The organism is Pseudomonas fjordensis (assembly GCF_976987115.1).
Genome location: NZ_OZ336860.1, coordinates 3695932 through 3753602, shown reverse-complemented (window position 1 = coordinate 3753602; position 57671 = coordinate 3695932). Strand labels below are relative to the sequence as shown.

Annotated in this window: 46 protein-coding genes (2 of these 46 only partly in view); 26 read left to right on the top strand and 20 right to left on the bottom strand. The window is 62.4% G+C overall.

Annotation, left to right across the window (positions count from 1 at the left end; genetic code table 11):
- Positions 1-103: the 3' end of a GlxA family transcriptional regulator gene (locus ACWHXD_RS16770; RefSeq protein WP_138761559.1), read on the top strand. 848 nt of this gene lie to the left of the window's left edge; only the last 103 of its 951 coding nucleotides appear in the window; its start codon lies off the left edge, out of view; the stop codon is at positions 101-103.
- A gap of 150 nt (positions 104-253) precedes the next feature.
- Positions 254-1702: an ATP-binding protein gene (locus tag ACWHXD_RS16765; protein ID WP_138761558.1), complete on the top strand. Its 1449-nt coding sequence runs from the start codon at positions 254-256 to the stop codon at positions 1700-1702.
- Here ACWHXD_RS16765 and ACWHXD_RS16760 read toward each other — a convergent pair.
- Positions 1649-4411 (bottom strand): ATP-binding protein, encoded by a 2763-nt coding sequence (locus ACWHXD_RS16760; RefSeq protein WP_499084272.1) that lies wholly within the window; start codon positions 4409-4411, stop codon positions 1649-1651. The genes ACWHXD_RS16765 and ACWHXD_RS16760 overlap by 54 nt on opposite strands.
- A gap of 58 nt (positions 4412-4469) precedes the next feature.
- Positions 4470-4868 carry a helix-turn-helix domain-containing protein gene (locus ACWHXD_RS16755; protein ID WP_003191911.1) on the bottom strand — a complete coding sequence of 133 codons (399 nt, stop codon included), beginning with the start codon at positions 4866-4868 and terminating at the stop codon, positions 4470-4472.
- Positions 4869-5073: 205 nt separating this feature from the next.
- Between ACWHXD_RS16755 and ACWHXD_RS16750 the strand changes: the two genes are divergently transcribed.
- Positions 5074-6021, top strand: a complete 948-nt coding sequence (locus ACWHXD_RS16750; protein WP_050499506.1) for a LysR family transcriptional regulator — start codon at positions 5074-5076, stop codon at positions 6019-6021.
- A gap of 58 nt (positions 6022-6079) precedes the next feature.
- Here ACWHXD_RS16750 and ACWHXD_RS16745 read toward each other — a convergent pair whose 3' ends face one another.
- Positions 6080-7252 (bottom strand): aminotransferase-like domain-containing protein, encoded by a 1173-nt coding sequence (locus ACWHXD_RS16745; protein WP_032896804.1) that lies wholly within the window; start codon positions 7250-7252, stop codon positions 6080-6082.
- An 81-nt stretch (positions 7253-7333) separates the two neighbouring features.
- Here ACWHXD_RS16745 and ACWHXD_RS16740 point away from each other — a divergent pair, with 81 nt between their 5' ends.
- From ACWHXD_RS16740 to ACWHXD_RS16720, 5 genes are all read left to right on the top strand, one after another.
- Positions 7334-7780 carry a MarR family winged helix-turn-helix transcriptional regulator gene (locus ACWHXD_RS16740; protein WP_032896805.1) on the top strand — a complete coding sequence of 149 codons (447 nt, stop codon included), beginning with the start codon at positions 7334-7336 and terminating at the stop codon, positions 7778-7780.
- Between the two features lie 205 nt (positions 7781-7985).
- Complete coding sequence (locus ACWHXD_RS16735) at positions 7986-8576, top strand: antibiotic biosynthesis monooxygenase (protein WP_098951123.1); 591 nt, start codon at positions 7986-7988, stop codon at positions 8574-8576.
- Positions 8573-10411: an amidohydrolase gene (locus ACWHXD_RS16730; RefSeq protein ID WP_138761556.1), complete on the top strand. Its 1839-nt coding sequence runs from the start codon at positions 8573-8575 to the stop codon at positions 10409-10411. Before ACWHXD_RS16735 ends, ACWHXD_RS16730 begins: the two co-directional genes overlap by 4 nt.
- A 29-nt stretch (positions 10412-10440) precedes the next feature.
- Positions 10441-11058 carry an isochorismate family cysteine hydrolase YcaC gene (gene ycaC, locus ACWHXD_RS16725; RefSeq protein ID WP_003191905.1) on the top strand — a complete coding sequence of 206 codons (618 nt, stop codon included), beginning with the start codon at positions 10441-10443 and terminating at the stop codon, positions 11056-11058.
- A gap of 196 nt (positions 11059-11254) precedes the next feature.
- Positions 11255-12136 (top strand): LysR family transcriptional regulator, encoded by an 882-nt coding sequence (locus ACWHXD_RS16720; RefSeq protein WP_032896810.1) that lies wholly within the window; start codon positions 11255-11257, stop codon positions 12134-12136.
- On the opposite strand, the gene ACWHXD_RS16715 is transcribed toward ACWHXD_RS16720, so the two are convergent.
- Both ACWHXD_RS16715 and ACWHXD_RS16710 read right to left on the bottom strand, forming a co-directional pair.
- The gene (locus ACWHXD_RS16715) at positions 12123-13160 is read right to left on the bottom strand and encodes an AraC family transcriptional regulator (protein ID WP_138761555.1); all 1038 of its coding nucleotides are present in this window, start codon (positions 13158-13160) and stop codon (positions 12123-12125) included. The genes ACWHXD_RS16720 and ACWHXD_RS16715 overlap by 14 nt on opposite strands.
- Position 13161: 1 nt before the next feature.
- A complete protein-coding gene (locus ACWHXD_RS16710) occupies positions 13162-14076 on the bottom strand; it encodes a GGDEF domain-containing protein (protein WP_138761554.1) in 915 nt (304 codons plus the stop codon).
- A 782-nt stretch (positions 14077-14858) separates the two neighbouring features.
- On the opposite strand from ACWHXD_RS16710, the gene ACWHXD_RS16705 reads away from it, so the two are divergent.
- The 5 genes from ACWHXD_RS16705 to ACWHXD_RS16685 all read left to right on the top strand — a co-directional run bounded on the left by ACWHXD_RS16705 (position 14859) and on the right by ACWHXD_RS16685 (position 21370).
- The gene (locus ACWHXD_RS16705; RefSeq protein WP_138761553.1) at positions 14859-17372 is read left to right on the top strand and encodes a TonB-dependent receptor; all 2514 of its coding nucleotides are present in this window, start codon (positions 14859-14861) and stop codon (positions 17370-17372) included.
- A gap of 172 nt (positions 17373-17544) precedes the next feature.
- Positions 17545-19410: a phytase gene (locus ACWHXD_RS16700; RefSeq protein ID WP_138761552.1), complete on the top strand. Its 1866-nt coding sequence runs from the start codon at positions 17545-17547 to the stop codon at positions 19408-19410.
- 47 nt (positions 19411-19457) lie between these two features.
- Positions 19458-20150 (top strand): protein TolQ, encoded by a 693-nt coding sequence (tolQ, locus tag ACWHXD_RS16695; protein ID WP_032896820.1) that lies wholly within the window; start codon positions 19458-19460, stop codon positions 20148-20150.
- Between the two features lie 15 nt (positions 20151-20165).
- Complete coding sequence (tolR, locus tag ACWHXD_RS16690) at positions 20166-20612, top strand: protein TolR (protein WP_098951133.1); 447 nt, start codon at positions 20166-20168, stop codon at positions 20610-20612.
- The gene (locus ACWHXD_RS16685; protein ID WP_138761551.1) at positions 20609-21370 is read left to right on the top strand and encodes an energy transducer TonB; all 762 of its coding nucleotides are present in this window, start codon (positions 20609-20611) and stop codon (positions 21368-21370) included. The genes tolR and ACWHXD_RS16685 overlap by 4 nt, the downstream gene beginning before the upstream one ends.
- A 466-nt stretch (positions 21371-21836) precedes the next feature.
- On the opposite strand, the gene ACWHXD_RS16680 is transcribed toward ACWHXD_RS16685, so the two are convergent.
- From ACWHXD_RS16680 to ACWHXD_RS16655, 6 genes are all read right to left on the bottom strand, one after another.
- Positions 21837-22784, bottom strand: a complete 948-nt coding sequence (locus ACWHXD_RS16680) for a D-isomer specific 2-hydroxyacid dehydrogenase family protein (RefSeq protein ID WP_138761550.1) — start codon at positions 22782-22784, stop codon at positions 21837-21839.
- A complete protein-coding gene (locus ACWHXD_RS16675; RefSeq protein WP_138761549.1) occupies positions 22781-23950 on the bottom strand; it encodes an acyl-CoA dehydrogenase family protein in 1170 nt (389 codons plus the stop codon). The genes ACWHXD_RS16680 and ACWHXD_RS16675 overlap by 4 nt, the downstream gene beginning before the upstream one ends.
- Before the next feature lie 160 nt (positions 23951-24110).
- On the bottom strand, positions 24111-25451 hold the full coding sequence (locus ACWHXD_RS16670) for an LLM class flavin-dependent oxidoreductase (protein ID WP_138761547.1): 1341 nt from the start codon (positions 25449-25451) through the stop codon (positions 24111-24113).
- Positions 25452-25461: 10 nt separating this feature from the next.
- Positions 25462-26436: an ABC transporter substrate-binding protein gene (locus ACWHXD_RS16665; RefSeq protein ID WP_138761546.1), complete on the bottom strand. Its 975-nt coding sequence runs from the start codon at positions 26434-26436 to the stop codon at positions 25462-25464.
- An 82-nt stretch (positions 26437-26518) separates the two neighbouring features.
- Entirely contained in the window at positions 26519-28102 is a 1584-nt protein-coding gene (locus ACWHXD_RS16660) for a rhodanese-related sulfurtransferase (RefSeq protein WP_138761545.1), read from the bottom strand.
- Positions 28099-28710, bottom strand: a complete 612-nt coding sequence (locus ACWHXD_RS16655; protein ID WP_032896829.1) for a cysteine dioxygenase family protein — start codon at positions 28708-28710, stop codon at positions 28099-28101. The genes ACWHXD_RS16660 and ACWHXD_RS16655 overlap by 4 nt, the downstream gene beginning before the upstream one ends.
- A 213-nt stretch (positions 28711-28923) precedes the next feature.
- On the opposite strand from ACWHXD_RS16655, the gene ACWHXD_RS16650 reads away from it, so the two are divergent.
- Positions 28924-29829, top strand: a complete 906-nt coding sequence (locus ACWHXD_RS16650; protein ID WP_032896831.1) for a LysR family transcriptional regulator — start codon at positions 28924-28926, stop codon at positions 29827-29829.
- A gap of 596 nt (positions 29830-30425) precedes the next feature.
- Here the strand turns inward: ACWHXD_RS16650 and ACWHXD_RS16645 are convergent.
- Entirely contained in the window at positions 30426-31211 is a 786-nt protein-coding gene (locus tag ACWHXD_RS16645; RefSeq protein ID WP_138761542.1) for a DeoR/GlpR family DNA-binding transcription regulator, read from the bottom strand.
- 120 nt (positions 31212-31331) lie between these two features.
- Between ACWHXD_RS16645 and ACWHXD_RS16640 the strand changes: the two genes are divergently transcribed.
- Positions 31332-32492: an alpha-hydroxy acid oxidase gene (locus ACWHXD_RS16640; protein WP_044270774.1), complete on the top strand. Its 1161-nt coding sequence runs from the start codon at positions 31332-31334 to the stop codon at positions 32490-32492.
- A 192-nt stretch (positions 32493-32684) separates the two neighbouring features.
- Here the strand turns inward: ACWHXD_RS16640 and ACWHXD_RS16635 are convergent, their stop codons facing one another.
- Positions 32685-33611 (bottom strand): alpha/beta hydrolase, encoded by a 927-nt coding sequence (locus tag ACWHXD_RS16635; protein WP_032896836.1) that lies wholly within the window; start codon positions 33609-33611, stop codon positions 32685-32687.
- Between the two features lie 165 nt (positions 33612-33776).
- On the opposite strand from ACWHXD_RS16635, the gene ACWHXD_RS16630 reads away from it, so the two are divergent.
- The 7 genes from ACWHXD_RS16630 (at position 33777) to uvrA (ending at position 45142) form a co-directional block, all read left to right on the top strand.
- Positions 33777-34364, top strand: a complete 588-nt coding sequence (locus ACWHXD_RS16630) for an NUDIX domain-containing protein (RefSeq protein ID WP_034125680.1) — start codon at positions 33777-33779, stop codon at positions 34362-34364.
- A 584-nt stretch (positions 34365-34948) separates the two neighbouring features.
- Positions 34949-35566, top strand: coding sequence for a transcriptional repressor LexA (gene lexA, locus ACWHXD_RS16625; protein WP_019817581.1), 618 nt, complete (start codon positions 34949-34951; stop codon positions 35564-35566).
- Entirely contained in the window at positions 35566-36180 is a 615-nt protein-coding gene (imuA, locus tag ACWHXD_RS16620; protein WP_003191873.1) for a translesion DNA synthesis-associated protein ImuA, read from the top strand. Before lexA ends, imuA begins: the two co-directional genes overlap by 1 nt.
- A 7-nt stretch (positions 36181-36187) precedes the next feature.
- Positions 36188-37603, top strand: a complete 1416-nt coding sequence (locus tag ACWHXD_RS16615) for a Y-family DNA polymerase (protein WP_138761541.1) — start codon at positions 36188-36190, stop codon at positions 37601-37603.
- A gap of 137 nt (positions 37604-37740) precedes the next feature.
- Complete coding sequence (locus tag ACWHXD_RS16610; protein WP_138761540.1) at positions 37741-40812, top strand: error-prone DNA polymerase; 3072 nt, start codon at positions 37741-37743, stop codon at positions 40810-40812.
- 101 nt (positions 40813-40913) lie between these two features.
- On the top strand, positions 40914-42626 hold the full coding sequence (locus ACWHXD_RS16605; protein ID WP_138761539.1) for an ATP-binding protein: 1713 nt from the start codon (positions 40914-40916) through the stop codon (positions 42624-42626).
- Positions 42623-45142 carry an excinuclease ABC subunit UvrA gene (gene uvrA / locus ACWHXD_RS16600; RefSeq protein ID WP_138761538.1) on the top strand — a complete coding sequence of 840 codons (2520 nt, stop codon included), beginning with the start codon at positions 42623-42625 and terminating at the stop codon, positions 45140-45142. The genes ACWHXD_RS16605 and uvrA overlap by 4 nt, the downstream gene beginning before the upstream one ends.
- 121 nt (positions 45143-45263) lie before the next feature.
- Here the strand turns inward: uvrA and tkt are convergent, their stop codons facing one another.
- The gene (tkt, locus tag ACWHXD_RS16595) at positions 45264-47321 is read right to left on the bottom strand and encodes a transketolase (protein ID WP_138761537.1); all 2058 of its coding nucleotides are present in this window, start codon (positions 47319-47321) and stop codon (positions 45264-45266) included.
- A 175-nt stretch (positions 47322-47496) separates the two neighbouring features.
- Here tkt and ACWHXD_RS16590 point away from each other — a divergent pair, with 175 nt between their 5' ends.
- On the top strand, positions 47497-47721 hold the full coding sequence (locus ACWHXD_RS16590; protein ID WP_032896851.1) for a DUF465 domain-containing protein: 225 nt from the start codon (positions 47497-47499) through the stop codon (positions 47719-47721).
- An 897-nt stretch (positions 47722-48618) separates the two neighbouring features.
- Here the strand turns inward: ACWHXD_RS16590 and hglS are convergent.
- Complete coding sequence (gene hglS, locus ACWHXD_RS16585) at positions 48619-49995, bottom strand: 2-oxoadipate dioxygenase/decarboxylase HglS (RefSeq protein ID WP_138761536.1); 1377 nt, start codon at positions 49993-49995, stop codon at positions 48619-48621.
- A gap of 198 nt (positions 49996-50193) precedes the next feature.
- Here hglS and ACWHXD_RS16580 point away from each other — a divergent pair, with 198 nt between their 5' ends.
- Positions 50194-52830 carry an MGH1-like glycoside hydrolase domain-containing protein gene (locus tag ACWHXD_RS16580; protein ID WP_138761535.1) on the top strand — a complete coding sequence of 879 codons (2637 nt, stop codon included), beginning with the start codon at positions 50194-50196 and terminating at the stop codon, positions 52828-52830.
- Positions 52831-52958: 128 nt separating this feature from the next.
- Here ACWHXD_RS16580 and ACWHXD_RS16575 read toward each other — a convergent pair whose 3' ends face one another.
- Together ACWHXD_RS16575 and ACWHXD_RS16570 are read right to left on the bottom strand one after the other, a co-directional pair.
- Complete coding sequence (locus ACWHXD_RS16575) at positions 52959-53273, bottom strand: SCP2 sterol-binding domain-containing protein (RefSeq protein ID WP_014718185.1); 315 nt, start codon at positions 53271-53273, stop codon at positions 52959-52961.
- A gap of 56 nt (positions 53274-53329) precedes the next feature.
- Positions 53330-54040: a histidine phosphatase family protein gene (locus tag ACWHXD_RS16570; RefSeq protein ID WP_138761534.1), complete on the bottom strand. Its 711-nt coding sequence runs from the start codon at positions 54038-54040 to the stop codon at positions 53330-53332.
- On the opposite strand from ACWHXD_RS16570, the gene ACWHXD_RS16565 reads away from it, so the two are divergent.
- Positions 54014-54226, top strand: a complete 213-nt coding sequence (locus ACWHXD_RS16565) for a hypothetical protein (protein WP_138183563.1) — start codon at positions 54014-54016, stop codon at positions 54224-54226. The two genes, ACWHXD_RS16570 and ACWHXD_RS16565, sit on opposite strands and share 27 nt — an antisense overlap.
- Before the next feature lie 8 nt (positions 54227-54234).
- The gene (gene sohB, locus ACWHXD_RS16560) at positions 54235-55260 is read left to right on the top strand and encodes a protease SohB (protein ID WP_032896860.1); all 1026 of its coding nucleotides are present in this window, start codon (positions 54235-54237) and stop codon (positions 55258-55260) included.
- Between the two features lie 119 nt (positions 55261-55379).
- Here the strand turns inward: sohB and dhaL are convergent, their stop codons facing one another.
- From dhaL to ACWHXD_RS16545, 3 genes are all read right to left on the bottom strand, one after another.
- Positions 55380-56024, bottom strand: coding sequence for a dihydroxyacetone kinase subunit DhaL (gene dhaL, locus ACWHXD_RS16555; protein WP_138761533.1), 645 nt, complete (start codon positions 56022-56024; stop codon positions 55380-55382).
- Positions 56025-56027: 3 nt separating this feature from the next.
- Positions 56028-57029 (bottom strand): dihydroxyacetone kinase subunit DhaK, encoded by a 1002-nt coding sequence (locus tag ACWHXD_RS16550; protein ID WP_138761532.1) that lies wholly within the window; start codon positions 57027-57029, stop codon positions 56028-56030.
- A 157-nt stretch (positions 57030-57186) separates the two neighbouring features.
- Positions 57187-57671: the end of an MDR/zinc-dependent alcohol dehydrogenase-like family protein gene (locus ACWHXD_RS16545; RefSeq protein ID WP_032876099.1), read on the bottom strand. The gene runs 631 nt beyond the window's last position; only the last 485 of its 1116 coding nucleotides appear in the window; its start codon lies off the right edge, out of view; the stop codon is at positions 57187-57189.

Genomic DNA, 57671 nt, shown 5'->3' with positions numbered 1-57671 from the left:
CGTGGCCTTCCACGCAGGCTTTGGCAGCGTGCGGCATATGCGCTTTCTGTTCAGCGAAAAGCTCGGTTTGAACCCTACCCAATACCGACAACAGTTCAGTTAACGACAGCATGTCCGTCTCAGGCACCCGATTGTCCGTATCGCTCCCCGTGCCAGCATTGTCCTGTCATCGCCAACTGGCAAGATAGCGTCGAGCCCATGGAAAAAGGATGCGCAGGCACTCAAGCACGGGTGTTTCAGCGCTGTGACGGACATGCAAAATGCTACGGCGGTGAGCTTTGGCCCCTACACCTTTCATCGGCAGCAGCGCCTGGTCAGTAAGGCGGGCTGGCCGGTACCACTGGGCGGGCGAGCCTTGGATATTCTTGCGGTACTGCTCGAAGCCCCCGGGCACTTCATCAGCAAGGCGACCTTGATCGAGCGGGTGTGGCCCAACAGCGTCGTCGAAGAGAGCAACCTGCGCGTGCACATTGCCGCATTGCGTCGCGCCCTGGACGGCCAACGCTGGATCCTCAATCACCCCCAGCGCGGTTACTGCTTCGCTGCGCCTGCGCAGGACGCGCTGCCGACGCTGCTGCCTCAGCACAACCTGGCGGCGCGGCTGAGCCCGGTGTGGGGGCGCGATGAATTGGTGGGCGTGCTGGCGCGGCGTTTGGCCGTGCAGCGCTTGTTGACCCTCACCGGCGTGGCCGGCATTGGCAAGAGCACACTGGCCCTGGCTCTGGCCGAGCGGGCATTGCCGCGTTATCGCGACGGCGTATGGTGGCTCGACATGGCCGTTGTGCAAGCGCCGAGCGAACTGCTCGGCAGCCTCGCCAGGGTACTGCAGTTGCATTCGACGCCCGACAGTTTCAACGAACTGGGCCGGCGCCTGGCCTCGCGCCAGTTGCTGCTGGTACTCGACGGCACCGACCTGCTGCTGGGCGCGTGTCGACAGCTGCTGCGTGCGCTGCGCGCGACGGCGCCTGGCATCAGCGTGCTGATCACCAGTCGCGAAGCCTTGCTGGCCCCTGGCGAGTGGGTGGTACGCGTGCCTGGGCTGGCGGTGCCGTCGCCGTCGGCCAATGTCGAACAGGCGATGGCCTGTCCTGCGGTGCAGCTGTTCGTGGCGCGCGCGCGTGCCAATCAGCAGGGGTTTAATTTGCGGCCCCAGGATTTGGCGCCGCTGCGCGACCTGTGTCGGCGCCTGGACGGCCTGCCGCTGGCCCTGGAATTGGCGGCCGCCCAGGTGGATGCGTTGGGCATCGGCGGTGTGCAGATGCAAGTACGCACGGGCTTGCAAGTGCTGGCCCGAGGGCGGCGCACGGCGGTGGAGCGTCATCGCTCACTCACCGCGGCCCTGGATTGGAGCTACGAGCGCCTGAGCCTGCCGGAGTGCTGGCTGTTTCTGCAACTGAGCCTGTTCAAGATGGCGGTCACCTTACCCGGCCTGAGTGACATGGTGGCCGGTACCGAGCTTGAACATGCCGACCTGTCTTACCTGCTGGCACGCCTGGTCAACGTCTCGTTGCTGAGCGTCGAGCCCGGCCTGGGCCCAGCGCGCTATCGGCTGCTCAACTGTGTGCGCAGCTACGCTTTGGGGCAACTGCGCGACCCGCGTCAGGTCGAGCGTTTGCAGCAAGGCTACGCGCCTTGCCTGGGCGCGTTCTCAGGCCGGCCGTTTGTCCTGCAACTCGTCGAGCAGGCAGCGCACGCGCAGTAGATCTTGGGTGTCGAAGCCTTCGCTGAAGCGTGCATGGATTGAACCGAGCAAATCCCTGGCGAGCTGAATGCGCCCCTGCTGTTGCCACAATTGCGCCAGAGATTCGCCGCAGCGCAGCTCCCAGGCCAGGGCACCTTGCTGGTGCGCCAGGCCTAGCGCTTCCAGCAGCAGGGCTTCGGCGGCGTGCTCATCCTCTAGCTGCAAGGCGTACACCCGCAGAATCTCCGGGGCGCACCAGCCCGCCGCACCACTGCGCGCGCGCTCCAGGGTGGGCGCATCCACTGCATGGGTACCGAAGGTGATCAAGGTGTCTTGGATCAGGCCCAGGCCTTGCCAATCCGGGTGGCCAAGAATACCGGCGTAATGCCCGGCCCAGGTCTGGAACAACTGCACCGAATGCTGGTGCGACTGCTCCAGCAGCAGCCGTTGCAGGGCTTGGGCATCGTCTTCGGCGCCGTTGTAGCGGGCGATCACTATCCCAGCCAGGGCCAGGGTGTAGCAGATCGAGGTGCCGTGGTTGATCTGCAGCGCCAACTCCAATGCTTGGCTGGCGGTGCGCCAGGCGCGATCGGCAAAGCCTTGCAACCACAGGATTCGCGCCAGCACGGTCAAGGAGGCGACGCTCTGGTCGTATTGCACGCCAACCCCGAGGGCAAAGCGGTTCACGTGACCGCTTTGGGACATACGCTGCAGCACCTGCTCGGCGTGGTGCCGCGCAAGGGCCTGGTTACCGGTGTAATGCTGGCCCAGCGCACGCAGCCGCTGGGCGCTCAGGTCCAGCAACGGCTCGTTGCGTGGGTCGAGGCGTTCGAACTGCACACTCAGCTCCTGCGCTGGGCCGTAGCGCCCGGCACACAGGTTCACCGCCATCAGCCCGGAGACCGCGCGCAACTGGCCGGCACGATCCTGGCGCGCCTCGGCCAGGCGCGCGGCCCCCTCGAATGCTGCAATGGTCCGAGGCGCAGCGCCCATGGCGTGATAGGACAGGCTGCCCAGGGCCAATTGCAGTTGCAGGGTCAATTGGGTGCAAGGCGCGGTGACTTGATCGATCAGCGCCAGCGCCTGATCCACATAGCCGCCGTGCTCACGCAGCAACGACAGTTCTTGCCACAGGGGCATTGCGCTGACCGTCAGGCGGATAGCCAGCAACTGCGCACCGCTATCGGCAAAGCCCCAGTCGAGAGCGGCGCGCACGTCTTCGCGCAGCGGTGCATAGCGGTCGATCCACGGCTGCGTGGCGATCAAGTCCCAGTCGGCCTGGGCCTGTTCCATCAGCGCCAGGCAGCGTGCGGCATGGCGTTCTCGCGTGGCGGGCAACTCGCAGGCCTGGCTGAGCTTTTCCAGAGCATAGGTGCGGGTGATGTCCAGCAGGCGATAGACCATTTCGTCATCGCTGGCCTCCACATTCAACAACGACTTGGCCACCAGTTGCGTGATGGAGCCCAGCACTTCGGCGGGGGCCACTTGCTCCCCGGCGATCACCGCCGCTGCGCTGACCAGGCTAAAGCCGCCCCGGAAGACCGCCAGGCGGCGCAGGCAGATTTGTTCGCACTCGGTGAGCAGGTCAAAGCTCCAGTCGAGCGTGGCGCGCAGGGTCTGCTGGCGGGGCAGGGCAGTGCGTCGCCCGCGGGTCAGCAGGCGAAAGTTGTCTTCCATCTGCACCAACAGGCCCGGCAAGCCAAACCGTTCGATTTGCGCGGCCACCAGTTCGATGGCCAAGGGAATGCCGTCCAGGCGCTGGCAGATATCAATCGCCAGGGGCAGTTCAGCGTCGCTGAGGGCAAAGCTCTCCTGGTGGGACATGGCGCGCTCGATCAGCAATTGCATGGCCGGGTAACCCAGGGCCTGGGCGCGGTTGCCGGTGGCGGGCGGGCAGGCCAGCGGTTCAAGGCGCTGCACATATTCACCTTCGGCGCGCAGGGCTTCGCGGCTGGTGGTGAGGATGTGCAGGTGCGGTGCATGGCGCAGCAGGGTTTCACTGATCAGGGCGATGTCGTCGAGCAGGTGCTCGCAGTTGTCGATCACCAGCAGCATCTGGCGTGCCTGCAGGCTGCGAGCGAGGCTGGCCAGGGCCGTATTTTCGCCCGGTGTCAGGCCGAGCAGGGCGGCCAGGTTGGGCAGGATCATGGACGCTGCACTGAGCGGCGCCAGGTCCAGCAGGTGAATACCGTCGCGGTAATGCCCGATCAGCAATTCGGCGACGCGCAAGGCCACGGTAGTCTTGCCGATGCCACCGGCACCGGTCAGCGTGATGAAACGTTGCTGCGGCAGTTGTTGCACCAGGGCGTCGATCAGCGCTTGGCGGCCGATCATGCGTGTGCGGCGCAGGGGCAGGTTATGGCTGGGGCGTTGGGGCGCACCGTCGGTGGGCAGCGTCATGGGTTCGATGCTCAGTGGCGCAACAAAACTGTAGCCGCGCTGGGCGACCGTGACGATATAGCGCTGCCCGGCCTGGCCGTCACCCAGTGCCTTGCGCAACGCGGCCATGTGCACCCGCAGGTTGCCGTCTTCCACCACACTTTTGGGCCAGACCCGTGCGATCAACTCCTGTTTGCTCACCACATTGCCGGCGTGCTCCAGCAGGATCAGCAGAATGTCCACCGCCCGCCGCCCCAGGCGTAGCGGGCGACCGGCCTCCAGCACCAGGCGCTGGCGCGGGTGGATGCGATAGGGGCCGAAATGCACGGCCTGGTCGCTCAAGTCATTCATGGCTGCCCAGGTTCTGGAGGAAGAGAGCGGCCAGCATATTCCAGGTGCGCGCAGACCACTAGGCAGCGATCACATCAGGTTTGCTGCGCGAGTGGTGGTTTCGCCAGGTCATCGGGTTGACGCCTTCGCTGCGGGTGAACATATGACAAAAGTGTGCCTGGTCGCAAAAGCCGCATTCCAGGCTGATCTGCGTGAGGCTCAGGGACGAGCCGGTAATCAATTCCTTGGCGCGCTGGATGCGTTGCTGGCGAATCCATTCCTGGGGCGACAGCCCGGTGGTGCATTTGAAGGCGCGGGAAAAATGGCTGCGCGACAAGGCGCAGGCCTGGGCCAGGTCGGCGATCGCCAGGCTTTCGCCGAGGTTGGCAAGGATCAGTTGCTTGGCGATGCGCTCACGCCGGGGGCACAGGCCACCGGTGGCGGGCAACCGGGGGGCATATTGCTCGAGTCGGGCCATGACAAATATCCGCAGTCGATGGGAACGTTCCCGGTGGATGGGTGCAGTGTAGACGCGCTTCATCTTGTTGCCGGGCCGCCTGGCTGACGAGTTAATCGTTGTTAATTTCGCCAGGTGCGGTGCAGGAAAAGACAGCACAGCTATGCAATCCCTGGCGTGCAGGGCATGCTTCCCTGGCTCCCTGGAAAACGTTTGGATAGCGCCCATGAACCGCAACGATCTGCGCCGTGTCGATATGAACCTGCTGGTGATTTTCGAAGCCTTGATGTTCGAGAAAAACCTGACCCGGGTCGCCGAAAAGCTGTTTATCGGCCAACCGGCAGTGAGCGCCGCGTTGGGCCGTTTACGTGATTTGTTCGACGACCCGTTGCTGCTGCGCAACGGCCGGGCCATGGAACCCACCGCGCGTGCACTGGCGATACTCAAGGAGCTGCAACCGGCCATGGACACCATCTCGGGCGCCGTCAGCCGCGCCAAGGATTTCGACCCCTCCACCAGCTGCGCGGTGTTTCGCATCGGCCTGTCCGATGATGCGGAGTTCGGGCTATTTCCGTCGTTACTCAGCCGCCTGCGCGAAGAAGCGCCGGGCATCATCGTGGTGGTGCGCCGCGCCAATTACCTGTTGATGCCCTCGCTGCTGGCCAGCGGTGAAATTTCCGTGGGGGTCAGCTACACCACCGATTTGCCGGCCAATGCCAAGCGCAAGAAACTGCGCGATATCCCCTGCAAGGTCCTGCGCGGCGATGACGGCGAGGCGCCGCTGACCCTGGATGACTACTGCGCCAGGCCCCATGCGATGGTGTCGTTCTCCGGTGACCTGAGCGGCAATATCGACCTGGACCTGGCCCGCATCGGCCGCTCGCGCCGCGTGGTGCTGGCGGTGCCGCAGTTCAGCGGGTTACGGGCGTTGCTGGCGGGGACGCAGATTATCGCCACCGTGCCGGATTACGCCGCGTGCGCGTTGACCGAAGGCACACGTCTGCGCGCCGAGGACCCGCCGTTTGCGATTGATGCGGCGGAGCTGTCGATGGTGTGGAGCGGGGTGCATGACAACGACCCGGCGGAGCGGTGGCTGAGGGGCAGGATTGCGGAGCATATGGCGGGAGAGCTTCCTCCGGCGGCGGCCTGCCAGCCAACGCGCTCACAGCGCTAGAGTGCTCCAGCGAGCTGTGGGCTATCCATTACATTTTTATAAGGTGTAGACGATGCGGTTACGCGCGTTGTGTTTGCTCTTGCTGGGCATTGTGCACCACAGCGGCCAGGCGTTTGAGGCCTTCGTCCAGTCGTGCTGGATCGATGTGACTGAAGTTCAGCCGCAAATACCCTGGGTTATTGTCCGGATCTGGAAAGAATGGTTCGCCTGGCATGAACGCCACATCTGCTGCAAGCGCGGCCTTGAGCAGCGTGCGGGTATCCAGGGGCCGCTTTAAGGTCAGCCAGAAAAATAGCCCGCCCTGTGGCACATTCCAATCGGCCAGATCGGAAAAATGGGTTTCCAGTGCTATCTGAAAAGCGTTCCGCCGAAGCCGGTAGAAGTCCCGTAATTCAGCCAAGTGGTGCGCAAGGCGTTCTGTTCCGATCCATTGCAACGCTTGCCATTGACCCACGCGGTTGGTGTGCAGGTCGGCAGACTGTTTGAGCCGTAGCAAATGCGGGAATAGATCAGGGCTGGCAATCAGGTAACCGACCCGCAAACCAGGCAGCAGTGTTTTCGATACAGTACCGGTGTAAATCCAGCTGGCCTTTTTCAGGCGACCTACAATCGGCGTGGCACTGCCGCCGTCGAAAGTCAGGTCCCGGTAGGGTTCATCTTCGATCAGCGTCACACCGAATTCATCAAGCAAAGCCGCCACGGCGTCGCGTTTAGCCTCACTGTAGCGTACGGCAGATGGGTTTTGAAAAGTCGGGATCAAGTAGATAAATGCCGGCCGGTGTTTTTCCAGGCGAGAGCGCAGTGTCTCCAGGTTCGGGCCATCAGCCTCCAGCGGGACGGTGATGCAATCAGCACCGAAGAGCTGAAAAATCTGGAGCGCGGCCAAGTAGGTTGGCGCTTCGAGCAGAATCTCGGTGCCCTTGTCGAGATAGAGCTTTGCAGCCAGATCGAGAGTTTGCTGGGAACCACTGACGACCAGGACCTGACTTGTCTCGCATGGCACACCTAGCGCTCGCGCTTGAGTGGCCAAACTTTCACGCAAAGCTGGCTCACCTTCACTCGTACCATACTGGCCCATCGAGACGGGCATCTGAGCCCAATCGACTTTTGGCAACATGACCTCAGCCGGAAGACCTCCCGCGAACGACATCACTTCCGGACGCTGGGCAGCGGCAAGGATTTCACGGATCAAAGAACTTTTAAGGCGCGAAACACGTTCGGAAAAAGCCATGAAGGTCACCGCTGGAAAGGTTTATTAGAATTAGTCAAACTGCTTGACCGAAATTACGACGACTGGAAAGGATAAGTCAACATGCTTGACCTTAAAAATCGCGATTCCCAGCAGCAGGCCATGGAAGCGTTCTTCTTCGGCTACCGCGCCTTTACTGCCAAGGCCGACGGTATGCTTGAGCGCCGCGGCTTGAGTCGCGTGCACCAGCGCATTGTGTTTTTTATCTCTCGCTATCCGAACTTGAGCGTCAAGGAGTTGCTCGCATTGCTCGGAGTGACCAAGCAAGCGCTGAACACGCCACTGCGCCAGGTGATCGAAATGCGCCTGGTAAACAGTATCGAGTCGCAGAGCGACAAGCGTAAACGGTTGCTCGAACTGACCGATGCTGGGCTGCGTCTTGAACAGTCATTGCGTCGCGAGCAAGTGAAGTTACTGGAGCACGTGTTCGCCGAGGCCGGAGAGACGGCCGTGAATGGGTGGCTATCGGTAAACCTTGCACTGGGGAAAACCCAAATGCCAACCGAATAAAAATTCGCCCCGCGATCTGTCAGCCTGTTGGTAGGGCGCACGGGGGCACCGGCGGTACCGGGGGAGGCCGTTACTGTTTTGTTTTCAGGCCCTTGTGGCATGCCAGCGCTCACTGAAAGCCAAACAGCACATACATCCAATTCTCCCCACCGCTCAACGGGCCAGACTCTCCCCATCGTTCAATACCCCGGGGAAGCACTCAGCCATGGATTCAACCGTCAACACCAGCCCCGACGAAGTCGTCACCCTGGTCGTCAAGCACCGGGTCAAACCCGGCTTTGAAGTTGAGTACGAAGCCTGGCTGCGCCGCATCGTGCGCATCGCGGGCGAACGCCCTGGGCACCTGGGTGTTGACGTGGTGCGCAGCCAGCAAAACGGCATGGCGCTGTTCACTTGCGTACTGCGCTATAGCTCCACCAACGCCCTTGAGCTGTGGCTCGGCTCCCCGCAACGCCAGGCCCTGATCGATGAAGCCGCGCCCATGCTTGCGGACGGCGACCAGACCGAAATCGGCGCGGCCAATGAATTCTGGTTCGCGCCCCAGGCCGAGGGCGGTGCCAAGCCGCCGCGCTGGAAGCAGGCGGTGGTCAGCCTGTTTGTGATCCTGCCGCAGACCTTGCTGTTGCCGTTTATCTGGGGGCCGATCCTGCGATTGCACCCGTTTCTGTCCAATTACGTGGTCTCCACCTTCCTGGTCACCCTGACCATCGTGTTGCTGGTGGTGTACCTGCTGATGCCGGCGGCCACCCGCCTGTTCGCTCCCTGGCTTGAAGCCTCTGTAAAGGAAACCCTATGAACGCCGATCTGATTCTGTTCAATGGCCAGTTCCACACCGTGGACCGGGAAAACCCACGCGCCACCGCCGTGGCCATCCACCAAGGGCACTTTGTCGCCGTGGGGACCGACGGCGAAGCCATGGCCCTGCGCGGCAGCGGCACCCAGGTCATCGACCTCAAGGGCCGCACCGTGATTCCCGGCCTCAACGACTCGCACTTGCACCTGATTCGTGGCGGGTTGAACTACAACCTTGAACTGCGCTGGGAAGGCGTGCCGTCCCTGGCCGATGCCTTGCGCATGCTCAAGGACCAGGCCGACCGCACGCCCACGCCGCAATGGGTACGCGTGGTGGGCGGCTGGAACGAATTCCAGTTCGCTGAAAAGCGCATGCCCACCTTGGAAGAACTCAACCAGGCCGCCCCGGACACCCCGGTGTTCGTGCTGCACCTGTACGACCGCGCCTTGCTCAACCGCGCAGCCCTGCGGGTGGCGGGCTACACCAAGGACACGCCGAACCCGCCGGGCGGTGAGATCGTGCGCGACAGCAACGGCAACCCCACCGGCATGCTGGTGGCACGGCCTAACGCGATGATTTTGTACTCGACCTTGGCCAAAGGGCCGAAATTGCCTTTGGAATACCAGGTCAACTCCACCCGCCAGTTCATGCGTGAACTCAATCGGCTGGGCCTGACCAGTGCCATCGATGCCGGCGGCGGTTTCCAGAACTACCCCGATGACTACGCGGTGATCGAGCAACTGGCCAAGGACCAACAGTTGACGGTGCGCATCGCCTACAACCTGTTCACCCAGAAGCCCAAGGAAGAACTCAGCGACTTCAAGAACTGGACCGGCAGCGTCACCCTGCACCAGGGCGATGACTACCTGCGCCACAACGGTGCCGGCGAGATGCTGGTGTTCTCGGCGGCGGATTTCGAAGACTTCCTCGAACCCCGCCCGGACCTGCCGCTGACCATGGAGCAGGAGCTGGAACCGGTGGTACGCCATCTGGTGGAACAGCGCTGGCCGTTCCGTCTGCACGCCACTTACGACGAGTCCATCTCGCGCATGCTCGACGTGTTCGAGAAGGTCAACCGCGACATCCCGTTCAATGGCTTGCCGTGGTTCTTCGACCACGCCGAAACCATCACTCCGAAAAACATCGAGCGCGTGCGTGCCCTCGGTGGCGGTATTGCGATCCAGGATCGCATGGCGTTCCAGGGCGAATACTTTGTCGAGCGCTACGGCGCCAAGGCCGCCGAAGCCACGCCGCCGATCAAGCGCATGCTGGCCGAAGGCGTGCCGGTAGGGGCGGGCACCGATGCCACCCGCGTGTCGAGCTACAACCCCTGGACCTCGCTGTACTGGATGGTCAGCGGCCGTACCGTCGGCGGCCTGGAGCTGCACGCCGAGGGCTTGCCGCGCCTTACCGCGTTGGAGTTGTTCACCCACGGCAGCGCCTGGTTCTCGTCCGAGCAGGGCAAGAAAGGCCAGATCAAGGTCGGTCAACTGGCGGATGTCGCCGCGTTGTCGGCGGACTTTTTCAGTGTCGAGGAAGAAGCCATCAAGTGGATCGAGTCGGTGCTGACAGTGGTCGGCGGCAAGGTCGTGTACGGCGCTGGCGACTTCGAAGATTTCGCACCGCCACGGTTACCGGTGCTGCCCGACTGGTCGCCGGTGGCCAAGGTGCCAGGGCACTGGCGCCCGACGTCGCCGATGCAGGCCCAGGTTCACCAGTGCAGCGGCCCTTGTGGTGTGCATGCCCACAGCCATGAAAAAGCGCGCCTTTCCAGCGTGCCGGTCAGCGACTTCCAGGGTTTCTGGGGTGCGTTCGGCTGCTCCTGCTTTGCTTTTTGAAAAACACCCCATCCCCAAAGGAGTTACCCATGACTTACAAGCGCTTGAACAAAGACGATGCTGTTGTGCTGTTGGTTGATCACCAGACCGGCCTGATCTCCCTGGTGCAGGATTTCTCCCCCAACGAGTTCAAGAACAACGTATTGGCCCTGGCCGACGTGGCGAAGTTCTTCAACCTGCCGACCATCCTGACCACCAGCTTTGAAAGCGGCCCCAACGGCCCGCTGGTGCCTGAGCTCAAAGAACTGTTCCCCGACGCGCCGTACATCCCGCGCCCTGGCCAGATCAACGCATGGGACAACGAAGATTTCGTCAAGGCCGTCAAGGCCACCGGCCGCAAGCAGATCATCATTGCCGGTGTAGTGACCGACGTGTGCGTGGCGTTCCCGACCCTGTGTGCTCTTGACGAAGGCTTTGAGGTCTTCGTGGTCACCGATGCTTCCGGCACCTTCAACGAAACGGTGCAACAAGCCGCCTGGGCACGCATGACCGCCGCCGGTGCGCAACTGGTGAACTGGTTCTCCGTGGCTTGCGAGCTGCAAGTGGACTGGCGCAACGACATGGAAGGCCTGGCCAACCTGCTCTCGCCGCGCATTCCCAACTACCGCAACCTGATGAACAGCTACTCGGCGTTCGCTGCCAAGTAACCGGGTCTGTAAAACACCGCAAAACCCTGTGGGAGCTGGCTTGCCTGCGATAGCGGTGTATCAGTCAACAGCATTGCTGGCTGATGCACCGCTATCGCAGGCAAGCCAGCTCCCACATTTGATTGGGTTCACATTTGGTTTGTGGTGTGACCACTGACAGGCTATAAAACAGCCCATCGTCCCCTGAGAAGCGACAATGAACCCCTTCGAAGACATGCGCCTGTTCTGCCAGGTCATGGAATCCGGCAGTTTTACCGCCGCCGCCGAGCAATTGGGCTTGTCCAAGCAATTCGTCAGCCGCCGCCTGATCCAACTGGAAGAGCGCCTGGGCGTGCGCTTGCTCAACCGCTCCACACGGCGCCTGGACGTCACGCCGCTGGGCCAGAGTTACTACGAGTCGGCCTTGCGCCTGCTCGCAGAGGTGGAGCAGGTGGAGCAGGGCATCGCCGGCCAGAACAGCGAACCGCGCGGCACCATTCGCCTCAGTGCGCCCTTGTCGTTCGCCATGGCGCACCTGGGTTGCCTGCTGCCGTTGTTTTTGCGCCAGCATCCACAGGTTTGCGTTGAAGTCGACCTGAGCGACCGCCCGGTGGACTTGATCGGCGAGGGCTATGACCTGGTGCTGCGCATCGGCACCCTTGAGGACTCCACCCTGATCGCTCGGCGGATTGCCGCTATCGAGCGGGTATATTGCGCCAGCCCCGACTACCTGGCACTGCGGGGCACGCCATTGAAACCCGAAGATTTAACCACGCACGACTGCCTGCCTTACGGCCACGGCCGCCAGGTGCAATGGCGTTTCAAAGGCAAGGTGCAAGCCTTGAGCGTCAGCGGGCGCATGCGTGTCAATAACGGTGACCTGCTGCGCGATACCGCGATTGCCGGTTTGGGCGTTACCTATCTACCGACGTTCATTGTCAGCGAGGCCTTGAAGGACGGCCGTTTGGTCAAGGTATTGGAAGACTTCGCCCCTGAGGCCTTGACCCTGTCGGCGGTGTACCCGCAGCACCGCCAGAGTTCACGCCCGGTGCAAGCGCTGGTGGAGTTCCTGCGCGAACGCCTGGCTAGCGGCTGCTGAACAGTTGGCGGATCAGGTTGGGCGTGCTGCCCGTCCACCGCTTGAATGAGCGCCGAAAATTCGCCGCATCGTTGAAGTTCAGGTACGCCGCCACCTCTTCGTTACTCAAGCCCTTGGCCTGGTACAGGTGCAACGCCACATGCTTGCGCACCCGGTCGACCTGTTGCTGAAAACCCGTGTCGTGCCGTTGCAGCTTGCGCTTTAGCGTGGCCGGGCTCATGGCGAAGGTGTGCGCGGCCTGTTCCAGGCTCGGCGGCTGGCGCACGTGTTCGCGCAGGTAGCCGTAGAGGCAGTCCAGAAAGCTTGTGGCAAAGCCCAGTTGCTCGATTTGTTCAACGGCTTGCTGGCGCGCGACCTGGCCCGCCGTGGCCGAAGCACCCGGCCAGTTGTGGGTGAGGTATTCACGGGGGAGGCACATCATATCCAGCGGGCGTTCGAAGCGCGTGTGTTCGCCCAGATGCACCCAGTATTGCTCGACGTACTGGGGTTCGGCATGGCTGAAACTGCAGGCCCACGGCAAGCGCTGGCCGCTGAGCCATTGGCTCATGGCAACTAGCGAGGTCATGCTGGCTTCGAGCAGAAAGCGCCAGTGTTCGCCAGCGCCGCAACTGTCCAACCAATACAGGTAAGCGTGATGCTCATCCAACTCCAGTTGCAGCGTGACCAGCGGGCTGAGCAGCACTTGTTGCTGGACTAGGATATCCAGCGCCTGATGCAGGTTCTGTGCATGCCCCAGCGCATGGCTCGCGGCGCCGTAGTAGCCGGGCAGCAGGCGCTGGCCAAACAGGAAACTGCTGTCATCGGCATCCAGTAATTTGCGGCTGTTGCCGATCAAACCCAGGAACTGCTGCGGGCTCAACCGCGCGGTGCCGGCCAGGATGTCTTCGTGGAACAGGCCGGTGCCGCGCAGCAGGCGATGGCTGTCGATGTCCCGGGACAAGCCCAGGTCGATCAACGTGGCGGGTTGATAATGACCGGGGATGAAGCGGCTGTCGTTTTCATACCAGCTGGTTTTCACGGCCATTTCAGGCACTTTTCGCAAGGGGCTGCTTGGCCCGGGCCAGGCCCAGGTTCAGGCGCTTGAGCAGCTCAAGGGGAGACTCTTGCAAGGCCATCACCACCGCCGTGGTCGCCGCCAGTTGCAGGCGTTCGCCCTGTTGCCGGGTCTTGTGGGCGAGGCTCTGCACCGCGTGTTGCAACTCCAGCGCCAGGCCCTGGGCCTGGCGCTCGCCGGTGTTGGGCAGCAGCACCACAAAACGATCGCCTGCCAGGCGGCACAACAGGTCCTGGCGGCGCAGGTTCAGCAACAGCACGTGGCTGACCGCCTGTAGCACCGCATCACCCTCGGCATGCCCGTAGGCCTGGTTGATGGCGGCGAAGTTGTCCAGGTCCAGGGCCAGCAACGACAGGGGTTGTTGCTGCTCTTGGCTATCGCGCAGGCTGTCGGCGAGTTGGCGCTTGAGGTAATCGGCACCGGCCAGGGGCGTGAGTTTGTCGAACAGCCGATGCTCGCGAAACAATCGCTCGCGTTTTTCCATCTGCGCGCTGATGGCCAGTTGTTCGTGGTGCCAGTGGTAGATGCCAATTGTCAGCAGGATCATGCCCACCGGCATGGGCCCTGACTCCAGCCAGTGATCCCAGGAGATGCTGTCAGGCAGGCGGATGAATTCGTCGAGGCTGTCGATCCACCAGGAAAAAAAGATGCACGACAGCCCCAGTGCCAGGTATTGGGTGACTCGTCCGGCGGGGCGGCTTTTCAATACCAGGCCCAGCCAGATCAGCGCGAGCAGCGCCGAACCGCCTTCGCCGATGATATCCAGCCATACCCATTCGCTGATGCTTTTGAGCTCGCCGCAGGCCAGGTGCAGGATCAGTCCGAGGTTGGCGGCGATCAGCAGTAAGGTGAGTTTCCAGCGGTGGGGTTTGAGCACGGAAAACATGGCCACGGGTCCTTGGGCGAATGAGTAATGGGCGCCAGCACAGCAGATGGATGTGACGGTTGGATGACGGAGGGGGAGGGTCGAATCAGCTCATGCACTCGGTGCATTTTTCAGCTGGACATAGAGCCCATGTGGGAGCTGGCTTGCCTGCGATGGCGGCCTGACAGCCGACACCTATCCACCTGACACCCCACCATCCAACTGTGGGAGCGGGCTTGCTCGCGAAGGCGGCCTGGCAGTCAACACAGTTGTATTGTGTGCATATCCATTGCTGCGGTAACGGCTACTTAGGGTTCCGCCCTGACGGCGGGTCACTTTTGGAAGGACCCAAAAGTAACCAAAAGGTCCTCGCCCCACCACTCGGCACCTCGCTTAGGCTCGGTGTGCCCGTAATCCGCCAGTGATTTGGGGGGCCGCCGCCACGCGCCATCCATGGCGCGGGGCGGCTAAACCGGCATCCCTGCCGGTTTACCCCCCAAATCCCTGTCGAATTCCGGCCAGCGTGGTTTAACGGGGCGCCTGAGATCAAGATCAAAAGCAGATCAAGAGCAAGAGCGGCTCGCTTCGCATCGTGGTTACTGTCGACCGTCTTCGCAGGCAAGCCAGCTCCCACCTCTGACGAGGTCATTTCAGCTCATTTGAACCCTCCACAAGCTTGTAAACCCCGCTTTTGCAGGCTCTGCCCGTAACCCTGTCACAGAACCGTCACGCCCCATCCCTAGCGTGCCCTCCCAGTTGCCGGGCCTCTTGCCTGGCGCCAACGGATTCTTGGGGAGGGTTTCATGTACAAGCGCACCGGGCTCGTCAGCTTTACGCTTACCGCCTTGGCCCTGGCGATAGCCTGCGAGCGGGTCAATGCCGCCGAAGCGGCCACCACCGAGCATGTCGATGTGGTCGGCCAAGCCGCTGCGATCGACAGCGCCCTCAAGGAGCAGCGTTCTTCCGACAGCATCAAGAGCGTGGTGCATGCTGACGGCGTCGCGCAGTTGCCGGATGAGAACGTTGCCGAGGCGGTGCAGCGCTTGCCGGGCATCAGTGTTGAGCGTGACCAGGGCGAGGGGCGCTTTGTGAGCGTGCGCGGCCTGGGCCCGGACCTCAACAGCGTGACCATCAACGGCACGCTGGTGCCATCCCCCGAGAGCGAGCGCCGTGCCGTGGCCCTGGATGTTCTGCCTTCGGAATTGGTGCAGTCGCTGTCGGTGATCAAGACGCTCACACCGGACATGGACGCCAACTCCCTCGGTGGCACCGTTGATGTGAAGAGCCTGTCGGCGTTCGATCACAAGGGCCTGTTCTACACCGGCAGCACTGAGGCCAGTTACGACAAGAACACGCACCAGACCAGCCCGAAATTCTCCGGCGCCGCCAGTAACCGGTTCAGCCTCGGCGATGGTATCGACAACTTTGGCGTGGCCGCGGCGCTCAGTTGGCAGAAGCGTGATTTTGGCTCGGACAATGTCGAAACTGGCGGCGCCTGGGACTTCACTAACGGCGCCCGGCTCAACGAATTCGAGCAGCGCGACTATGACATCAGTCGTGAACGCGCCGGTGGTGGCCTTAACTTCGATTACAAGCCCGATGACGTGAGCAGCTACTACCTGCGCACGCTCTACAGTCGCTACAAAGACACCGAAACCCGCAACGCCGCCAGCCTCGAGTTCGCTGACCCGCAAGGGCCGGGCGAAATGGGCGACGCCGAAGGTAAGCGCAAGCTCAAGAACCGCGAGGAAACCCAAGAAATCCAGTCCTACGTAGTGGGCGGTGAACGCATGCTCGGCCTGTGGACCCTGAGCGGCCAGGCTGGTTACAGCCGTTCCAGCGAAGACAGCCCGGGGCATATTGCCGGTGCGACCTTCGACGGCGGTGACTTTGCCGACAGCGGCTTCTACGACAAGTCCAAGCCGCGCCCGATCGTGGGTAGCGGTTTCTACGACCCCGCTAATTTCAGCCTCGACAAAGTCGACTGGGAAAAACAGCACACCCAGGACACCGAGAAAAACCTGCGCCTGGACCTGGCCCGCGACTATGACCTGCGCGGTTACGCATCCCAGTTCAAGTTCGGCGGCAAGGTCAGCCGGCGCCACAAGGACAATGACCTGGAGGCCTGGGTCTACAAGGACCTGGATGAACAGGGCTTGAGCGACGACCAACTCAACCTCACACAGTTCCAGAAGGGCAACGTCGACTACCGCCTCGGCCGCTTTGGCCCAGGCATCAGCGCTGGCAATATCCGCCAGTTGATCGGTGGCCTCAATCGCGATGACTTCTATGACCCCACCGAATCCACGGTCAACGACTTCACCATTCGCGAAGACATCAACGCCGGCTACCTGATGAACACCGTCGATATTGACGACTGGCGCTTCATCGCCGGCATGCGTTACGAGGGTACTGAGTTCGAAGCCAAGGGCACCGGCGCCACGGACGGCCAGTTCAGCGCCACCGAGACCAAGCGCCGTTATCACCACTGGCTGCCGGGCCTGCATGCGCGCTACCAGATTGACAAGAACACCCAGGTACGCGCCGCCTGGACCAAATCGGTGGTGCGTCCGACCTTTGGCCAATTGGCCCCTGGTTTTGTGATCGACGATGACGAAGCCACCTTCGGCAACCCAGACCTCAAGCCGCTGGAATCAAGCAATCTGGACCTGGGCATCGAGCATTTCATGGGCCGTGCCGGTACCGTGTCGGCCTTCGTGTTCTACAAAGACATCCAGAACTTCGTCTACAACACCGACGTGGCCGGTACCGGTGCCTGGGCCAACTTCGCCGAGGCGCACACCTTTGCCAACGGCGACAGCGCCAAACTCTATGGCCTGGAACTGGCCTATTCACAGAAGTTCGACTGGCTGCCTGCGCCGTGGAACGGCCTGATGATCGGCGCCAACAGCACCTTCAGCCGTTCCAGCGCGGACATCGAGGGCTTCGACAGCGCCAGCGGGCGCAATCGCAAGCGCAACATCAGCCTGCCCAACCAGTCAGACACGGTCGGCAACCTGATGCTCGGTTGGGAAGACGACAAGCTCAGCCTGCGCCTCTCGGCCAACTACAAATCGGCTTATTTGTACGAGTTGGCGTCGATCAACGACAAGGCCCATGACCTGCACGTCGACGCGCAAACCTTCGTCGATTTCAGCGCGCGCTACTCACTGACCAAAAACCTGCAGGTCAGCTTCGAGGCGCAGAACCTCACCGACGAGTCGTACTTCGTCTACACCGGCCACCGTAGCTACAACGGCCAGTACGAAGAGTACGGCCCCACCTACAAGCTGGGCCTGACCTTCACCCATTTCTAACTGTTGCCACCCTGTAGGAGCGAGCTCGCTCGCGAAAAACCTCAACGATAACGCGTGCTGCCTGAATGAACGCGGCGCCTGTGCGTTTTTCGCGAGCAAGCTCGCTCCTACAGGGCATCAGGGCAAGCCGTCCCAAACGGGATCTCCATTGTTTTCGAAGGATTGTTTGTTCATGAGAATTTCCAAGCTGTGCCTGTTGGTTGCACTGATAACCAGCGGCAATGCGTTCGCGACCGAGCTGCCGTTGACCCCTTGGGCACCCAGCCTGAATGCCCAAGCCGTGGCCTTCCTGCCCGGCGGTACCCAGCGCGTGGCCGCCAGTGCCCGCGACGGCCTGTTGTTGCTCGACGATAAAGGCGCCGAACTGGCCCGGTTCAAGGGCCGTTTCAGCAGCCTCGACACCCGTGCTGCCGGCACTCAATCGCTGATCGCCAGCCTCGACAACGACCGCCAGCAGGCCTTGCTGATCGGTCTCGATGGCGCCGGCAAAACCTGGGGTACGCCGCTGTACCTGCCGACCCGCGACTTTGCGGTAAATAGCCTGTGCCTCTATCGCGATTCGGCGGCCAACCTGTTTGTGTTCCTGGTCGGTGAAGAGGGCAAGGGCGAGCAGTGGCTGGTGGGCAATGGTTCGACCCTGCTGGCCCAGGCGCAGCGTGTTCGCAGCCTGCCACTGCCGCCATCGGCGCAGTACTGCCAAGTGGATGATGCGGCCGAGCGATTGGTGGTGAACGAGCAAAACGTCGGCTGGTGGGCCTACCCGGCGCACCCGGAAGCTGAGGTGAAACGCACGCCCGTGGCGCTGTTCGACGACCCCGCGCGGGAAGCAGGCACCATGGCGCTGGTGCCGGGCGGGATGCTCGCGTTGGACCCGAAAACCGCGCAGTTGCAGCTGTTCCAGCAAGTCGGGGAGCGTTGGGTGGGGCAATCCAGCCTGGCCTTGCCGGGCCTCAAAGAACCGGAGCAACTGGTGATACAGGGGCGGGAGGTGCTGGTGCGGGATGACGACAGCGGCCAGCTGTATCAGGCCCGCCTCGACTGGCAGGCCACGCCGGTGCCGGTTGCCCCGGTGCTAGCGCAAGTCGCCGCACTGCGCCAGACCGAACCCGTGGGTCGCCAAGGCGACGCGGCGGATGATCCGGCCATCTGGATTCACCCGGACACGCCGGCCAAGAGTCGTGTGCTGGGAACCAACAAGAAACAGGGCCTGCTGGCCTACGATCTCGACGGCAAGTTGCTGCAAGAGCTGGCAGTGGGGCGCCTGAACAATGTCGACCTACGCCCAGGCTTCAAACTGGGTACGCACACCGTCGACCTGGCCGTGGCGAGTAACCGCGACCGCAACAGCCTGAGCCTGTTCAGCATCGACCGTCAGAGCGGCGAGCTGCGTGAAGCCGGTGAGGTTCCCACGCCACTCAAGGACATCTATGGCATCTGCCTGTTTCAGCCCGCCAGCGGCGAGCTTTACGCGTTTGCCAATGACAAGGACGGCACCTTCTTGCAATACCGCCTGAGTGCCCCGGCTGGCCGTGTGCAGGGCGAGTTGGTGCGCCAGTTCAAGGTCGACAGCCAACCCGAGGGCTGTGTGGCCGATGACCAGCGCCAACGCTTGTTCATCGGTGAGGAAGATGTGGGCGTGTGGGCGATGGATGCCCGTGCCGAGCAACCGGCCACGCTCACTTCGGTGATCAAAGTCGGCGCGCAACTGCACGCGGACGTCGAAGGCCTGGCGCTGTATCAAAGCCCCGCGCGGGATTACCTGGTGATCTCCAGCCAAGGCAATGACAGCTACCTGGTGCTGGACGCCGAGCCGCCATTCGCTGTGCACGGCGCCTTGCGCGTTGGCCTCAATGCGGCCGCAGGCATTGATGGCGCCTCGGAAACCGATGGCCTGGAGGTCACTGCCGTCAACCTCGGCGGGCCATGGAGCCAGGGCATGCTGGTGGTGCAGGACGGGCGCAAGCGCATGCCCGAGCAAGCCCAGAACTTCAAGTTCGTGCCCTGGGCCGAGGTGAGCCGCGCGTTGAAATTGCCTTGAGCTGTCATCACGCAGTCATCCGTTTTTAATCGAATAGGAGCTTCACCATGCACGCGACGATGGAACATATGACGATCTGGAGTTTGATCAGCGACGCCAGCCTGTTGGTCAAGGCCGTGATGATCACTTTGCTGTTGGCGTCCTTGCTCAGCTGGTACCTGATCATTCAGCGCAGCGGTGTGCTGCGTGGCCTGGAACGGCAGCTTAACGGCTTCCTGGCGCGCTTTCGCGTGGCGTCGGACCTGCAGCCCTTGTATCGCGAAACCGTGCAGGCAGGCGAGGGCGGTGTCGCGCCGATCTTTATTGCCGGCATGCAGGAATACCAGCACCTGCACCACCACGATCCGGCCGTGCTCGAGGGGGTGGAGCGCGCCTTGCAAGTAGCGATCACCGAGCAGGAACTGGAGCTGGAAAAGGGTCTGCAATTTCTGGCGACGGTGGGGTCGGTCAGCCCCTATATCGGCCTGTTCGGGACTGTGTGGGGCATCATGAATTCGTTCCTTGGCTTGTCGCAAGTGCAGCAGGCCACGCTATCGACCGTGGCACCGGGCATTGCCGAAGCCTTGATTGCCACGGCCATTGGCCTGTTTGCGGCGATTCCGGCAGTGATCGCCTATAACCGCTTTGCGGCACGCAGCCAGACCTTGCTTACGCGCTACTACGCTTTTGGCAATGAGCTGCAAGTGCACCTGCACCGCACGCTGCGCGGTACCTCGAACAACCTGGCCGTGGCCGCCTGAACAAGGAGCAAAGCGATGTTGACCAGGCCGCAACGCAAGCACGGGCCCAAGGCCGAGATGAACGTGGTGCCCTACATCGACGTGATGCTGGTGCTGCTGGTGATCTTCATGGTCACCGCGCCCATGCTCACCCAGGGTGTGAAGATCGAACTGCCCAAGGTCGCCGCCGAGGCGCTGGCTACCGATACGCGCCAGCAGATCCTGACGTTATCGGTGAAGGCCGACGGTGGTTACTACTGGAACCTGGGTGACGAGCTGGATACCCGCCAGCAGACCGACAGCGCGGTGACCCTGGAAGAAATGAGCGCCAAGGTCATGCAGGTGGTGGCGGCGCGCAGCGATACCCAGGTGTATATCCGCGCTGATGACAATGCCGGCTACGGCCGTGTGGTGGCGGCCATGGCAGTGCTGCAGAAGGGCGGCGTCAGTCATCTTGGGCTCGTCACCGAGGCCCCACAATGACGGCGATGAGCATGCACAGTCCGGCACTGGCCTTGGCGCCTAACAGCGATGGTTTCTGGCGCAAAAGCCTGGCAGCGAGTCTGGCCGTGGCGCTGCATGGTGCGGTGGCAGTGGCGTTGATGCTGGGCTGGTCAACGGAGCGACCAGGGGCGGATGCGCCACGGGTGATGCACACGCAGTTGGTGGTTTTACCAGCGCCGACGCCAACGCCGGCGCCGACACCTGAGCCCGTCGCTGCCGCGCTGCCAGAACCTGTTGTTATCCCGGTACCGACCAAACCGACGGTCGATCCGCAGCTCCAGGCGCAAAAGCTAGAGAAAGCCGCCCTGGCGCGCAAGCGGGTGGAAGAAAAGAAACTCGAGCAAGAACAACAGCGCATGGCAACCGAGCAGCGCAATCGAGAGTTGGAACAGCAACGTCTGAGCCAGGCGCGTGCAGCTGCGGAAAAAGCCCGAGCCGCCGTGCCTGCGCCTGCCCCTGCATTCGACAGTCGCCAATACCAGCCTTTGAGCAAGGCCGCCCCCGACTACCCCGAACGCGCCCTGGACAAGAACATCGAAGGCGACTGCTCGGTGGAGTACACCGTCAACACCCTGGGTCACGTGGAAAACCCCAAGGTGCTGGACGGCTGCCACCCGTTGTTCATTCGGCCCTCATTGGCGGCGGCCAATACTTTTCGCTACCAGCCGAGAATCGTCGATGGCAAGGCTGTTGCCGTGCCGGCGGTGCGCAATACCTTCCACTACCGCATCAAATGAGTTTCTCCTGGCGGTGGTTCAGTTGAATATTCAGTGACTGACACGCCTCCATCGCGGGCAAGCCCGCTCCCACAGGGGATCTGTGCCAGGCGCTGATTCTGTGGGCAATGCATAACCAATGTGGGAGCTGGCTTGCCTGCGAAAGCGGTGGTTCAGTTGAAAATTCAGTGACTGACACACCGCCTTCGCGGGCAAGCCCGCTCCCACAGGGGATCTGTGCCAGGCGCTGATTCTGTGGGCAATACATGGCCAATGTGGGAGCTGGCTTGCCTGCGAAAGCGGTGGTTCAGTTGAAAATTCAGTGACTGACACACCGCCTTCGCGAGCAAGCCCGCCCCACAGGGGATCTGTGCCTGGCGCTGATTCTGTGGGCAATACATGGCCAATGTGGGAGCTGGCTTGCCTGCGAAAGCGGTGGTTCAGTTAGAGTTTCAGTGACAGACACACCGCCTTCGCGAGCAAGCCGTCAAGCATTCGCGAGGTTACTTAACTCAAGGCCCGCCACATACCGTTCCAGATTTGCCAGGAACGTATCCGCAATTTCTTCCTTGCTGTTGGTCGAAATAGCCGAAGTATGCGGCGACAGCCTTACCCTCGGATGGCTGTACAGCGGGTGCCCGTCGGGCAGTGGCTCTGGCTCGGTGACGTCGAGGGAAGCCAGGCCGATCTGGCCGTTATCCAACGCGTGCAACAGCGCTTGCTGATCGAGCAGGCCACCGCGGGCAATGTTGATCAGGTGCAGCCCCGGCTTGGCGCTGGCCAGTACATTACGGTCGATGATATGCCGCGTCGCTTCGGTCAAGGGGGCCGCCACCACCAGGTGATCGGCGCGGGCAAACAGGTCGTGGATGTCGTTGGCCGCTTCCACGCCATCGAGGCCGAACGGCGTTGTGCTTTGACGCAGCGCCACGACCTTGAGCCCCAGTGCCAGGGCCTTTTGCGCCAGGCTTGCGCCAATCGCGCCAAAGCCCAAAAGGCCCAGCGTGGTGCCTTTGAGCGGGCGCAGCGCGGTGAACTGCCATTGAGCATCCTTTACCCAGATATCCGGCAAATGCTTGGACGCGGCAAAGATCGCCGCCAGGGCGAACTCGGCCAGGTTATCGGCGGCGCTGCCGCGGGAAGTGGTCACGGGGGGGCCGTTGAACAGCCACTGGGGGTAGAAGTCGATACCCGACGACACCAGGTGCACCCACCGTGCGCCGTAGGGCCAGCCCGGTGGCGGGGTGTCGGGGGCGGTGTAGCCACGCACATTGATCGGGCGCAGCAGCAGGATATTGGCGTGGGGCGGCAAGTCACTGGGCACACCGACCGGCACGCCGATTACCTGGGCTTGGGGGTGCAGTGGCGCAAGACGGTCACGGATCACCTGGTTGAAGTCTTCGTCCAGTTGGCTGGCAACAATTACCTGGCTCATGTGCGTTCCTTTTGGCGCTGGTTGAACACCGCTTTGCCGACGCCTTGCAGCACGGCGTCATTTTGCGGAGTGTGGACGCGGCTGCACAGCACATCGCGGTAATGCCGTTGCAGTGGGCTATGGCGTGACAGGCCAGGATTGCCCGAGGCTTCGATGGCCAGCTCGACCGCACGGATTGCATTGCCGGTCACCAGGTACTTCACCTGTGCGGCATTGGCCGTTGGCGTGTGGCCCGCAGCGGCAGTGTCGAGCAGGCTGCGGTTGGCAAACAGCAGCGTGTCGATATGGCCGACGGTCTCCTGAAAACGCGGCAGGGTAGACAATGCCGCGCCGAGATTTGACGGCTTGCGCTCGTCCAGCCAGTGCACCAGCCAGTCCCGCGCCGCCTGAGCCACGGCGTCGTACACCGACGACAGCAACACCGACATCCACAGGAAGCCTTCGCCATCCAGCTCCGCTTGCGGGGCGCTCCAGGGGCTGACGCTAACCGCATGGTCCAGGGGCACCAGAACGTTGTCGAGCACCACCTCATGGCTGCAGGTGGCGCGCATGCCCAAGTGGTCCCAGGTGTCGATGATGCTGACACCGGGCCTGGCCTTGGGCACCAGCCAGGCGCCTACCAGTGGGTCGGCGTCGTCGCTGCGCGCCCACACGCTGAACCAGCTCAGGCCATGGCTGCCGGTGGAGTAGAGCTTGCGCCCGCTGATCCGCCAGCCCTCGGCGGTGCGCACCGCGGTGGTGGCCGGCAAACCTCCACGGGCCGGGGTGCCCAGGTCGGGTTCGACACGCAGGGCATTGATCAGCGCGCCGTTTTGCACCGCCTCTTGCGCGACCTGCACGCGCAGGTGTGCGGGCCAACTCTGGTTGTCTTGCAGGCGTGCGTGTTGCAGGTACTGCATCACCAGGATCAATGCCGTGGACGGTTCGCCCTTGGCGATGGCGCTGATGACCTTGCGCGCCTGGGCCAGGCTGGCGCCACCGCCGCCGAGTTTTTTCGGCACGGTCAGGGCGATGAGGTGGTGTTGGTGCAACAGCCTGAAATTGGCGTGGGGGAAGGCGCCGCTTTCGTCATACAGGGGCGCGGTACTGGCCAGCTCGGCGCTGAGGTGGTCAAGCAGGGCGTCGAAATCGACGGCTTCCACAGCCTTGAGAGACGGTTGAGTCATAGGTCTGTACTCGGGCAAAAGTGTGGCAGGGTGGCAAGCCCTGAACATCTGTAGGAGCGAGCTTGCTCGCGAAAAACGTCAACGATAACGCGTACTTCCTGAATAAACGCGGCGCCTTTGAGTTTTTCGCGAGCAAGCTCGCTCCTACAGGGGGGAGCCTTCAGGCCAGGGCTTGTTCGGTGGCTTCGATCACGCTGTAGCGGTTCGCTGGTACCTTGAGACCCAAGTTGTCGCGCAACGTATGGCCGCTGTAATCGGTACGGAACAACCCCCGCTGTTGAAGCACCGGCACCACCAGCTCAGTGAAATACTGCAAGCCATCCGGCAGCACCGAATTGATGATGAAACCATCGCTGGCGCCGCTCTCGAACCAGGTCTGGATCGCGTCCGCGACCTGTCCCGGGGTGCCGACAAAGTCGCGCTGGGGCCGCGAGAAACGCAGGGCCACTTCGCGCAGGGTCAGGCCTTCGTCACGGGCCAGTTGCTTGATACGCTCGGAGCCACCTTTCTGGCTGTTGGCGCCCAGGTCGCCCAGTTCGGGGAAGGGCGCATCCAGCGGGTACTGGCTGAAATCATGGTCGTTGAACGGCCGGCCGAGGGCGACGATGGCGTCTTCCACGGTGACCAACGCCACGGCTTGCTGGTAGCGGCTTTCCACTTCGGCGGCATCACGCCCGACAATCGGGCGAATACCCGGCAAAATCGACAGGCTGTCCGGGTCGCGGCCAAAGCCCTTGGCGCGGCGTTTCAAGTCGGCGCTGTAGGCCTTGCCTTCGTCGATAGTTTCCACATGCACGAAAATCGCATCAGCGTTTTCAGCGGCAAAGTTACGCCCATCCTCCGAAGTGCCCGCCTGGAAAATCGCCGGTTGGCCCTGGCGCGAGCGCGCGATGTTCAGCGGGCCTTTGACCGAGAAGAATTCGCCCTTGTGGTTAAGCGCATGCAACTTGCCTGGGGTGAAGAATTCGCCGCTGTGCTTGTTATAGGCAAAGGCGTCGTCCTCCCAGGAATCCCACAGACCCTTGACCACATTTAAATGCTCCTTGGCGATGCGATAACGCACGGCGTGGGGCGGGTGCTCGGCCTTGCCGAAGTTATCGGCGGTGCCACTCAGCCACGAGGTGACCACGTTCCATCCGGCGCGGCCGCCGCTGATATGGTCCAGCGAAGCGAACTGGCGTGCCACCTGGTAAGGCTCGGTGTAGCTGACGGTCACGGTTGCGACCAGGCCGATGTGAGTGGTCAGCGCGGCCAGGGCCGAGAGGATCGTCAGCGGCTCGAAGCGGTTGAGGTAATGGGGGCTGGACTTGGGGTGGATATGCAGGCTGTCGGCGATGAACACGAAGTCGAACCGGGCGGCTTCGGCCAGTGCGGTCTGCTGCTTATAGAAGCCGAAATTGGTGCTGGCGTCCGGTTGTGCCTGCGGGTGGCGCCATTCGCCCCAACCGTGGCCGACGCCGTGCACCATGGCACCGAGTTTCAATTGACGTGGCTTGCTCATGGTCTGCTCCTTAGCGCGAGGCTTGTTCGAGGGGGATACGCTTGGCGTTGAAGCTGGAATCGAAGCCCTGGGAGACGTCGATGTGTTTGCTCTGCAGGCCTTCTTTTACGTAGGTGTCGGCGGTGGCTTGCAGGCCGTGGATCACCGTATCGTCAATCGTGACGGGGGACAGGTGGGTGTCTTTGGCCACTTCGATATGCACGGCCAGTGGCAGGCCAGTGATCTTGGCCTGGGCAGCGGCGTATGCCTCGGGATGGGTGTTGGCCCAGGCGTAGGCGCGATCAATGCGGGCGACAAAGTCGTCCAGTTGCACGCGCTTGTCGGCAATGGCCTGGCCGGTGGCGGCGAAGTACAGGTGATTGCTCAGCAGGTGCTTGCCGCTGACCAACACGCGAGCCTTGCTTTGTGAGGTGACCACGGTGGTGTAAGGGTCCCATGTCGCCCAGGCATCGGCGGTGCCGTTGTCGAGCACCAGCCGGGATTCGGCGGGCAGCAGGAAGATGAACTGCACATCCTGGGTGGTCAGCCCGGCATCGTTCAGGGCCTTGATCGCCAGGTAATGCCCGATGGAGCCGCGCCCGGTGACGATTTTCTTGCCCTTGAGGTCGGCCGCGGTCTTGATCGGTGAATCCTTGGGCACCAGCAGCGCGGTGGTGTTACGGCCTTCGGCATGGATGATGCTGATCACCTTGATCGAGGCGCCGGCGCCAAGGGCGAACACATAAGGGGCATCGCCCAGGGCGCCGACATCCACGGCACCGGCATTCAGCGCTTCGCCCAGGGGCGAGGCCGAAGGGAATTCCGACCATTTGATCTCGTAGGGCACGTTCTGGCTTTCGCCCGAGGCTTCCAGCAGCGCCTTGATCGTGGATTTCTGGTTGGCCACGCGCAGCGGTTGCAGGTCGCCAGCCTGGACGGTAGAAAGCAGGCCGAAGGCGAGGGCCGCGCCCAGCAACAGGCGTTTGAATGCAATGGCGTACAGCATGGGCAAAACTCCAAGCGTTAGGTAAAGGAAAGTACCTCCGCCTGGAGAAGGGGTCGGTTGAGCGAAACGGTGCTGCGGTGAATCAGATCACGTAGAAACCATGGGTGCCGTCGCGGGCCAGTTGTTCCACGAGGCCGAATTCCCAATCCAGGTAAGCCTGCATGGCTTCCCGTGGGTTGTCGGTGCCTTCGTAAGGGCGGCGGTAGCGGTCGATACGCGGGGAAGCCAGGTGGCTTTCGCCTGACTCAAGGGGCAGTTGCGCCTGGATCCAGCCAGCCGTGCCGTCCTGCAGCAAAAAGACCGGCTTGCCGGTGAGGGCCTCGACTTCCGGCACCGCCAGGCGCGCCAGTTGGCTGCTGCCGCAGGTCAATACATAGCGCTGGGCGCTCGTTACCTTGGCCAGGGCCTCTGGCAGTTGCGCGCGCAGCACCCACCAGGCGCCGGGGATATGACGTTTCACGTAGTTGGCGCTGGCCGTGAAATCCAGCACCAGGGTGTCGCCATGGCCGAGCCAGTCGGCAAGGGTGTGGGGGCTGATCAGTTCGGGCTGGGGCGGTGGCGGTACTGGCGCGACCCATGCCCCGTGTTCGCTGAAGTGCTCCGCTTGCAGGTCATCCAATACGTACACCTGCCAGCCCAACTGGGCCAGCCACGACGCGGACATATTGGCGCGTACGCCGTCGTCGTCCACCAGTACCAGGCGCGCACCGCGCACACTGGCAACGTGGTCGGTTTCCTGCACCAGTTGCCCGCCCGGGGTGGCGCGGGCGCCCGGCAGGTGGCCGGCTTCGAATTCTTCTACGGTGCGCACATCGAACAGGTAAGTGGTGCGTGTCGCGTCCTGTTGCCAGCGCTGCAGATCATTGAGGGTGGCACGTTTTACCGAGGCTTTGTCGGCAACACCACGGGCCTCTTGGGCGGCGAGCTGGCGATGGTTTTCCGAGGTTGGCGCAAAGCGGCGCGCCTGCCCATGGGCGAGGGTCTGCCCGGCCAAGGTCCAGCCGATGGTGCCGTTGCGCAGGGCCGCTACCGGGTTGGGGATGCCGGCATTGATCAACGACTGGGTGCCGATAATGCTGCGGGTGCGTCCGGCGCAATTGACGATAATGCGCGTGGCCGGATCGGGCGCCAGCTCACGGGCGCGCAATACCAGCTCGGCCCCCGGCACGCTGATGCCCGTGGGGATGCTCATGGTCTGGTATTCGTCGAAACGCCGCGCATCGAGCACCACCACATCAGCCTGGCTGTCGAGCAAGGCCTGGACCTCTTCGGCGGCCAGGGACGGCGTATGACGCTGGCTCTCCACCAGTTCGCCAAACGCCTTGCTCGGTACATTGACGTCGATAAACAGCTCGCCACCGGCCCGGCGCCAACCGTACAGCCCACCCTCCAGCAGGCTGACCTGGGTGTAGCCCAGTGCAACCAGGCGTTCGGCGGCGCGGTGGGCCAGCCCTTCGCCGTTGTCGTACAGGGTGACCTGGGTATCGCGGCGGGGAATGCGCGCGTACACCTCCAGTTCCAGCTTGGACAAGGGGATATTCGCGGCGAACAGCGGATGGGCCTCGGCAAAGGGGGCTTCCTCACGCACGTCGATCAGGGCGACTTCTTCGCGTGCCAACAGGGCCTGGCGAATCTGCGCAAAGCTGCGGGTTGATAGGGTGGTCATAGGGCAGGGCTCTTTTCTTTGGACAGGTCCCAGATGTTCGGGAGATAGGCGTTGGAATAACCGGAGATAAACAGTTTTTCGCTGCCGTCGGGTTGATACACCGCCCGGCGCACCGCGCCGATATTGGCGCCGTATACGTGGATGCTGATGGACACCTGGTCGTCGTGGGCATTGCTGACCTGATGAATATCGCCGACCTTTGGCGACACCGCCTCGACCTGGCCCGGCAGCAATTGCACGGGTTCGCCTTGCGCTACCAGGCTGCCGCTCGGCGCCCGGGCAAACCCCTGGGAAAACTCCGCCCCGCGCAACATGCCGATCAGCCCCCACACCCTGTGGTCATGAATCGGCGTGCGTTGCCCTGGCCCCCACACAAAGCTGACCACGCTGAAGCGCTGGCGCGAATCGGCATGCAGCAAGAATTGCTGGTAGCGCTCCGGGTCGGGCTGGGCGAACTCGTCGGGCAGCCAATCATCGTGGCTGACCAGTTGCGCCAGCAGCTTGCCGCCACGGTGCAGCAGGTCGCCTTCACGCGGGTTGCCGTCGATCAATTCCGCCAGGGCGCCTATGAAGGCTCTGAGTCTCTCGGGGTGTCGGGCCTGGGTCATGACCATTCCATCGGGCTGTTGGTGTGCTTTTATCTAAGCATAATGTTTATTTTTAATATGCTATTTTTTAATGATTAGCTTATAGCCGAAGGTAATTTAGAACCGGTTTGAATAGTGTTAGACGTTATTGATCGCAGGGTGGGCTATCCAGACCTGTGTGCGGCCACTATGCTTCACGCACATCTTAATGACTGATCTGTATGTGCGGCCCAAATGAAAATTGACGATATCGATGCCTTTGTCGAAGTGATTCGTTGCCAGTCCATCAGCCATGCCGCCGCGTCGTTGCAGCTGACCCAGCCAGCCATCACCCGCCGCGTGCAGAACTTCGAGCAGGCCCTGGGGGTGGAGCTGTTCGACCGCAACACCAAGCCGCTCAAGCCGACGCTGATCGGTACCCGTGTCTATGAGCAATGCCGGTTGATCCTGCGCGAGATGGATGCCCTGCGCGAACTGGTGGCCACCGATGCTCCGCCCACCGGCGTGCTGCGCCTGGGTGTACCGCAGACCATCGGCGATGTGGTGCTGCTGGACGCGCTCAAGCACCTGCGCAGCGAATACGCCGACTTGCGCGCCCAGGTTGCCACCGGCTGGGGCAGCCAATTGGTGGGCAAGATCGAACGCGGCGAACTGGATGCGGCGGTGGCGTTGTTTCCCGCGGGCAAGATCTTCCCGGACAACCTGGTGGGTGAGTCCATCGGCAAGATGGAGTTGGTGGTGGTCTGTGCCAAGGCGCAGTTGCCGAAGAAACCGTGCAAGCTGGCGGACGTGTACCAGAGCGGTTGGATTCTCAACCCGGACGGCTGCGGGTTCCGTGCGGGGTTGCAGCGCACCTTGTCTGACCAGGGCCTGGCGCTGCGGGTGAACCTGGAAACCTTTGGCACTGAACTGCAACTTGGGCTGGTGGCTGATGGCCTGGGCCTTGGCCTGGTGCCACGTCCGTTGCTGGAACGTAGTGCTCATCGCGAGCACTTGGCGGCGATGCCTCTCAAGGATTTCAAGCCGGTGATGGATTTGTGGCTGATCTATCCGCATTTTCTCGGCAACCTGCAAGGGCCGGTGGATGCGTTTGGTCAATGGGTGGCGGATGCTTTGCACAAGATTCGCAGCGCTGCCTGACGTCCTGCCAGCCGACGCCTATCCACCTGACACCCCGCGAATCAAATGTGGGAGCTGGCTTGCCTGCGATGACGGCCTCCCAGCCGACACCTATCTACCTGACGCCCCACAATCCAACTGTGTGGGCTTGCTCGCGAAGGCGGACTGACAGTCAACACAGTTGGATGGTGTACATATCCATTGCTGCGGTAACGGCCACTTAGGGTTCCGCCCTGACGGCGGCTCACTTTTGAACAGCGCAAAAGTAAGCAAAACGCTCTTGCCCCACCACTCGGCACCTCGCCTAGGCTCGGTGTGCCCGTAATCCGCCAGTGATTTGGGGGGCCGCCGCCACGCGCCATCCATGGCGCGGGGCGGCTAAACCGGCATCCCTGCCGGTTTACCCCCCAAATCCCCGTCGAATTCCGGCCAGCGTGGTTTGACGGGGCGCCTGAGATCAAGATCACAAGCGGCTCGCTTCGCATCGTGGTTACCGTTCCTAGATGGCTGGCTTGCCCTTTTTGTAGGAGCGAGCTTGCTCGCGAAAAACGTCAACGATAACGCGGGCTTCCTGAATGAACGCGGTGCCTGTGAGTTTTTCGCGAGCAAGGGTTGCATCACTGCACGTCCACTCGCTGCACTTGCAGCCCCAGCTGTTCATACGCCTGCACATCCGGCGCGTCCCGCTCGGTAATCAGCGTATGAATACGGCTGCACGGCGCAACCACAAAGGGTTCCACTGCGCCGAGTTTGTCTGAGGTGGTCACGGCGATGACGTGGGACGCGCTGTCGAGCAAGGCTTGCTTGACGGCCACTTCACCAAAGTGCAGCGAGGTGATGCCCACTTGCGGGTGCAGTGCGCAAACCCCGGTGAACAACAGGTCGGCCTTGACGCTCTGGATCAGGCGCACCGCTTCATGGCCGCCGGTGGAGAGGGTGGCTGGGTTGAGTGGGCCGCCGGCCAGGATGATCTTCACGTGCGGATGGTCGGCCAGGGCGATGGCGATCATCGGTGAGGGGGTGACCACGGTCAGGTGCAGTGCATGGGGCAAGCACTGCGCGATCTGCAAGGTGGTGGAGCCGGAATCGAACAGCACAATCTGGCCGTCTTCAACCCGGTCCGCCGCTACGCGTGCGAGGTGGCGCTTGACCTCGTTGGTCTCGCCGACCCGGGTAAAGAAATCCTTGCCGGTATCCTTGGGCCGGGGCAGGGCGCCGCCGTGTACGCGTTGCAACAGGCCGGCGGCGGCGAGTTCGCCGAGGTCGCGGCGGATGGTGTCCTGGGACACGGCAAAATGCTCGACCAACTCGGAGGCGGTGACCTTGCCGTCGCGTTCCAGCAACAACAGAATCTTCTGCTTGCGCAGGGAAGGCAGGTCGATGGCTTGATGGGTGTTGTGCATGTTTGTGCGCTTTATTGCGGGTTTGTGCGAGATTAATCGCCAGACCCTCTAAACGCAACGGCTGGTTGCCTACGCTCCTGCCGGTTACTCTCTGTGTTCAGTTCAGGGAGAGGTGACCCGATGCCGTTGATCACAACCATCGAAGACTTACGCAAGCTGGCGCAAAAGCGTGTGCCCCGCATGTTCTACGACTACGCCGATTCCGGCTCCTGGACTGAGAGCACCTACCGCGCCAACGAAACGGATTTTGCACGTATCAAGTTCCGCCAACGGGTGGCGCGGAATATCGACGAGCGTTCGATCCGCGCCAGTATGATCGGCCAGGACATGGCCATGCCCGTGGCGCTGGCACCGACCGGCCTGGCGGGCATGCAACATGCCGATGGCGAAATCCTGACTGCCCGTGCCGCTGCTGCGTTCGGGCTGCGCTATACCTTGTCGACCATGAGTATCTGTTCGCTGGAAGACATCGCCGAGCATGTCGGCCAGCCGTTCTGGTTCCAGCTGTATGTGATGCGCGACCGCAGTTTTATCGAGCAGTTGATCGAGCGCGCCAAGGCTGCCGGGGTGGATGCATTGGTGCTGACCCTGGATTTGCAGATTCTGGGGCAGCGCCACAAAGACTTGATCAACGGCCTGTCCGCGCCACCCAAGCTGACCCTGCCGAATATCCTCAACATGATGACCAAGCCGCGCTGGGTGATGGGCATGCTGGGTACTCAGCGGCGCGGCTTTGGCAATATTGTCGGGCATGTGAAGGGCGTGGCCGACATGAGTTCGCTGTCGTCGTGGACCGCCCAGCAGTTTGACCCGCGCCTGAGTTGGGACGATGTGGCGTGGATCAAAAAGTGTTGGGGCGGCAAGCTGATCATCAAGGGCATTCTCGATGTGGAGGATGCACGCTTGGCGGCCGATTGCGGTGCCGATGCGTTGGTGGTGAGCAACCACGGTGGCCGCCAGCTTGATGGCGCGCCGTCGAGCATCAGCCAATTGCCGGCGATTGTCGAAGCCGTGGGCAACCGCATTGAAGTGTGGCTCGATGGGGGGATCCGTTCCGGCCAGGACGTGCTCAAGGCCATGGCACTGGGCGCCAAGGGCACCATGATCGGCCGCCCGCATTTGTATGGGTTGGGGGCGATGGGCGAGGCGGGCGTGACCAAGGCGCTTGATATCATCGCCCGCGAACTGGACGTGTCCATGGCGCTCTGTGGCTATAAGGATATACGCGAGGTGAATCGCGAAATCCTGTTGCCCGGTACCTTTCCTGGAAGCACGGCTTGAGCAAAAAAAACGCAAAAATATAAAAAGAGTTGTCCACGAAAACCGTGGGTATCTCTGTGGATAACTTTGCGAAGGCCCGGCAGCGTTGGCGATTTCCGCGAAGATCATTATTTGATCAACTTGCATTTCGGGCCAACATGGCCAGGGTTTGCGCTTGACAGCCAAGCGCGAACCCAGTGTCGAAAAGCGTATTTACGAGGCGTTATCGCGGCCTGTGGAGTGTGTCACCACCTGGGCGGGCATCTTGGTGCGCATCAGGTTTTCCAGCGCCTGGCCATAACTGCGCCCAGCCAGGTTCATGCTGTTGTTGTGGCTGGCGCCTGGCACCAGCAACAGGTGCTTGGGCTGCTGGGCGGCTTCGAACAACTGCTGGCTGAAACGCGGCGGTACGTAGCGGTCGTCGAGGCCGTGGACCACCAGCAGCGGCATGTGGATGTCGGCAATCTTGTCGATGGAATCGAACTTCTGCGACAGCAACCAGCGCACCGGCAATGAGGTGTTGGCAACGGCCGTGGCGACATCCGCCAGGGAGGTGAAGGTGGACTCGATCACCAGCCCACGCACCGGCAGCGGCACCTGCTTGCCCAGCTCGGCGGCGAGGTCGATGGCGACCGCGCCACCCAGGGAGTGCCCGTAGATCAGGCGCTTGCTGGGGTCTGGTTGCAGGGTCTGGAAACGCTCCCAGGCAATGCGCGCGTCCTCGTACACCGTGGCTTCCGAGGGCAGGTCGCCCTGGCTTTGGCCAAAGCCGCGATAGTCGATGGCCAGGACCGAAAAGCCCAGGGCATGCAATTGCTCGATGCGAAACAATTGGCCCGTGAGGTTCCAGCGTACCCCGTGCAAGTAGAGGATGGCGGGCGCGTCTTTGTTGGTTGCCGGGTACCACCAGCCATGAATGTTTTGCCCTGCTTTGAAACTGGCGGGCTTGAGTTCAAATTCCTGCACCGCCTTGGGCAAGCCGGTGTACCAGCCGGCGGTTCCCGGCTCGATGCGAAACACAAGTTCGCGCTCTTTGTGTTGCAGCACAGCGCAGCCGACTGGCAGGCCGACGATCAACACCGCCATGCACAGCCAGACAAACCAGCGCAGGCCCCGGCGAGGGATAGAAGCAGAAGACATGAAGGTTCCAGAACAAAGGTGAAGCACGGGTTTTACCAGATGGCCTGGGTGGGCAGGCATTAATGCGACGATCGTGGCCGATGAAAGTGTTACAGCATTGAACAATCCTCGTGCGGATTGATAGGGTGGACGGCTTGAACCTGCCCCACCTGTAAAGGCCCACACATGAATAACAGCCCCGTGCGCATCACCGCCGAAGAAACCCTCTCGGACAACTGGTACCTGCTGAAGAAATACAGCTTCGACCTGCGCCGTCGCGACGGTAGTTGGCAAGCCCAGACCCGCGAGGTGTATGACCGGGGCAACGGGGCGACCATCCTGTTGTACAACCGCGAACAACGCACGGTGTTGCTGATTCGCCAGTTCCGCATGCCTACGTTCGTCAACGATTACCCCGGCTACCTGATTGAAGCGGCAGCCGGTTTGCTCGACAACGCCAGCGCCGAAGAGCGCATCCGCCTGGAGGCCGAGGAAGAGACCGGCTATCGCGTGGGGCATGTGGAAAAAATCTACGCGGCGTTCATGAGCCCGGGATCGGTAACCGAGCGGATTCACTTTTTTATCGGCGAATATCAGCCAGGTGACCGAGTGGGGGCGGGTGGTGGCCTGGAAGAAGAGGGCGAGGATATCGAGGTGCTGGAGCTGGGCTTCGAGCAGGCACTGGCGATGGTGCAGAGTGGGGAGATTGTGGATGGCAAGACGATTATGTTGTTGCAGCATCTGGAGTTGCGGATGTTGAAAGAGGGGTGGTGAGGTATGCCTTCATGTGCATAGGTATCTACGACGCTAAATCTGTGGCGAGGGAGCTTGCTCCCGTGACGATTAGACAGCCGACGCTGATCTAGCTGACGCACCACGATCCAAATGTGGGAGCTGGCTTGCCTGCGATGGCGGCCTGACAGTCAACACAGTTGGACCGTGTACATATCCATTCCTGCGGTAACGGCCACTTAGGGTTCCGCTCTGACAGCGGGTCACTTTTGGAAGGACCCAAAAGTAACCAAAAGGTCCTCGCCCCACCACTCGGCACCTCGCTTAGGCTCGGTGTGCCCGTAATCCGCCAGTGATTTGGGGGGCCGCCGCCACGCGCCATCCATGGCGCGGGGCGGCTAAACCGGCATCCCTGCCGGTTTACCCCCCAAATCCCTGTCGAATTCCGGCCAGCGTGGTTTAACGGGGCGCCTAAGATCAAAAGCCAGATCAAGATCAAGAGCGGCTCGCTTCGCATCGTTGTAACCGTTGAGCTTACAGACTTAAGTAGATACCTATGCCTTCATGTGGGAGCTGGCAATTAGCAGACTGACGGTTATTGTCAGAAATTTCCCACAGGAGTACAAATGTACTCCATGACAAACCTGACTCCCCGCCGCACTGCCATCCTGACCTTCATCCGCGAGCGCATCGCGCAACAAGGCCAGCCTCCCAGCCTCGCCGAGATCGCCGAGGCGTTCGGCTTCGCCTCGCGCAGCGTCGCCCGCAAGCATGTGGTGGCGCTGACTGAAGCCGGCTTTATCGAGGTCAACCCCAACCAGGCCCGTGGCATTCGCTTGCTCAACCAACCGGCGCGTCCCGAGTGGCTGGATGTGCCGGTGCTTGGCCGTGTGGCGGCCGGTCGGCCGATTGGCGCCGATGCCGAGGTGCACAGCCGCTTGCAACTGGACCCCGCCACCTTCGCCAAAACCCCCGATTACCTGCTGCGGGTGCAGGGCGATTCGATGATTGAAGATGGCATTCTCGATGGCGACCTGGTGGGCGTGCGCCGCAGTGCCGAAGCCTTGAACGGGCAGATTGTGGTGGCGCGCCTGGACGGCGACGTCACCATCAAGCGATTCGAGCGCCACGGCGACAGGGTTCGCCTGTTGCCGCGCAACCCGGCGTATCAACCCATCGTGGTCGGGCCCGAGCAGGACCTGGCCATCGAAGGTGTGTTCTGCGGCCTGGTGAGGCAAGGCTGATGGGCGCCGTGGTTGCCCTGGACTCGCTGTTCAATGGCGGGCGAGTCTGGAAGGGCCGGCCCGCCGCGCCACCGGCCAGCGTGCACCCCACGGGGCTGGCGGCGCTGGATGCGGTGCTGCCCAGTGGCGGCTGGCCGGAATCGGCCTTGAGTGAAATCCTGATGGCCCAGGACGGAGTGGGCGAGTTGCAACTGGTGCTGCCCACACTGGCGCGCTTGTCGGCCCTGGGCGAGCGCATTGTGCTGGTGGCGCCGCCCTATACCCCCTATCCCCATGCGTGGCAGAACGCCGGGGTGGATGTGCGCCAGTTGTCCATCATCCGGGCCGAGGAGCGCGACGCACTGTGGGCGGTGGAGCAATGCCTGCGTTCGGGCAGTTGCGGGGCGGTGTTGTGCTGGCCGCGCAAGGCCGATGATCGTGCCTTGCGGCGTTTGCAAGTGGCGGCCGAAACCGGGCAGACCCTGGCGTTTGCCTGGCGCTCCCTGAGCGAGGCGATCAATGCCTCGCCCGCCGCCCTGCGCCTGGCGGTTGAGGCCAGGCCCGCGCAAGTGCGGGTGCTCAAGTGCCGTGGCGGGCTGGCCCATCCGGCGCCGATTGCCCTGGCGGGGCATTGAGGTTGCCATGCGTTGGGTGTGTATTGTCTTCCCGCAATTGGCGCTGGACGGGGCACAGCGTGTGCACCCCGAACCCGAGCAGCCGCTGGCGCTGCTGGCCGGCACGTCGCAGCGGCGCGTGTTGCAAGCCGTCAACGCCGCCGCCCGCGCCTTGGGCCTGCGCCCCGGGCAATCGTTGACGGCAGCCCATGCCCTGGCCAAGCAGTTTGCCTGTGTCGAATACGACCCGTTGGAGATCGAGCGCCTGCAGCAGTTTCTGGCCGCCTGGGCCTATCGTTTCAGTTCCCAGGTCAGCCTGTATTACCCACGGGCTTTGTTGTTCGAGATCGAATCGAGCCTGGGCCTGTTCGGGCCCTGGCCGCAACTCGAAGCGCGTTTGCGCAAAGAGCTGACCGAGCTTGGCTTTCGTCATCGCATCGTCGCTGCGCCCAACCCGGCGGCGGCGCGGGTATTGGCAAACGGCTACGACGGCCTGGCCGTGGCCGATGACAGCGCTTTGATGCAGGCCCTGGCGTCGTTGCCTATCGACCGCGCGGGCCTTGAACCCCAGGCCGCCACCGCCTTGTCGCGCATGGGCCTGCGCGCCCTGGCCCAGGTGCAGGCCTTGCCCCGGCATACCCTGGCGCGACGCTTTGACGCCAGCCTGCTCAAGCACCTCGACGCCCTGAGCGGGCAGCGGCCATTGGCCCTGGATTTTTATCAACCGCCGGACCAGTTCGATGCACGCATCGAGTTGAATTTCGACGTGCAATCCCACCAGGCGCTGTTGTTCCCTTTGCGGCGCTTGACCGGCGACCTGTCGGCGTTCCTGTGCGGCCGCGACAGTGGCGTGCAGCGCTTTGACCTGCACCTGGAACATGCCCAGGCACACGACAGTGTGATCAAGGTGGGCCTGCTCAGCGCCGAGCGCGAACCTTCGATGCTGTTCGAACTGGCCCGTGGGCGCCTGGAACAGGTACAGGTCACCGCGCCGGTGCGGGGTGTGCGCCTGGTGGCCGAGGACTTGCCGGTGTTCGTGCCGCAACGCCAGGACCTGTTCGACGACCGCCCGCAACAAACCCTGCCGTGGGAACAATTGCGCGAACGCCTGCGTGCACGCCTGGGTGATGAGGCGGTGCAGGGCCTGCGTTTTCAGGCCGACCACCGCCCCGAATGTGCCTGGCAGGCCGCGACCGACAGCCAGCCGTGCCCGAGCTTGAGCAAGGTCCGGCGCCCAGGCTGGTTATTGCCGCAACCGACCTTGCTGGCCGAACACAGCGTACAGATCCTGATGGGCCCGGAGCGCATCGAATCCGGCTGGTGGGATGGCGCCGATGTGCGCCGCGACTATTACCTGATCCAGACCCGCGCCGGCCAGCAAGGCTGGGCCTATCGCACGGTGGGGCAAGGCGATGGGCTGTGGTTGCAAGGCTGGTTTGCATGAGCCCCCTTAGGCCACCACCTTCTGTAGGAGCGAGCTTGCTCGCGAAGATGGTCAACGATAACGCGGGAAACCTGGATGAACGCGGTGCCCTCGGGTTTTTCGCGAGCAAGCTCGCTCCTACAGGGGAGGGGTGACGCATGAGTTATGCCGAGCTGCACTGCCTGTCCAATTTCAGCTTCCAGCGTGGCGCCTCCAGTGCGCTGGAGCTCTTCGAGCGCGCCAAGGGCCAAGGCTACAGCGCCCTGGCGATCACCGATGAATGCACGCTGTCAGGCATCGTGCGCGCTTGGCAAGCCGCCAAAGCCGTGGACTTGCCGCTGATTATCGGCAGCGAAATGCACATCGAAAACGGCCCGAAACTGGTGCTGCTGGTGGAGAACCTGAGCGGTTACCAGCACCTGTGCCGGCTGATCACCCTGGCGCGGCGGCGGGCTGAAAAGGGCAGCTATCGCCTGCTACAGGAAGATTTCGAGCAACCGCTGCCCGGCCTGTTGGCGTTGTGGGTGGCGCAAGACAGCGACACCCAGGCCAGCCTCGACTGGCTGCGCCGCACCTTCGACCAGCGCCTGTGGCTGGCGGTGCACCTGCACTGTGGCCAGGATGATGCGCGCCATCTGCAACAGCGCTTGCAACTGGCCCACAGCCTGCAAATCCCTGCCGTGGCCTGCGGCGATGTGCATATGCATGCGCGGGGCCGCCGTGCTCTGCAAGACACCATGACCGCCATCCGCCACCACGTGCCGGTGGCCGAAGCCGGCGCGCGCCTGCACCCCAATGGCGAACGCCACCTGCGCAGCCTCGACGCGTTGGCGGCGCTGTACCCCCAGGCCTTGCTGGACGAAACCCTCGTCATCGCGCGGCGCTGTACCTTCGACCTCGGCCAGTTGCGCTATCACTACCCACGCGAGCTGGTGCCCGCGGGCCATGATGCCCAATCCTGGCTGCGCACCCTCACCGAAGAAGGCATCGCCCAGCGCTGGCCCGAAGGCATCGACGACAAGACCGTGCAGCAAATCCGGCGTGAGCTGCAGCTGATCAGCGAGCTGGGTTACGAAAGCTATTTCCTCACCGTGCATGACATTGTGCGCTTCGCCCGCAGCCGTTCGATCCTGTGCCAGGGCCGTGGTTCGGCGGCTAACTCGGCGGTGTGTTTTGCCCTGGGCATCACCGAAATCAACCCGAGCCTGACCAACCTGCTATTCGAGCGTTTCCTGTCCAAAGAGCGCAACGAGCCGCCGGATATCGACGTGGATTTTGAGCACGAACGCCGCGAAGAGGTGCTGCAATACGTGTTCCAGCGCTATGGCCGCACCCGTGCAGCCTTGACGGCGGTGGTCAGCAGTTACCACGCCACAGGCGCAGTACGTGATGTGGCCAAGGCCCTCGGGCTGCCGGCAGACCAGATCAACGCCTTGGCCGATTGCTGCGGGCGCTGGAGCGATGAAGCGCCACCGTTGGAGCGCCTGCGTGAAAGCGGCTTCGACCCGGACAGCCCACTGCTGCGCCGGGTCTTGACGCTCACCCAGCAACTGATCGGTTTTCCCCGGCACCTGTCCCAGCACCCTGGCGGCTTTGTGATCAGCGAATACCCGCTGGACACCTTGGTGCCGGTGGAAAATGCAGCCATGGCCGAGCGCACCATTATCCAGTGGGACAAGGACGACCTCGACGCCGTCGGTTTGCTCAAGGTGGACATCCTCGCCCTGGGCATGCTCAGCGCGATCCGCCGCTGTTTCGATTTGCTGCGCCGGCACCGCCACCGGGACTTGACCCTGGCCACGATTCCCAAGGAAGACCCGGCCACCTACGCCATGATCAGCAAGGCCGACACCATCGGTGTGTTCCAGATCGAGTCGCGGGCGCAGATGTCGATGCTGCCCAGGCTCAAGCCGCAGACGTTTTATGACCTGGTGATCGAGGTTGCCATTGTGCGCCCCGGGCCGATCCAGGGTGGCATGGTGCATCCGTACTTGCGGCGGCGGAACAATGAAGAACCCACGACCTATCCGTCGCCGCAATTGAAAGCCGTGCTGGAGCGCACTCTGGGCATCCCGCTGTTCCAGGAACAGGTGATGCAAATCGCCATGGTCGCCGCCGACTACAGCCCCGGCGAGGCCGACCAGTTGCGCCGCTCCATGGCCGCCTGGAAACGCCACGGCGGCCTGGAGCCCCATCAGCAACGCCTGCGCACCGGCATGCTCAAAAACGGCTACACCGAAGCCTTTGCCGCGCAGATTTTCGAGCAGATCAAGGGCTTTGGCAGCTATGGTTTCCCTGAGTCCCACGCCGCCAGTTTCGCCTTGCTGACCTATGCCAGTTGCTGGCTCAAATGCCATGAGCCGGCGGCCTTCGCCTGCGCCTTGATCAACAGCTGGCCCATGGGCTTCTACAGCCCGGACCAGATCCTGCAGGACGCGCGGCGCCATCGCTTGCAGATCCGCCCCGTGGATGTGCAGGCCAGTGACTGGGACTGCAGCCTGGAGCCCATTGACGGCCAGCAACCGGCGATTCGCCTGGGTCTGCGCATGATCTCGGGGTTTCGCGAGGAAGATGGGCGGCGTATCGAAGTGGTGCGTCAGCGTCGACAGTTCAGCGACATCGCTGACCTGGACGCCCGCGCCGGCCTGGATGCACGTGCCCAGGCGCTGCTGGCGGACGCCGGGGCCTTGCGCGCCCTGGCCGGCAACCGCCATCAGGCACGCTGGGACGTGGCCGGTGTGCATCAGCAACTGGGCTTGTTTGCCGGCCTGCCGAGCCCCGATGAAACGCGGGTGGCATTACCCGAGCCCACGGTAGGCGAGGACTTGCACGCCGATTACGCTAGCCTCGGTACCACCCTGGGGCCCCATCCCCTGGCGTTGTTGCGCGCCGAGTTACGCCGGCGCCGCTGCCGCAGTTCCCAGGAGTTGCTGATGGTGGAACATGGGCGCAACGTGAGCGTCGCCGGGCTGGTCACCGGCCGCCAGCGCCCAGGCACGGCGAGCGGCGTGACCTTTGTCACTCTGGAAGATGAGTTCGGTAACCTCAATGTGGTGGTCTGGCGCGACCTGGCCGAGCGTCAGCGCCAGGCGCTGGTGGGCTCGCGTTTGCTCAAGGTGGACGGCCGTTGGGAGGCGGTGGGCGAGGTGCGGCATTTGATCGCGGGGCGCCTCACCGATTTGACGCCGCTGCTGGAGGGGATTGTGGTGCGCAGCCGGGACTTTCATTGAGTTCCAGGGGTTTGTGCATTCCTGTGTATTCAAGATGAAACCATCCACCGCTGGCGTGCTCCAAAACTTGCGACTGTCTTGTCCCCGCACAGAGCCCAATCATGCAATTTTTATCCAACCCCCACGGCTGTGAAGGCTGGGCCGGCGAAATGGCCCAGCGGATTCGCACATTTGACTGGTCCAGTACCGACCTTGGCCCCTTGGATCAGTGGTCCACGAGCCTGGCGTGCACCGTGCAAATGATGCTGGCCTCACCCGTGCCGATGGTGATGCTGTGGGGGCGGGCGGGGTACATGATCTACAACGACAGCTATTCGGTATTTGCCGGCGGGCGCCATCCCTACCTGTTGGGCACACCGGTAGAACTGGGCTGGCCGGAAGTGGCCGAGTTCAATCGGCATGTGGTGGATACGTGCCTGGCGGGCGGCACCTTGTCGTTCAATAACAAGGAGCTGGTGTTATCGCGTCACGGCCAACCGGAAAGCGTATGGCTGGACCTTTATTACAGCCCCGTGGCCGGGGACAACCAGCAGCCGGCCGGGGTGCTGGCGATTGTGGTGGAAACCACCGAGCTGGTGAAGTCCGAGCGGGTGCGCCAGGAGCTCACCCATAATCTGGAGCAGCGCGTGGCCGCTGAAGTGCAGGCGCGGTCGGCCGCCGAAGACCAGTTGCGCCAGTCCCAGAAGCTGGAAGCGATTGGCGGCCTGACCGGTGGCGTGGCCCATGACTTCAATAACCTGCTGCAAGTGATCGCCGGCAACCTGCATTTGCTTGCCCGGCATGAACCGGACAACCCCCAGGTGCAACGTCGCGTCACCGCCGCCATCGCCGCCGTGGAACGTGGGGCCAAGCTGTCCTCGCAACTGCTGGCCTTTGCCCGTCGCCAGCCCTTGTCGCCGGCGGTGTACAACCCGCAGCGCATCTACGCCGGCCTGGGTGAGCTGTTGCAACGGGCGCTGGGGGAAACCATTCATATTGACGTGCAATTGCCCCAGGATTCCTGGTGCATCAATGTCGACCGCAACCAGTTGGAAAACGCGCTGCTCAACCTGGCGATCAATGCCCGGGATGCCATGCAGGGCGAGGGCGTGATTCGTATCACCGGGGAAAACGTCATCCTCAACCCGGACGATTGCGTGGGTAAAAGCATCAAGCCCGGCGAGTACGTGCGCCTGGCAGTGGCCGACACCGGCGTGGGCATGTCCGAGGCAACCCTCAAGCGTGCATTCGAACCCTTCTTCACCACCAAGCGCGAAGGCCACGGCACCGGCCTGGGCCTGAGCATGGTGTTCGGTTTTGTGCGCCAAAGCGGCGGGCATGTGGACATGTGGAGCGAGGAGGGCAAGGGCTCGGTGGTGCAGATGTATTTTCCCCACTGCCTGGAGCCTGAATGCTTCGACGACGACAGTGATGCGGATCCGCAAGGCAGCGGCCAGGAAACCATCCTGGTGGTCGAGGACAATGAAGGCGTACGCCTGACGGTGGTCGAGTTGCTGCAGCAGTCGGGCTATACCGTACTGACCGCCGAGGATGGTGACCGCGCGATGCAAGTGTTGCAGCGCGGCGTGTCGCCGGACCTGATCTTTACCGACGTGGTGATGCCCGGCCGGGTCAAGAGCACCGACCTGGCCACTTGGGCCCGCGCACAGAACCCGCCGGTGCCGGTGCTGTTTACCTCCGGCCACACCCGCGACATTCTGTCTTCCAATCATCTGCTCAGCGCCGATATCCACCTGCTGAGCAAACCCTACAGCCCCGATGCCCTGACCCAACGCGTGCGCAGGGTGCTAAGCGCAAGACAAGGTTGCCCATGACATCACCGCACAACATCCCGCCGCTCACCGCCCAGCAAACGGGCTTCGTCAGGGTGCGTGGCGCCCGTGAACATAACTTGCGTAATGTCGATGTGGATATTCCCCGGGACGCCCTGGTGGTGTTTACCGGCGTGTCTGGCTCCGGCAAGTCGTCCCTGGCGTTTTCCACCGTGTATGCCGAGGCCCAGCGCCGCTATTTCGAATCGGTGGCGCCCTATGCGCGGCGCCTGATCGACCAGGTCGGCGTGCCGGATGTAGACAGCATCGAAGGCTTGCCGCCTGCTGTGGCCCTGCAACAGCAACGCGGTACACCCAGTGCGCGCTCGTCGGTGGGCAGTGTCACCACCTTGTCGAGCTTGATCCGCATGCTTTATTCCCGCGCGGGCCGTTATCCGAAAGGGCAGGCCATGTTGTACGCCGAGGACTTCTCGCCGAACCTGCCTCAAGGCGCGTGCCCGCAATGCCATGGCCTGGGCCGTGTGTACGAAGTGACCGAGGCGCTGATGGTGCCCGATCCGTCGTTGACCATCCGCCAGCGTGCAGTGGCGTCCTGGCCGTTGGCGTGGCAGGGCCAGAACCTGCGCGACATCCTTGTGACCCTGGGCTATGACGTGGACATCCCATGGCGCGACTTGCCGAAAAAGCAGCGCGACTGGATCCTGTTCACCGAAGAAACCCCCACCGTACCGGTGTACGCCGGCTTCACCCCGCAACAGACCCGCGAGGCGTTGAAACGCAAGTTGGAGCCCAGTTACCAAGGCACCTTCAGCGGCGCTCGGCGCTATATCCTGCACACCTTCGCCCACACCCAAAGCGCGCTGATGAAAAAGCGTGTATCGCAGTTCATGCAAGGCAGTGCCTGCCCATTGTGCGAGGGCAAACGCCTGACCCAGGCGGCGCTGTCGGTGAAGTTTGCCGGGGTGGATATCGGCGAGTTATCGCAACTGTCCCTGGCCCAATTGGCCGAGTTGCTGCGGCCGGTGGCAGCGGGGCAAGACACCATGAAGCTGTCGGTGGAAAAACGCCTGGCGGCCCAACGCATTGCCCAGGACTTGCTCGAGCGGGTCAATACGTTGATCGAGCTGGGCCTGGGTTATCTGTCCTTGGAGCGCAGCACGCCGACCTTGTCGTCCGGCGAGCTGCAGCGTCTGCGCCTGGCCACCCAATTGGGTTCGCAGTTGTTCGGCGTTATTTATGTGCTCGATGAGCCTTCGGCGGGTCTGCACCCGGCCGATGGCGAGGCGTTGTTCACTGCCCTTGATCGTTTGAAAGCCGCAGGTAATTCACTGTTTGTGGTGGAGCATGACCTGGAAACCATGCGCCGCGCCGACTGGCTGATCGACGTGGGCCCGGCTGCCGGCGAGCATGGCGGGCAAGTGCTCTACAGCGGGCCGCCCGCAGGGTTGGCGGATGTCGAGGCCTCGCAGACCCGCGAATACCTGTTTGCTCAACCTGGCCCGACCAATGCGCCAAGCCGCGAGCCGGCCGGGTGGCTGAAGCTGGAGGGCGTGACGCGAAACAACCTGAACAATTTGAACGTGGATTTCCCGCTGGGCTGTTTCACCGCGGTGACGGGGGTTTCCGGCTCGGGCAAATCCAGCCTGGTCAGCCAGGCGCTGCTGGAGCTGGTGGGCACGGGCCTGGGGCGCGTGCTGGAAAGCGACGACGAACCGAGCCTGGAGGATGCCGCACCGCAAGCCAGTGGCGGGCATATCAGCGCCGGGCTGGAGCACATCCAGCGCTTGGTGCAGGTGGACCAGAAGCCCATCGGCCGCACGCCGCGCTCCAACCTGGCGACCTACACCGGGCTGTTCGACAACGTGCGCAAACTGTTCGCCGCCACGCCAGCGGCCAGGAAGCGCGGCTACGATGCCGGGCAGTTCTCCTTCAACGTCGCCAAGGGCCGTTGCCCGAACTGTGAGGGTGAAGGTTTTGTCAGCGTTGAATTGCTGTTCATGCCCAGCGTGTACGCGCCATGCCCGACCTGCCACGGCGCGCGCTATAACCCCGATACCCTGGCGATCAAATGGCAGGGCTTGAACATCGCCCAGGTGCTGGGGCTGACGGTGGAGCAGGCGGTGCAGGTGTTTGCCGAGCAGCCGGGCATCCTGCGTTCGTTAGTCGTGCTGCGCGATATCGGCCTGGGTTATCTGCGCCTGGGGCAGCCGGCTACCGAGCTGTCCGGCGGTGAAGCCCAACGCATCAAGCTTGCTACCGAGCTGCAACGCAACGCCCGGGGCGCCACCTTGTATGTCTTGGACGAACCGACCACCGGCTTGCACCCCAAGGACGTCGATCGTTTGCTCAGCCAGTTGAATCACTTGGTGGAGGCGGGGCATACGGTGGTTGTGGTGGAACATGAGATGCGCGTGGTGGCCCAGAGTGACTGGGTGATTGATATCGGCCCGGGGGCAGGGGACCTGGGCGGAACGGTGGTGGCGTGCGGCACGCCCCACCAGGTTGCCAAGAGCACACACAGCCGCACCGGGCCTTATCTGGCCCAATCACTGATCTAACCGGTGCTGATGTCCAAAATGTGGGAGCGGGCTTGCTCGCGAAAGCGGCAGGTCAGTCAACATCAATGTGTGCTGGGCCGACGTCTTCGCGAGCAAGCCCGCTCCCACATTAAGCCCAGTGTCAGTCAGTGAGGTTGTGCTGGATCTGCTCTTTGGCCAGCTTCACCACATTCTCTATGGTAAACCCAAATTTCTCCTGCAACTTGGCCAACGGGGCCGAGGCGCCGAAGCTGTGCATCACCACTTTGGCGCCGGTCTGCCCGACGTAGCGGTCCCACCCCAAGGGCCCTGCCTGCTCCACCACTACGCGGGCTTTTACCGCCGGTGGCAGGACGCTGTCGCGGTAGGCTTGATCCTGGTCTTCAAACAGCTCCCAGCTGGGCATCGACACCACGCGAGCGCCAATGTCTTGGTCTTTGAGCTGCTCATACGCGGCCACCGCCAGGCTGACTTCGCTGCCGGTGGCGATCAGGATGACTTGCGGTTGATCCGCGCCGGCCAACACATAGGCACCTTTGGCCGCACCGGAGGCAGGGGCATAGTGGTTGCGGTCGAGGGTCGGCAGTGCCTGGCGCGATAACACCATACAGCTGGGCCGATGGGTTTGTGCCAGTGCCACCTTCCACAGTTCCAGGGTTTCATTGGCATCGCCTGGGCGCAGGGTCAACAGCCCCGGGGTGGCGCGCAATTGGGTGAGGTGTTCGATAGGTTGGTGTGTCGGCCCATCTTCGCCGACGCCGATGGAGTCATGGGTAAACACGAAGATCACCGGCAACTCCATGATCGCCGCCAGGCGGATCGGCGGTTTCATGTAGTCGCTGAACACCAGGAACGTCGAGGTGTACGGGCGTAGGTAGGACAGCGCCATGCCATTGGCAATCGCGCCCATGGCGTGTTCGCGGATACCGAAGTGCAGGTTGCGCCCGCTGTAGTCATCCGCGCTGAAACGCCCGGCACCGTCGAAGGTGAGGTTGGTCTTGGTCGAGGGCGACAGGTCTGCCGAACCGCCCAGCAGCCAGGGGATCTGTTGGGCGAAGGCATTCAACACCTCGCCGCCCGAAGCGCGGCTGGCGACGCCTTTGGCATCGGCGGCAAAGTCTGGCAGGTGCGCTTGCCATTGTTCGGGCATTTCCCCGGCGCGCATGCGTTGCAGTTCATCGGCCCGTTGCGGGTCGAGGGCGGCCAGGGTCTGGTTCCATTCGGCGTACAGCGGCTCGGCGCGTTCGTAAAGGACGTCGCGCAACACTGTGCGAGCCTCTTCGGGCACCAGGAAACTTGAATCCTGCGGCCAGCCATAGGCGGCCTTGGTGAGGCGAATCTCGTCCTCGCCCAGTGGCTCGCCATGGGCCGCCGCGGTGTTGTGTTTGTGCGGTGAGCCGTAGCCGATCACGCTGTCCACCACGATCAAGGTGGGGGCACCGGTATTGGCCTTGAAGGTTTCCAGCGCCACGCTCAACGCCTGCAAGTCATTGGCATCGGTGACGTGTACGGTGTGCCAGCCATAGGCCCGGAAGCGTTGGATCACGTCTTCACTGAAAGCCAGCTCAGTGTGGCCCTCGATGCTGATGGTGTTGTTGTCGTAGATCCAGCACAGGTTATCGAGCTTCAAGTGCCCGGCCAGGGACGCGGCTTCGCTGCTGATGCCTTCCATCATGTCGCCGTCACCGCACAGGGTGTAGACATCGTAGTCAAACAGCACCTGGCCGTCGCGGTTGAAGCGCTCAGCCAGCCAGCGCTCGGCCATGGCCATGCCCACGCTGTTGGCGCAGCCCTGGCCCAGCGGGCCGGTGGTGGTTTCCACGCCGGTGGTCATGCGGTATTCGGGATGGCCTGGGGTCTTGGAGCCGATCTGCCGGAACTGCTTGATATCGTCCAGGCTGACGGCCGGCTGGCCGGAGCGCTGGCCATGGGCATCGATCTCCACCACACCGGCCAAGTGCAACAGCGAATACAGCAACATCGAGGCATGCCCCACCGACAGCACAAAGCGGTCACGGTTGGGCCAGTCGGGATGCTCGGGGTGATAACGCAGGAAGCGACTCCACAACGTATAACCCACCGGGGCCAGGCCCATGGGCGTGCCCGGATGGCCCGAGTTGGCCTTCTGCACGGCATCCATGGCCAGGGTGCGCAGGGTATTGATGCATTGGGTGTCGGCAGCAGTGGCAACGTGATTCATAAAACCGTTCTCCCTGGGATGGCGATCTACAGTGGAGGGCAGGGTGGGGCAAAGGTTTGATCCTATCGTGTGCGCTGCGACGAACGGGAATGTATTGACCCCGAACATGACAAGACCGGTTGGAATGGGCTAGCTTCAAGGGCGTAGACCATCGATCAATCTGTGGAGGTACGCCATGCCAGTGAAACACGACCTGTATCAGGACTTGGGGTTGAGCAAGGAAGTTGTTCACGAACGCAGGGCGCAGGACAAACGGTTGGATTCGTTGCTCACCCAATATGATGCTGCCGACGGGGAGGTGCTGGCGGCGGAAAAAGCCAGTGCCAGCGATGAGGAGGTGGAAAAGCTGAAGAAGAAACGGCTATTGATCAAAGACGAAATTGTGGGGCGGCTGGGTTGAGCAATCCCTCGTCACACATTTGGAATGTGCACATTTGTTCAGAATTGTCTGGAGGACAAATGCCGTTTCACTCCTTATGATGCGCCCCGTCCACTCGGCTCTGGGGCTTGTTGCGGCGCAAGGATTGCGTTGTTGAGCCGGGTGGGCATCCTCAGAATTCATGCAACACAGGGCTGAATCGGTCGGCATGAAAATGCTGCCTGTGGGAGCGGGCTTGCCTGCGATGGCGGCCTCCCAGCCGACGCCTATCCACCTGGCACCCCACAATCCAAATGTGGGAGCTGGCTTGCCTGCGATGCCGGCCTTCCAGCCAACGCCTATCCACCTGGCACCCCACAATCCAAATGTGGGAGCTGGCTTGCCTGCGATGGCGGCCTCCCAGCCAACGCCTATCCACCTGGCCCCCACAATCCAAATGTGGGAGCGGGCTTGCCTGCGATGGCGGCCTCCCAGCCGACGCCTATCCACCTGGCACCCCACAATCCAAATGTGGGAGCGGGCTTGCTCGCGAAGGCGGCCTGACAGGCGACACAGTTGGATTGTGTACATATCCATTGCTGCGGTAACGGCCCCTTAGGGTTCCGCCTGACGGCGGCTCACTTTTGAAAAGCGCAAAAGTAAGCAAAACGCTCTTGCCCCACCACTCGGCACCTCGCTTAGGCTCGGTGTGCCCGTAATCCGCCAGTGATTTGGGGGGCCGCCGCCACGCGCCATCCATGGCGCGGGGCGGCTAAACCGGCATCCCTGCCGGTTTACCCCCCAAATCCCTGTCGAATTCCGGCCAGCGTGGTTTGACGGGGCGCCTGAGATCAAGATCACGAGCAGATCAAGAGCCAGATCAAGAGCGACTCGCTTCGCATCGTGGTTACCATTAAGGCCGTGGCGCCTGGCGTTCAGTCATTTCAACAGCGTTTCAACGCATATATCCATAGAGCGCTGCTGCGTCTGCTGATACAACTGCAACTCATCAATCGTCCTGCGGCCCAGCGCCTGTTCGAAGGCCGCTCGGTTGGAGTTGCCCGCATAGTGACTCTGCGCACCATCCCCCAAGTTTGACTGGAAAATCCCCGCCGCACTGACCGGCAGAAAATCCTCGTACACCAGCGGTTCCACCGCCACATGGCCGGCGTTGACCAGCGCCTCCAATGTGCGCGGCTGGTCGATCTGGCCGCGTGCCTCCAAGCCCTTGTCGGTGACGAAGTAGCGAAAATACGCCAAGCCCTGTTCGCGCATCTGCGGGTAGTTATCGGGGAAGGCCTGGAAGTGCTGTTCCATCAATTGCACATAGCGCTCAGCGTTGGCCTCAGTGGGAAACGCGCCGAGTTCATCGCGGGCGGCGTTCAGCAGTTGGTCGTACAGGGCGCGGCCTTTAGGCGTGAGCGCGACGCCGCGTTGTTCGATTTCGCCGAAACGCGCGCTGTGGCTGCCGTGGGCGTCGGTGAAGGCGATGGGTTCGTCCAGGGCCTTGAAGCTGGTCTGGCGCAGCAGGATCGGGCACTGGCGCCGGGGTGGGCCTTCGATCACGGCTTTGGGGGTGATGCCTTTGCCGGGCATGGCGGCCTGCACTTGGTCGATGTCCAGGGTGCGTGGGGTGAGGTGGTTGATGTGCGGGCCTTTGAACGCGACGACGTCGGCGATCAGGCGGTGCTGGTCGCTGAGTTGCTGGTACTGGGCACCGGTGACCGTGGCAGTGTGGTGCCAGCGGAACGTCTCCAAGGCCTGGCGGATAAAGGCCTCGGCGTCGCTGGCATTCAAGCCGCCTTGGGTCTCTGCTTGTTCGATCAAGGCCAAGGCTTCGGCGGTAAAGATCGAGCGCTTGGCCAGGGCGCTTTCGGCGAAGGCGCGCAGGTCGGGGTTTTCGATCAGTTCCAGGCGCAGCAATGAGGTGAACACGCGAAACGGGCTGGTTTGCAGCGCGTGTTCATGCACGGCGCGAAAGGCGGTGGAATGCACGGGCACGCCGGCGGGGGTGAGGTCGTAGTAGCCCACCGGTTGCATGCCCATCACCGCGAATAAACGGCTGATGGTTGCCAGTTCCGCAGCGGTGCCCAGGCGGATGGCGCCGTGGCGTTCCATGTCCAGGCGCTGGATTTCGCCGGTCCGTTGCAGGTGGTGCGCCAGGGCCGGTTCGCTGTCGAGCACGCGGGCATTGGTCTCGGCCACCAATTCCAGCAGCGCGCCATACAAGGGCACTTCATCTCGATACATGTCGGACATGGCCTTGGAAAAACCCTTGCGGATCTCGTCGGGGCTGACATGGGCGGTGGCGTGCATAGAAAAATTCCTGATGACTGGAGCGATGAACGTGGCCTTTGCCTGATTTTGTTGAGCCGCCGGCTGGCTTGCAAACGAAGATTCCTCTGGACTTCATTCTGCAAATGAATGAGTTGACCCTGCGTCCAAGTCTTCATGTGCAAGCGGGCGTCATTGCGCTCTACACTGCGCCTCACTGTGTAGGTGAAGGAGGACCCGATGACGGCCAAACCCGCAACCAACCTGCTGGGCACCATTGAAGGCCAGCGCCTGGCAACGCAACACGCCGAGCGGTGGCGCGAGTGGGGCCCGTACTTGAGTGAACGCCAATGGGGCACGGTGCGCGAAGACTACAGCGCCGACGGCGATGCCTGGGCCTACTTCCCCCACGAACACGCTCGCAGCCGCGCCTATCGATGGGGCGAGGACGGCTTGGCCGGTTTCAGTGACAAGGCCCAACGCTGGTGCCTGGGCCTGGCGCTGTGGAACGAGCGCGACGCAATCCTCAAGGAGCGCCTGTTCGGCCTCAACAACGCCGAAGGCAACCACGGTGAAGACGTCAAGGAACTGTACTTTTTCGTCGATGGCGTGCCGAGCCATGCCTACATGCGCATGCTCTACAAATACCCCCATGCGGCCTTTCCCTACGCCGACCTGATCGCCGAAAACGCCCGTCGTGGGCTGACGGATACCGAGTATGAAATCCTCGATACCGGTGTGTTTGCGGATAACCACTACTGCGACATCAGCGTCGAATATGCCAAGCATCAGCCCGACGATATCTTCATGCGCGTCACCGTGCATAACCGTTCGGACCAACCCACACGCCTGCAGGTACTGCCTCAGCTCTGGGCGCGCAATGACTGGAGCTGGACCCTCGATGCACCCAAGCCCAGCTTGACGCTGGACGGCGAGCGAGTGCTGGCCCGCCACCATGAACTCGATGATCGCCACCTCAGCGCCTGGGGCCAGGATGGGGTGCAATGGCTGTTCTGTGAAAACCAGACCAACCGACCCAAATTGGAAGGGCAACCGGCGCCGGGGCCGTTCAAGGATGGGATCAACGATTACGTGGTGGGCGGGCTTGAGTCGGCCATTCGCCGGGACGCGGGCACCAAAGTGGCCGCGCATTTCACCCTTGAACTGGCGGGCCAGGAAAGCAAAACCCTTTACCTGCGCTTTGCGCCTGTGGACGCGCCCGATGTCAATGCGCGCAAGCTGTTCGAACAGCGCCGCCAGGAGGCCGATGACTTCTACGCGGTCTTGCAACAGGACCTTGCCGATGACGATGCGCGCAATGTGCAACGCCAGGCCCTGGCCGGCCTGCTGTGGTCCAAGCAGTTGTACTATTTTGACGTGAACCAGTGGCTCGACGGTGACCCAGCCCAGCCGGCGCCACCGCCCGAGCGCTTGCACATCCGCAATACCCATTGGCGGCACCTGTCCAACTTCGACATCCTGTCCATGCCCGACACCTGGGAATACCCGTGGTACGCCTCCTGGGATCAAGGCTTCCAGGCGGTGGCCATCGCGCTGATCGACCCCGGTTACGCCAAGCAACAGCTGTTGTTGTTGGTAAAGGACCGCTTCATGCACCCCAACGGCCAGTTGCCGGCCTACGAATGGCGCTTTGACGACGCCAACCCGCCCGTGCATGCCTGGGCCAGCTGGCGCGTGTATCAGCAGGACAAGGCGCTGACCGGCGTGGGTGACATGGATTTTCTGGAGCGGATCTTTCACAAACTGTTGTTGAATTTCTCCTGGTGGGTCAACCGCAAGGACGCCGAGGGCCGCAACCTGTTCCAGGGCGGTTTCCTGGGCCTGGACAATATTGCCTTGTTCGACCGTTCGGCCACGTTGCCGCCGGGCTACCAGTTGGACCAGGCCGACGGCACCGCCTGGGTGGCGGCCTATGCCCTGGACCTGATGCGCATCGGCCTGGAACTGGCCAAGCGCAATGGGGTGTATGTGGACATTGCTGTGAAGTTTTTCGAGCATTTCCTCTACATCGCCGGTGCCATCAACCGCGTCGATGACAGCGCCGAAGGCTTGTGGGATGAGCAGGACCAGTTTTTCTACGACGTGCTGCACCGCCCTGATGGCCAGAGCGAACCGGTGCGCCTGCGCTCCATCGTCGGGTTAATGCCGCTGTTCGCGGTGCTGGTGCTGGAACAGCGCGAGCATGAGGGCCTGGAAGGCTTGCGCGAGCGCCTGCTGGGTTTTATGCATCACCGGCCGGACCTGGCCAAGCTGGTTTCGCGCTGGACCGAGCCAGGGCAGGGCAACCGCCTGTTGCTGGCGCTGCTGCGTGGTGAACGCACCAAGGATTTGCTGCGGCGCATGCTCGATGACCAGGAATTCTTGTCGGCCTTTGGCGTGCGCGCCCTGTCCAAGGCGTACGCCGAGCAGCCCCTGGCGTTGAAGATGAATGGCGACACCTTGTGTGCCAGTTACCAGCCCGGTGAATCCGACTCACGCTTGTATGGCGGCAACTCCAATTGGCGCGGGCCGCTGTGGATGCCGGTCAATTACATGCTGATTGAATCGTTGCGCGAGTTTCATCGCTATTACGCGGAGCATTTTTCCGTGGAGTACCCGACGGGCAGTGGGTATCTGGCGTCACTGGAGGAGGTGGCTGACAGCCTCAGCGAGCGGCTGACGCGGTTGTTTCTCAGGGATGAAAACGGGGTGCGGCCGTCGATGGCGGGGTATGCGCAATTGCAGGAGGACCCGGCCAGCCGTGACCTGGTGTTGTTCCATGAGTATTTTCATGGGGAGACAGGGCGAGGGTTGGGGGCTTCACACCAGACCGGCTGGAGTGCATTGGTGGCGTTACTGTTGCAACCAAAACCTTAAGCAGTCGGCAAACCAAATGTGGGAGCGGGCTTGCTCGCGAATGCGGTGGTTCAGTGCCTGATGCATTAGCTGACACTGCGCATTCGCGAGCAAGCCCGCTCCCACAGGGATTCAGGGTTGCCCTTGAATCAGGAAGGGAACAGCTCGCTCAGCTTCATCGCCAGCATCATGTCGCCTTCGGTGCGCAGCTTGCCGCCCATGAACGCTTGCATGCCGTCGGTGGAACCATCGACGATGCCTTCCAGGGTTTCGCTGTCCATCACCAGGGTGACCTGAGCGTCAGGGTTTTCGCCTTCTTTGAGTTCGCAGGTCTTGTCCTTGACTACCAGCGAGAAATTCTTGGTGTCGTCGATACGGAAACCGAATACCAGGTCCAAGCCTTCGGCAGCGCTTGGGTTGAATTTGGCTTTCATTGCTTCTACTGCTTTAGCTACGTCAGTCATGGTTTCGATCCTTAAGGGTAGAGTCCAGTGACCTTGGGGTCACGGTTGGCCGCAGTTCATCGGAAAGTGATGAGCTGCGGCGCCTTCAACAGTTGCAAGTGGGCATGACTGTTGAAGGAAGCCAGTGCCACCTCGCGACCACGGAACTTGAGTTGGTTGAGCGAGGTGTTAACAATTTGCCAGTTCATTTCGAAGGCCTGGGCGGCAGGCATTCGGGTAATCAGGTGGAGCAGGGCGGTGATGGTGCCGCCGGAGGTGAATACGGCGATTTTGTCGGTGTGGTTCGCGGCGTCAAGGATGCGCTGCAAGCCACCCTGGACCCGCTCGACAAACCCCAGCCAGCTTTCCAGCCCCGGCGGATCATAGGTGCCGGCCAGCCAGCGTTCGATGATCAGGGCGAAAATGCGCTGGAACTCGCTACGGTTCTGCGGGCCATTGCGCAGGATGTGCACGGCATCCGGTTCACTGCCGAGCAGGTCGGGCAACAGGCCGCGAATAATCGCTTCGCCGTCGAACTCGTTGAACGCACTGTCTGTTTCCAATGCTGGCACCGGCAAGCCGAGGGCGCGGTACTGATCGAACGTGGCGCTGGCGGTGTGCTGCTGGCGACGCAGGTCGCCGGCGATGCAGCGGTCAAACGCTATGCCCAGGTCTGCCAGGTGGCGACCGAGCACTTGCGCTTGTTCCACGCCAACGGGCGAGAGGACGTCATAGTCGTCTGCACCGAAGGAGGCCTGGCCATGTCGAATCAGATAAATGCTGCCCACGTCCGTTTTCCCGGTACGTTGAAAGTCTGGCGAGGTTATGAGGATGCCTGCGAGCTGTCAATGAAAAAACATACGCTTGTTTTAAAAGCGCGTTGGAGCCCGCCTGCTGGCGGTTTGATCACTGGCTCCTTCGCGGTGGCGTCGGTATGCTGGGGCCATCCGCGCCTGGCGCAGTGCTTTTTTTAAGGAGACATATGGATTTTCTGGCCGAATACGCGAGCTTTCTGGCGAAGACCGTCACCCTGGTGGTCGCTATTCTGGTGGTACTGATCAGCTTTGCAGCACTGCGCAGCAAAGGTCGTCGTAAATCCGCCGGCCAATTGCAGGTCAGCAAGCTGAATGATTTTTACAAGGGCTTGCGCGAGCGTCTGGAGTCGAGCCTGCTCGACAAAGACCAGCTCAAGGCCCTGCGCAAGTCTGAAAGCAAAGCCGAAAAGAAGAAAGACAAGAAGAAGCCCGAGGCCAAGCCACGGGTATTCGTGCTGGATTTCGACGGTGACATCAAGGCCTCGGCCACCGAAAGCCTGCGCCATGAAATCACCGCGCTGCTGAGCCTGGCCACGCCCAAGGATGAAGTGGTGTTGCGCCTGGAAAGCGGCGGCGGCATGGTGCATAGCTATGGCCTGGCCTCTTCGCAACTGGCGCGTATCCGCCAGGCCGGCGTGCCATTGACTGTGTGCATCGACAAAGTGGCGGCCAGCGGCGGCTACATGATGGCGTGCATCGGCGAGAAGATCATCAGCGCACCGTTCGCCATTCTCGGCTCCATTGGCGTGGTGGCGCAGTTGCCCAACGTCAATCGCCTGCTGAAAAAGCACGACATCGACTTTGAAGTGCTGACTGCCGGTGAATACAAGCGCACGCTCACCGTGTTCGGCGAAAACACCGAGAAGGGCCGGGAGAAGTTCCAGGAAGACCTGGACATCACCCACCAGTTGTTCAAGAACTTCGTTTCGCGTTACCGCCCACAGTTGGCGATTGACGAGGTGGCGACCGGTGAAGTGTGGCTGGGTGTTGCCGCGCTCGACAAGCAATTGGTCGATGAGCTGCAAACCAGCGATGAATACCTGGCGACCAAGGCCAAGACCGCCGAAGTGTTCCACCTGCACTATGCCGAGCGTAAGAGCCTGCAAGAGCGCGTTGGCCTGGCGGCCAGCGGTTCGGTGGACCGGGTTCTGTTGACCTGGTGGAGCCGCTTGACCCAGCAGCGGTTCTGGTAAGCCGTCATACCCTGTAGGAGCGAGCTTGCTCGCGAAAAAATCACAGGCGCCGCGTTCATTCATCAAGCGCGCGTTATCGTTGACGTTTTTCGCGAGCAAGCTCGCTCCTACAGGTGAGATCAGATAAGGCGAGGTTGGATAGAGTCCGCCAACTGCGTAAGGATCAGGCAGCACGACACCGCCCCCGCATCCAGCACCCCCAGCGAACGCTCTCCCAAACGACTGGCCCGGCCAATCTTGGCCACCAGGTCCTTGGTCGAATCCCGCCCCTGAGAAGCAGCGCTTTTCATCGCATCGAGTGCATCGTTGAACGAAGCCCCTGACGCCTGCGCCCGTTCAAACGCTTCCACCGCCGGGATCAACGTATCCATCAAGCACTTGTCGCCCACGCCCGCTTCGGTGATGTCCTGCAACGAGGTCAAGCCGCCGCGCAGCAGGTGGGCGAAGGTGGCGGCGTCGATGTCGTCACAGCCGCGCACTTCGTCGGCCATGCCGATAAATAAGCTGCCATACAACGGCCCCATAGAGCCGCCGATGCCTTCCATCAGGCTCAGGGTCAGTTCGTCCAGGGCTTCGGCCAGGGTCAGTTGGCGGCCTTCGATCGTACGGCCGCAATGGGCAAAGCCCTTGGCCATGTTAATGCCATGGTCGCCGTCGCCTATGGCGCCGTCGACTTCGCTGAGGTACTCACGGTTGGCCACGATGACGCTGACCAGGTCGGCGACGATGGCGCTGCCGTCATGGGTGGAAAAATGCTGGCTCATGGTTCACTCCGCCTGGGTCATGCCGATGGAGCGGCAGGGTTGGTCGATCAAGGTTTTCAGCTCAGCGTCGAGGCCGAGCAGGGTCAAGGTCACGCCCATCATTTCCAGGGACGTGAAGTAGTTGCCCACGTAGCAGCGGTGAATCTTCAAGCCTTTGGCCTGGAGCTGCTTCTCCACCTCGGCGTAGAAAATATACAGCTCCATCACCGGGGTGGCGCCCAGGCCTGAGACCAGCACCACCACGCTGTCGTCCTGGCTGAAATCGCGGTCGGCGAGGATCGGCGCCAGCATGCGCTCGGCCATGGCCGCGGCCGGTTCAATCGGGATGACTTCAATGCCCGGTTCGCCATGATGGCCGATACCCAATTCCATCTGGCCGTCGGGAATCTGGAAGTTCGGCTTGCCCACCGCCGCGATGGTGCAGGGTGTAAGGCCGATACCAATCGAGCGGCAGTGGTCGACGGTTTTCTGTGCCACCCGAATCACGCCGTCCAGGTCGTAATGCTGGGCGGCGGCGGCACCGCCGATCTTCCACATGAAGATCTCCCCGGCCACGCCGCGACGCTTGGCGATGTCGGCCTTGGGCGCGGACGCCACGTCGTCGTTGGCGACCACCGTGCGGATGCGCATGTCTTTGCTGGCGGCCATTTTCATCGCCAGCTTCACGTTCATATTGTCGCCCGCGTAGTTGCCATACAGGCAGGCAACGCCTGCGCCATGGTCGGCAGCGCGGAAGGCGTCGAAAAAGCTTTTGGCGGTGGGCGAGGAAAAAATCTCGCCGACGGCCACCGCATCCACCAGGCCCGGGCCAACATAACCGAGGAACGCCGGCTCATGCCCGGAGCCGCCGCCGGTGACAATGCCGACGCGGCCTTGGGCTGAGGGCTTGGCCTTGACGATGACCCGTGGGTTGCTCTCGTACTGGCGCAATTGGGGGTGCGCGACCAGGATGCCGCGCAGCATGTCTTCGACCACTTGGTCGGGATCGTTGATGACTCGATTCATAACGCGGGTTCCTGTGTTCTTGTTCTAAGGGGCGGCACTATTCCCCTGTGGGAGCTGGCTTGCCTGCGATGGCGGTGTGTCAGTTGGCGCATTTTTACCTGGTGCACCGTCATCGCAGGCAAGCCAGCTCCCACAGGGTTGTGTGTTGTCGCTGCAATCAGGGTTCGAGCACAACCTTCAGCGATTTATCGCCGCGCTCCATCACCGCAAACGCTTCCTTGAAATCCGCCAGTGCAAACTTGTGGGTCACCACGTCGCGCATGTCGATCTTGCGGTTGCCGATAAAGTCGATGGCCCTGGGGTACATATACGGGCCCAGGTGCGAGCCGAGAATATCCAATTCCTTGCGGTCGCCGATGATCGACCAATCCACCGTGGCCTCGTCATTGAACACGCTGAATTCGACAAAGCGCCCCAGCTTGCGCAGCATCGCCAGGCCCTGGTTCACCGCCTTGTGGTGCCCGGTCGCTTCGATATAGATGTCGCAGCCGTAGCCATCGGTGATCTCGCGGATCTTCGCCAACACATCGACTTCGGCCGGGTTCCACACTTCGTCGGCGCCCATCCGCAGGGCGAGGGCGGCGCGTTCGGGTTTCATGTCCAGCACGATGAGCTTTTTGGGGTTGCGCAACCGCACCGCGC

Excerpts from the sequence above, each read along its gene's own strand:
- ACWHXD_RS16765 (WP_138761558.1), top strand. The coding sequence starts at position 254 with ATGCAAAATGCTACGGCGGTGAGCTTTGGCCCCTACACCTTTCATCGG.
- ACWHXD_RS16760 (WP_499084272.1), bottom strand. The coding sequence starts at position 4,411 with ATGAATGACTTGAGCGACCAGGCCGTGCATTTCGGCCCCTATCGCATC.
- ACWHXD_RS16755 (WP_003191911.1), bottom strand. The coding sequence starts at position 4,868 with ATGGCCCGACTCGAGCAATATGCCCCCCGGTTGCCCGCCACCGGTGGC.
- ACWHXD_RS16750 (WP_050499506.1), top strand. The coding sequence starts at position 5,074 with ATGAACCGCAACGATCTGCGCCGTGTCGATATGAACCTGCTGGTGATT.
- ACWHXD_RS16745 (WP_032896804.1), bottom strand. The coding sequence starts at position 7,252 with ATGGCTTTTTCCGAACGTGTTTCGCGCCTTAAAAGTTCTTTGATCCGT.
- ACWHXD_RS16740 (WP_032896805.1), top strand. The coding sequence starts at position 7,334 with ATGCTTGACCTTAAAAATCGCGATTCCCAGCAGCAGGCCATGGAAGCG.
- ACWHXD_RS16735 (WP_098951123.1), top strand. The coding sequence starts at position 7,986 with ATGGATTCAACCGTCAACACCAGCCCCGACGAAGTCGTCACCCTGGTC.
- ACWHXD_RS16730 (WP_138761556.1), top strand. The coding sequence starts at position 8,573 with ATGAACGCCGATCTGATTCTGTTCAATGGCCAGTTCCACACCGTGGAC.
- ycaC (WP_003191905.1), top strand. The coding sequence starts at position 10,441 with ATGACTTACAAGCGCTTGAACAAAGACGATGCTGTTGTGCTGTTGGTT.
- ACWHXD_RS16720 (WP_032896810.1), top strand. The coding sequence starts at position 11,255 with ATGAACCCCTTCGAAGACATGCGCCTGTTCTGCCAGGTCATGGAATCC.
- ACWHXD_RS16715 (WP_138761555.1), bottom strand. The coding sequence starts at position 13,160 with ATGGCCGTGAAAACCAGCTGGTATGAAAACGACAGCCGCTTCATCCCC.
- ACWHXD_RS16710 (WP_138761554.1), bottom strand. The coding sequence starts at position 14,076 with ATGTTTTCCGTGCTCAAACCCCACCGCTGGAAACTCACCTTACTGCTG.
- ACWHXD_RS16705 (WP_138761553.1), top strand. The coding sequence starts at position 14,859 with ATGTACAAGCGCACCGGGCTCGTCAGCTTTACGCTTACCGCCTTGGCC.
- ACWHXD_RS16700 (WP_138761552.1), top strand. The coding sequence starts at position 17,545 with ATGAGAATTTCCAAGCTGTGCCTGTTGGTTGCACTGATAACCAGCGGC.
- tolQ (WP_032896820.1), top strand. The coding sequence starts at position 19,458 with ATGCACGCGACGATGGAACATATGACGATCTGGAGTTTGATCAGCGAC.
- tolR (WP_098951133.1), top strand. The coding sequence starts at position 20,166 with ATGTTGACCAGGCCGCAACGCAAGCACGGGCCCAAGGCCGAGATGAAC.
- ACWHXD_RS16685 (WP_138761551.1), top strand. The coding sequence starts at position 20,609 with ATGACGGCGATGAGCATGCACAGTCCGGCACTGGCCTTGGCGCCTAAC.
- ACWHXD_RS16680 (WP_138761550.1), bottom strand. The coding sequence starts at position 22,784 with ATGAGCCAGGTAATTGTTGCCAGCCAACTGGACGAAGACTTCAACCAG.
- ACWHXD_RS16675 (WP_138761549.1), bottom strand. The coding sequence starts at position 23,950 with ATGACTCAACCGTCTCTCAAGGCTGTGGAAGCCGTCGATTTCGACGCC.
- ACWHXD_RS16670 (WP_138761547.1), bottom strand. The coding sequence starts at position 25,451 with ATGAGCAAGCCACGTCAATTGAAACTCGGTGCCATGGTGCACGGCGTC.
- ACWHXD_RS16665 (WP_138761546.1), bottom strand. The coding sequence starts at position 26,436 with ATGCTGTACGCCATTGCATTCAAACGCCTGTTGCTGGGCGCGGCCCTC.
- ACWHXD_RS16660 (WP_138761545.1), bottom strand. The coding sequence starts at position 28,102 with ATGACCACCCTATCAACCCGCAGCTTTGCGCAGATTCGCCAGGCCCTG.
- ACWHXD_RS16655 (WP_032896829.1), bottom strand. The coding sequence starts at position 28,710 with ATGACCCAGGCCCGACACCCCGAGAGACTCAGAGCCTTCATAGGCGCC.
- ACWHXD_RS16650 (WP_032896831.1), top strand. The coding sequence starts at position 28,924 with ATGAAAATTGACGATATCGATGCCTTTGTCGAAGTGATTCGTTGCCAG.
- ACWHXD_RS16645 (WP_138761542.1), bottom strand. The coding sequence starts at position 31,211 with ATGCACAACACCCATCAAGCCATCGACCTGCCTTCCCTGCGCAAGCAG.
- ACWHXD_RS16640 (WP_044270774.1), top strand. The coding sequence starts at position 31,332 with ATGCCGTTGATCACAACCATCGAAGACTTACGCAAGCTGGCGCAAAAG.
- ACWHXD_RS16635 (WP_032896836.1), bottom strand. The coding sequence starts at position 33,611 with ATGTCTTCTGCTTCTATCCCTCGCCGGGGCCTGCGCTGGTTTGTCTGG.
- ACWHXD_RS16630 (WP_034125680.1), top strand. The coding sequence starts at position 33,777 with ATGAATAACAGCCCCGTGCGCATCACCGCCGAAGAAACCCTCTCGGAC.
- lexA (WP_019817581.1), top strand. The coding sequence starts at position 34,949 with ATGTACTCCATGACAAACCTGACTCCCCGCCGCACTGCCATCCTGACC.
- imuA (WP_003191873.1), top strand. The coding sequence starts at position 35,566 with ATGGGCGCCGTGGTTGCCCTGGACTCGCTGTTCAATGGCGGGCGAGTC.
- ACWHXD_RS16615 (WP_138761541.1), top strand. The coding sequence starts at position 36,188 with ATGCGTTGGGTGTGTATTGTCTTCCCGCAATTGGCGCTGGACGGGGCA.
- ACWHXD_RS16610 (WP_138761540.1), top strand. The coding sequence starts at position 37,741 with ATGAGTTATGCCGAGCTGCACTGCCTGTCCAATTTCAGCTTCCAGCGT.
- ACWHXD_RS16605 (WP_138761539.1), top strand. The coding sequence starts at position 40,914 with ATGCAATTTTTATCCAACCCCCACGGCTGTGAAGGCTGGGCCGGCGAA.
- uvrA (WP_138761538.1), top strand. The coding sequence starts at position 42,623 with ATGACATCACCGCACAACATCCCGCCGCTCACCGCCCAGCAAACGGGC.
- tkt (WP_138761537.1), bottom strand. The coding sequence starts at position 47,321 with ATGAATCACGTTGCCACTGCTGCCGACACCCAATGCATCAATACCCTG.
- ACWHXD_RS16590 (WP_032896851.1), top strand. The coding sequence starts at position 47,497 with ATGCCAGTGAAACACGACCTGTATCAGGACTTGGGGTTGAGCAAGGAA.
- hglS (WP_138761536.1), bottom strand. The coding sequence starts at position 49,995 with ATGCACGCCACCGCCCATGTCAGCCCCGACGAGATCCGCAAGGGTTTT.
- ACWHXD_RS16580 (WP_138761535.1), top strand. The coding sequence starts at position 50,194 with ATGACGGCCAAACCCGCAACCAACCTGCTGGGCACCATTGAAGGCCAG.
- ACWHXD_RS16575 (WP_014718185.1), bottom strand. The coding sequence starts at position 53,273 with ATGACTGACGTAGCTAAAGCAGTAGAAGCAATGAAAGCCAAATTCAAC.
- ACWHXD_RS16565 (WP_138183563.1), top strand. The coding sequence starts at position 54,014 with ATGTCGAATCAGATAAATGCTGCCCACGTCCGTTTTCCCGGTACGTTG.
- sohB (WP_032896860.1), top strand. The coding sequence starts at position 54,235 with ATGGATTTTCTGGCCGAATACGCGAGCTTTCTGGCGAAGACCGTCACC.
- dhaL (WP_138761533.1), bottom strand. The coding sequence starts at position 56,024 with ATGAGCCAGCATTTTTCCACCCATGACGGCAGCGCCATCGTCGCCGAC.
- ACWHXD_RS16550 (WP_138761532.1), bottom strand. The coding sequence starts at position 57,029 with ATGAATCGAGTCATCAACGATCCCGACCAAGTGGTCGAAGACATGCTG.